General features: G+C 59.8%; 46 protein-coding genes (1 of these 46 running past the window's edge). 23 read left to right on the forward strand and 23 right to left on the reverse strand.

All coding sequences use genetic code 11. The features are described from left to right. Nucleotides 1-77: 77 nt before the first annotated feature. The 5 genes from VF684_RS17505 to VF684_RS17525 all read right to left on the reverse strand — a co-directional run bounded on the left by VF684_RS17505 (nucleotide 78) and on the right by VF684_RS17525 (nucleotide 5,093). Nucleotides 78-857 carry an SDR family oxidoreductase gene (locus tag VF684_RS17505; RefSeq protein ID WP_376898434.1) on the reverse strand — a complete coding sequence of 260 codons (780 nt, stop codon included), beginning with the start codon at nucleotides 855-857 and terminating at the stop codon, nucleotides 78-80. Between the two features lie 52 nt (nucleotides 858-909). Further along, nucleotides 910-1,830 (reverse strand): 3-hydroxyisobutyrate dehydrogenase, encoded by a 921-nt coding sequence (mmsB, locus tag VF684_RS17510; protein ID WP_376898436.1) that lies wholly within the window; start codon nucleotides 1,828-1,830, stop codon nucleotides 910-912. Nucleotides 1,831-1,881: 51 nt separating this feature from the next. Beyond that, nucleotides 1,882-2,994, reverse strand: a complete 1,113-nt coding sequence (locus tag VF684_RS17515; RefSeq protein ID WP_376898438.1) for an enoyl-CoA hydratase/isomerase family protein — start codon at nucleotides 2,992-2,994, stop codon at nucleotides 1,882-1,884. A gap of 18 nt (nucleotides 2,995-3,012) precedes the next feature. Beyond that, nucleotides 3,013-3,795, reverse strand: coding sequence for an enoyl-CoA hydratase (locus VF684_RS17520; protein WP_005351398.1), 783 nt, complete (start codon nucleotides 3,793-3,795; stop codon nucleotides 3,013-3,015). A 140-nt stretch (nucleotides 3,796-3,935) separates the two neighbouring features. Then, complete coding sequence (locus VF684_RS17525) at nucleotides 3,936-5,093, reverse strand: acyl-CoA dehydrogenase family protein (RefSeq protein ID WP_376898441.1); 1,158 nt, start codon at nucleotides 5,091-5,093, stop codon at nucleotides 3,936-3,938. Between the two features lie 305 nt (nucleotides 5,094-5,398). Here VF684_RS17525 and VF684_RS17530 point away from each other — a divergent pair, with 305 nt between their 5' ends. From VF684_RS17530 to VF684_RS17570, 9 genes are all read left to right on the forward strand, one after another. Further along, nucleotides 5,399-6,541 (forward strand): isovaleryl-CoA dehydrogenase, encoded by a 1,143-nt coding sequence (locus tag VF684_RS17530; protein ID WP_376898443.1) that lies wholly within the window; start codon nucleotides 5,399-5,401, stop codon nucleotides 6,539-6,541. Next, entirely contained in the window at nucleotides 6,538-8,139 is a 1,602-nt protein-coding gene (locus VF684_RS17535) for a carboxyl transferase domain-containing protein (RefSeq protein WP_376898444.1), read from the forward strand. The genes VF684_RS17530 and VF684_RS17535 overlap by 4 nt, the downstream gene beginning before the upstream one ends. Nucleotides 8,140-8,150: 11 nt before the next feature. Continuing rightward, nucleotides 8,151-9,005, forward strand: a complete 855-nt coding sequence (locus VF684_RS17540; protein ID WP_376898446.1) for an enoyl-CoA hydratase-related protein — start codon at nucleotides 8,151-8,153, stop codon at nucleotides 9,003-9,005. Continuing rightward, nucleotides 9,002-10,972, forward strand: coding sequence for an acetyl/propionyl/methylcrotonyl-CoA carboxylase subunit alpha (locus tag VF684_RS17545; protein WP_376898448.1), 1,971 nt, complete (start codon nucleotides 9,002-9,004; stop codon nucleotides 10,970-10,972). The genes VF684_RS17540 and VF684_RS17545 overlap by 4 nt, the downstream gene beginning before the upstream one ends. Beyond that, entirely contained in the window at nucleotides 10,969-11,937 is a 969-nt protein-coding gene (locus tag VF684_RS17550; RefSeq protein WP_157160928.1) for a hydroxymethylglutaryl-CoA lyase, read from the forward strand. The genes VF684_RS17545 and VF684_RS17550 overlap by 4 nt, the downstream gene beginning before the upstream one ends. 2 nt (nucleotides 11,938-11,939) lie before the next feature. Continuing rightward, complete coding sequence (locus tag VF684_RS17555; protein WP_047436889.1) at nucleotides 11,940-12,350, forward strand: MerR family transcriptional regulator; 411 nt, start codon at nucleotides 11,940-11,942, stop codon at nucleotides 12,348-12,350. Between the two features lie 36 nt (nucleotides 12,351-12,386). After that, a complete protein-coding gene (locus VF684_RS17560; protein ID WP_139441094.1) occupies nucleotides 12,387-13,148 on the forward strand; it encodes a substrate-binding periplasmic protein in 762 nt (253 codons plus the stop codon). 52 nt (nucleotides 13,149-13,200) lie between these two features. Further along, complete coding sequence (locus VF684_RS17565) at nucleotides 13,201-16,203, forward strand: DUF748 domain-containing protein (protein ID WP_139441093.1); 3,003 nt, start codon at nucleotides 13,201-13,203, stop codon at nucleotides 16,201-16,203. A 224-nt stretch (nucleotides 16,204-16,427) separates the two neighbouring features. Continuing rightward, nucleotides 16,428-17,024: an acetate uptake transporter gene (locus VF684_RS17570; protein WP_005336948.1), complete on the forward strand. Its 597-nt coding sequence runs from the start codon at nucleotides 16,428-16,430 to the stop codon at nucleotides 17,022-17,024. Nucleotides 17,025-17,105: 81 nt separating this feature from the next. On the opposite strand, the gene VF684_RS17575 is transcribed toward VF684_RS17570, so the two are convergent. Together VF684_RS17575 and VF684_RS17580 are read right to left on the reverse strand one after the other, a co-directional pair. Continuing rightward, nucleotides 17,106-17,870 carry a zinc-dependent peptidase gene (locus VF684_RS17575; protein WP_234879883.1) on the reverse strand — a complete coding sequence of 255 codons (765 nt, stop codon included), beginning with the start codon at nucleotides 17,868-17,870 and terminating at the stop codon, nucleotides 17,106-17,108. Between the two features lie 76 nt (nucleotides 17,871-17,946). Beyond that, entirely contained in the window at nucleotides 17,947-18,384 is a 438-nt protein-coding gene (locus VF684_RS17580; protein ID WP_201913239.1) for a GNAT family N-acetyltransferase, read from the reverse strand. Nucleotides 18,385-18,732: 348 nt separating this feature from the next. Between VF684_RS17580 and VF684_RS17585 the strand changes: the two genes are divergently transcribed. Next, the gene (locus VF684_RS17585) at nucleotides 18,733-20,232 is read left to right on the forward strand and encodes an alanine/glycine:cation symporter family protein (RefSeq protein WP_005360093.1); all 1,500 of its coding nucleotides are present in this window, start codon (nucleotides 18,733-18,735) and stop codon (nucleotides 20,230-20,232) included. Nucleotides 20,233-20,302: 70 nt separating this feature from the next. Here the strand turns inward: VF684_RS17585 and VF684_RS17590 are convergent, their stop codons facing one another. Continuing rightward, nucleotides 20,303-21,109, reverse strand: coding sequence for a crotonase/enoyl-CoA hydratase family protein (locus VF684_RS17590; protein ID WP_376898451.1), 807 nt, complete (start codon nucleotides 21,107-21,109; stop codon nucleotides 20,303-20,305). Between the two features lie 168 nt (nucleotides 21,110-21,277). Between VF684_RS17590 and VF684_RS17595 the strand changes: the two genes are divergently transcribed. From VF684_RS17595 to VF684_RS17615, 5 genes are all read left to right on the forward strand, one after another. Next, the gene (locus VF684_RS17595) at nucleotides 21,278-23,065 is read left to right on the forward strand and encodes a putative nucleotidyltransferase substrate binding domain-containing protein (RefSeq protein ID WP_376898453.1); all 1,788 of its coding nucleotides are present in this window, start codon (nucleotides 21,278-21,280) and stop codon (nucleotides 23,063-23,065) included. 2 nt (nucleotides 23,066-23,067) lie between these two features. Then, entirely contained in the window at nucleotides 23,068-23,694 is a 627-nt protein-coding gene (locus tag VF684_RS17600) for a 3'-5' exonuclease (protein ID WP_376898455.1), read from the forward strand. Nucleotides 23,695-23,799: 105 nt separating this feature from the next. Further along, nucleotides 23,800-24,111, forward strand: coding sequence for a DUF485 domain-containing protein (locus tag VF684_RS17605; protein ID WP_005336970.1), 312 nt, complete (start codon nucleotides 23,800-23,802; stop codon nucleotides 24,109-24,111). An 11-nt stretch (nucleotides 24,112-24,122) separates the two neighbouring features. After that, nucleotides 24,123-25,775 carry a cation acetate symporter gene (locus tag VF684_RS17610; protein WP_026035062.1) on the forward strand — a complete coding sequence of 551 codons (1,653 nt, stop codon included), beginning with the start codon at nucleotides 24,123-24,125 and terminating at the stop codon, nucleotides 25,773-25,775. A 167-nt stretch (nucleotides 25,776-25,942) separates the two neighbouring features. After that, nucleotides 25,943-27,535, forward strand: a complete 1,593-nt coding sequence (locus VF684_RS17615) for an ABC-F family ATPase (protein WP_005351341.1) — start codon at nucleotides 25,943-25,945, stop codon at nucleotides 27,533-27,535. A gap of 287 nt (nucleotides 27,536-27,822) precedes the next feature. Here VF684_RS17615 and ppiD read toward each other — a convergent pair whose 3' ends face one another. The 6 genes from ppiD to tig all read right to left on the reverse strand — a co-directional run bounded on the left by ppiD (nucleotide 27,823) and on the right by tig (nucleotide 36,261). Continuing rightward, complete coding sequence (gene ppiD / locus VF684_RS17620; RefSeq protein WP_162516130.1) at nucleotides 27,823-29,736, reverse strand: peptidylprolyl isomerase; 1,914 nt, start codon at nucleotides 29,734-29,736, stop codon at nucleotides 27,823-27,825. A 150-nt stretch (nucleotides 29,737-29,886) separates the two neighbouring features. Continuing rightward, nucleotides 29,887-30,159, reverse strand: coding sequence for a nucleoid-associated protein HU-beta (hupB, locus tag VF684_RS17625; protein ID WP_005315375.1), 273 nt, complete (start codon nucleotides 30,157-30,159; stop codon nucleotides 29,887-29,889). 240 nt (nucleotides 30,160-30,399) lie between these two features. Beyond that, nucleotides 30,400-32,754 (reverse strand): endopeptidase La, encoded by a 2,355-nt coding sequence (gene lon / locus VF684_RS17630; protein ID WP_005336976.1) that lies wholly within the window; start codon nucleotides 32,752-32,754, stop codon nucleotides 30,400-30,402. A 141-nt stretch (nucleotides 32,755-32,895) separates the two neighbouring features. After that, on the reverse strand, nucleotides 32,896-34,170 hold the full coding sequence (gene clpX / locus VF684_RS17635) for an ATP-dependent protease ATP-binding subunit ClpX (protein WP_005336977.1): 1,275 nt from the start codon (nucleotides 34,168-34,170) through the stop codon (nucleotides 32,896-32,898). 70 nt (nucleotides 34,171-34,240) lie between these two features. Next, entirely contained in the window at nucleotides 34,241-34,864 is a 624-nt protein-coding gene (gene clpP, locus VF684_RS17640) for an ATP-dependent Clp endopeptidase proteolytic subunit ClpP (protein ID WP_005336979.1), read from the reverse strand. An 86-nt stretch (nucleotides 34,865-34,950) separates the two neighbouring features. Beyond that, nucleotides 34,951-36,261, reverse strand: a complete 1,311-nt coding sequence (gene tig / locus VF684_RS17645) for a trigger factor (RefSeq protein ID WP_005345092.1) — start codon at nucleotides 36,259-36,261, stop codon at nucleotides 34,951-34,953. A gap of 441 nt (nucleotides 36,262-36,702) precedes the next feature. On the opposite strand from tig, the gene VF684_RS17650 reads away from it, so the two are divergent. Continuing rightward, complete coding sequence (locus VF684_RS17650; RefSeq protein ID WP_005336982.1) at nucleotides 36,703-37,137, forward strand: YccF domain-containing protein; 435 nt, start codon at nucleotides 36,703-36,705, stop codon at nucleotides 37,135-37,137. A gap of 92 nt (nucleotides 37,138-37,229) precedes the next feature. Continuing rightward, a complete protein-coding gene (gene yfbR, locus VF684_RS17655) occupies nucleotides 37,230-37,820 on the forward strand; it encodes a 5'-deoxynucleotidase (protein WP_043825506.1) in 591 nt (196 codons plus the stop codon). 87 nt (nucleotides 37,821-37,907) lie between these two features. On the opposite strand, the gene lolE is transcribed toward yfbR, so the two are convergent. The 3 genes from lolE to VF684_RS17670 all read right to left on the reverse strand — a co-directional run bounded on the left by lolE (nucleotide 37,908) and on the right by VF684_RS17670 (nucleotide 41,171). Continuing rightward, nucleotides 37,908-39,149: a lipoprotein-releasing ABC transporter permease subunit LolE gene (gene lolE / locus VF684_RS17660; RefSeq protein ID WP_005345089.1), complete on the reverse strand. Its 1,242-nt coding sequence runs from the start codon at nucleotides 39,147-39,149 to the stop codon at nucleotides 37,908-37,910. Then, complete coding sequence (gene lolD, locus VF684_RS17665; protein WP_005336988.1) at nucleotides 39,149-39,847, reverse strand: lipoprotein-releasing ABC transporter ATP-binding protein LolD; 699 nt, start codon at nucleotides 39,845-39,847, stop codon at nucleotides 39,149-39,151. The genes lolE and lolD overlap by 1 nt, the downstream gene beginning before the upstream one ends. 88 nt (nucleotides 39,848-39,935) lie before the next feature. Continuing rightward, nucleotides 39,936-41,171 (reverse strand): lipoprotein-releasing ABC transporter permease subunit, encoded by a 1,236-nt coding sequence (locus tag VF684_RS17670; RefSeq protein ID WP_317115139.1) that lies wholly within the window; start codon nucleotides 41,169-41,171, stop codon nucleotides 39,936-39,938. A 76-nt stretch (nucleotides 41,172-41,247) separates the two neighbouring features. Between VF684_RS17670 and VF684_RS17675 the strand changes: the two genes are divergently transcribed. Continuing rightward, nucleotides 41,248-41,823: a hypothetical protein gene (locus VF684_RS17675; protein WP_047436781.1), complete on the forward strand. Its 576-nt coding sequence runs from the start codon at nucleotides 41,248-41,250 to the stop codon at nucleotides 41,821-41,823. A 56-nt stretch (nucleotides 41,824-41,879) separates the two neighbouring features. Further along, complete coding sequence (gene mfd, locus VF684_RS17680; protein WP_376900317.1) at nucleotides 41,880-45,347, forward strand: transcription-repair coupling factor; 3,468 nt, start codon at nucleotides 41,880-41,882, stop codon at nucleotides 45,345-45,347. Nucleotides 45,348-45,593: 246 nt separating this feature from the next. Here mfd and fbp read toward each other — a convergent pair whose 3' ends face one another. Beyond that, nucleotides 45,594-46,628, reverse strand: a complete 1,035-nt coding sequence (fbp, locus tag VF684_RS17685; protein WP_042081164.1) for a class 1 fructose-bisphosphatase — start codon at nucleotides 46,626-46,628, stop codon at nucleotides 45,594-45,596. A gap of 382 nt (nucleotides 46,629-47,010) precedes the next feature. On the opposite strand from fbp, the gene VF684_RS17690 reads away from it, so the two are divergent. Further along, nucleotides 47,011-48,627, forward strand: coding sequence for a peptide ABC transporter substrate-binding protein (locus tag VF684_RS17690; RefSeq protein WP_376898459.1), 1,617 nt, complete (start codon nucleotides 47,011-47,013; stop codon nucleotides 48,625-48,627). Between the two features lie 103 nt (nucleotides 48,628-48,730). Here VF684_RS17690 and VF684_RS17695 read toward each other — a convergent pair whose 3' ends face one another. From VF684_RS17695 to sixA, 3 genes are all read right to left on the reverse strand, one after another. Continuing rightward, nucleotides 48,731-49,648, reverse strand: coding sequence for a DMT family transporter (locus tag VF684_RS17695; protein ID WP_257725779.1), 918 nt, complete (start codon nucleotides 49,646-49,648; stop codon nucleotides 48,731-48,733). A 164-nt stretch (nucleotides 49,649-49,812) separates the two neighbouring features. Next, complete coding sequence (locus VF684_RS17700; RefSeq protein WP_005336998.1) at nucleotides 49,813-50,019, reverse strand: DUF1107 domain-containing protein; 207 nt, start codon at nucleotides 50,017-50,019, stop codon at nucleotides 49,813-49,815. Between the two features lie 133 nt (nucleotides 50,020-50,152). Beyond that, nucleotides 50,153-50,620 (reverse strand): phosphohistidine phosphatase SixA, encoded by a 468-nt coding sequence (gene sixA / locus VF684_RS17705; protein ID WP_005351311.1) that lies wholly within the window; start codon nucleotides 50,618-50,620, stop codon nucleotides 50,153-50,155. A gap of 162 nt (nucleotides 50,621-50,782) precedes the next feature. On the opposite strand from sixA, the gene VF684_RS17710 reads away from it, so the two are divergent. Beyond that, complete coding sequence (locus VF684_RS17710; protein WP_279458714.1) at nucleotides 50,783-53,569, forward strand: insulinase family protein; 2,787 nt, start codon at nucleotides 50,783-50,785, stop codon at nucleotides 53,567-53,569. A 331-nt stretch (nucleotides 53,570-53,900) separates the two neighbouring features. Here VF684_RS17710 and VF684_RS17715 read toward each other — a convergent pair whose 3' ends face one another. Further along, nucleotides 53,901-54,548 (reverse strand): thiopurine S-methyltransferase, encoded by a 648-nt coding sequence (locus VF684_RS17715; protein ID WP_279475428.1) that lies wholly within the window; start codon nucleotides 54,546-54,548, stop codon nucleotides 53,901-53,903. 282 nt (nucleotides 54,549-54,830) lie between these two features. Then, nucleotides 54,831-56,201 carry a leucine-rich repeat-containing protein kinase family protein gene (locus VF684_RS17720; protein ID WP_376898461.1) on the reverse strand — a complete coding sequence of 457 codons (1,371 nt, stop codon included), beginning with the start codon at nucleotides 56,199-56,201 and terminating at the stop codon, nucleotides 54,831-54,833. Nucleotides 56,202-56,521: 320 nt separating this feature from the next. Between VF684_RS17720 and VF684_RS17725 the strand changes: the two genes are divergently transcribed. Beyond that, nucleotides 56,522-57,286 (forward strand): SDR family oxidoreductase, encoded by a 765-nt coding sequence (locus tag VF684_RS17725; RefSeq protein WP_376898463.1) that lies wholly within the window; start codon nucleotides 56,522-56,524, stop codon nucleotides 57,284-57,286. A gap of 51 nt (nucleotides 57,287-57,337) precedes the next feature. Continuing rightward, nucleotides 57,338-57,671, forward strand: the start of a protein-coding gene (locus VF684_RS17730) for a bifunctional transcriptional activator/DNA repair enzyme AdaA (protein ID WP_376898465.1). 494 nt of this gene lie beyond the right edge of the window; only the first 334 of its 828 coding nucleotides appear in the window; the start codon lies at nucleotides 57,338-57,340; its stop codon lies off the right edge, out of view.

The following is a 57,671-nucleotide window of genomic DNA, read 5'->3' on the forward strand; positions in this document are numbered from 1 at the left end:
TTAGCCTTTCAACACGTAATTGGGACAGAGCCATAAAAAAGCCCCGGTGGAAACACCGGGGCCCATTATGTAAATCCCTATAAACGCAAACCGCCATCCAGTTCTATCATCCTTCCCGACAGATAGTCGTTGGCAAAAATAAAGCTCACCGTCTCGGCAAGCTGCTGCGCCTCGCCAAGGGTGCCGACCGGAATGGCCTGCTGCATCCGCGCCATCGCCTCCGGCTTCATCGCCGCCGTCATGTCGGTGGCAAACACCCCGGGGGCAATCCCCATCACCCGAATGCCATGGCGCGCCAGCTCCCGCGCCCAGGTCACCACTAGCGAAGCCACTCCTGCCTTGCTGGCGGCATAGTTGCTCTGGCCGATATTGCCGGCGCGAGCAATGGAGGAGATGTTGATGATAACGCCCCCCTGCCCCCCTTGCGCCATCAGTGCCGCCCCTTCGCGACCGCAGAGGAAGGTACCTGTGAGGTTGACATCAATCACGCTCTGCCACTGGGCCAGCGTCATCTTCTCCACCAGCTCCCCCTCTTTCACCTTGATCAGCATGCCATCGCGCAAAATGCCAGCGCAGTTGATAAGACCGTGCAGCACGCCAAAACGCTCCTTGATGGCAGCAAAAACCGACTCAACCTCGGCTTCGCTCGCCACATTGCAGACAAACAGCTCGCATTGGCTATCTTGATCGCACTGACCATTCTGGCTGTGCACCATGGCAGCGGTCGCCTCCAGATCGGCGCGATTGATGTCGAGCAGCGCCAGCGTCGCCCCCTGTGCGCCCAGGGCCAGCGCAATGGCCCGTCCCAAGCCACGTCCAGCGCCGGTAATAACGATGACCTTACCTTTGATATCCATCAATGCTCCTTGTAGCTGGTCGAGGGGAGATGCCTTGAAGAGAGGTGGCCCGTCAGGCAGGATCCTGTTTATCCAGATAGAGTTCGACGATGCTGGAGAAATCGCGGCTACCCTGCCCCTGAGCGGCATGCAGGTTGAACAGGTTACGCGCGAGCGCCCCCATCGGCACAGCGCTGTGGCCATGCTCGGCCAGCGCCATGGCCAGCCCCAAATCTTTCACCATCAGACGGGTCATAAAGCCCCCCTGATAGTTGCGGGCGGCAGGGACATTCTCCATCACCCCGGGCCAGGGGTTGTAACGCTCCAGACTCCAGTTGTTGCCGGAGCTCTTGCCCATGATGGTGGAGAGCACGGCGGGATCCAGCCCCTCCTTCACCCCGAGGGCCAGCGCCTCGGCAGTGCCCGCCATATGGATCGCAAGCAGCATGTTATTGCACATCTTGGCGATCTGCCCGGCGCCCAGCGTCCCGGCGTGAAACAGGTTCTGCCCCATGCAGGCGAGCAAGGGTTTTGCCGCCTCGAAATCCGCCCCATCGCCGCCAACGATAAAGGTGAGCGTCCCGGCGGCCGCACCGGCGACACCGCCCGATACGGGGGCATCGATAAAGCGCAAACCACGCGCGCGAGCCGCCTCCCCGACCTGACGGGCCGATTCGACATCGATAGTGGAGCAGTCGATCACCAGTGCACCAACCGGCAGGGCCGCCAGCAGATCCTGCCCGCCTCGCTCACCGGCGCTCTCGCCCAGCCAAAGATCGCGCACATGCTCCCCCGCGGGTAGCATGCTGATCACCACCTCGCAGCCGGTCACCGCCTCTCGGGCATCCTCCGCGGCGATACAGCCAGCGGCGATGGCGCGCTCAATGTTTTGGGCAACCAGATCAAACACCTGCACCCTGTGCCCGGCCCTGGCCAGATTGGCCGCCATGGGCCCCCCCATGTTGCCGAGCCCGATAAACCCTATCCTTGTCATCCCGCTTGCTCCTTGCGTTGCTGATGGCGGCGTCCGCCGGTTGCCAAGATGTTATTCCTTGCAGGCCAACGGATTGCGCCCCTGCGGCCAGCGATAGAACTCGTCCAGCCACTCCCCCTCCGATGGCAACTGTTGCCAGCGGGGATCTTTATCCTTGTCGATCAGCAGTGCCCGTACCCCTTCCACAAAATCCCCCTTGAGCACGCAGTTGACCGAGAGGGTCAGCTCCTCGGCAAATACCTCTGCCAGTGAGTTGCGGCGAGCCTGCCAATATTGGCGCCACAAAATGGCACGGCTGATGGGGCTGCCGGTGCGGCAGAGCTGCTGCGCCTGCTGGAGTACCGCCTCCTGTTCATCGAACTGAGCTTCGAACAACCGCGCCAATACCCCTTGCAGCGTGCGTCCCGCCAGCAAGGCATCGATCCTCTGTTGATGGGGCAGCAATACTGGCGCTGGCAACCGGGCCGCCACCTCACCATGCAACCCCGTGAGCAGCAGATCGATCTGCTCACGGGGATCACCACTGCCAGCCCAGTCGAGCACGGCGAGGCGTGACAACAGCGCACTGCGCTCGCTACTGGCGATGGCGTGATCCGCCAGCCCAAGACCGATGGCATCACTCCCGTTGAAGCGGGCGCCAGTCAAACCAAGCCAGAGCCCGAGCCGCCCCGGCATCCGGCTTAAAAACCAGCTCGCCCCCACGTCGGGGTAGAGGCCAATGGTCACCTCCGGCATGGCAAACAGGCTTCTTTCGGTGACAACCCGAAAATCGGCACCGGCAAACAGGCCAATACCGCCCCCCATGCAGATACCGTCCGCCACGCAGATCAGGGGCTTGCGGTAAGAGTGGATGTGGTGGTCGAGCCGATACTCCTGCTCGAAAAAGTCGCGGGCATATTCGAACAGTTCCGATCCGCTTGCCTCCTGCTTGCGGTAATAGAAGGAGCGGATATCGCCACCGGCACAGAACGCCTTCTCACCCGCCCCCTGCAACAGCACACAGACGATGGCGGGATCCTGCTCCCAACAGGTCAGCGTCTGTTGCAGGATCTGGATCATCGGCAGGCTCAATGCGTTGAGAGACGCAGGGCTGTCGAGGGTCAACACCCCGATCTGATGGCCATCTTCGGTGGGATAACAGCTAACCTTGACCGACTCACTCATAAACGGCTCCGTATGGATTTACTTTGTTGGGCCATATTGCCAGCGCGGTAAGCGTTTCTCCAGGAAGGCGGCCACCCCTTCACGCTGGTTGGCATCGCTAAAGAGATCGAGAAACAGCGACCGCTCAAGGGGCAAGGCGGCATCCCGCGGGCCACTGCGGCCCTGATTGATCAGGGTTTTGCAGGCGCGCAGGGCGCTCGGGCTCTGGCGCTCCACCAGATGGGCCATCTGGTGCGCCGCCTCCCATGCCTGACCGGTTTTCACCACCTCCTCCACCAGCCCCATCTCGTAAGCCAGCGAGGCACTCACCTTCTCACCGCAGAGGATCATCCGCTTGGCCCAGCCCGGCCCCACCAGCTCGGTCAGGCGCTGGGTGCCACCGGCACAGGGAAGCAAGCCCACCGAGGCTTCCGGCAGTCCCAGCAACGCCTGTTGCTCGGCGATGCGGATATCACAAGCCAGCGCCACTTCCAGCCCGCCTCCCATGGCATAACCATTGATGGCGGCGATACTGACGCCATGAAAACGGGCCAGCGCCTCGAAGGCCTTGCCAAAGGCCTCGGCTACTTCGCGGGCCAGCTCGACATTCCCCTCGACAAACATATTGAGGTCGGCACCGGCGCAGAAAAATTTGTCGCCCGCACCACGGATCACCAGCGCCACCACATCGGGACGACTGTCGAGCTCCACCATCATCTGCAAAAAGGCCTGCAGGCTGGCGAGGGTCCAGGTGTTGGCAGGGGGATGGTCGAGGGTGATATAGGCCACGTGGCCATGATATTCGAGTCTGATCCTTGTCATAGCATTGTCCTTGTCGATGAAGCTGCCGCCATGATGACAGGCTTGAATGACACCAACCTGTGGCTGGCTCACAAAGCCGAAACCGGCATGGCATGGTGCAAATCGGGTGGCAGGCAACACACCCTTGATGCGACCACCGGTTAGCCCAGCGACAAACCGGGATCGGCCAGCATGCGGCGCGCGATGATGAGTCGCATCACCTCGTTGGTGCCCTCCAGAATGCGGTGTACCCGGGTATCGCGCAGATAGCGCTCGAGCGGATACTCGCGGATATAACCATAGCCGCCAAAGAGTTGCAGAGCCTCATCACAGATTCGATAACCCACATCGGTAGCATAACGTTTGGCCATGGCACACCAGGCACTCTTGTCGGGTGCCCCGCGATCCAGCTTGTCGGCGGCCTGACGTACCAGCAGGCGGGCGGCAGCCAGCTCGGTCGCCATATCGGCCAGGCGAAACTGCACGCTCTGGAATTCGCTGATCGGGTGACCAAATTGCTGGCGCTGCTGCACATAGGCCAGCGCATCGTCCAGCGCCTGCTGGGCGGTGCCCACCGAACAGGTGGCAATATTGATGCGCCCCCCATCGAGGGCCTGCATGGCGAATTTGAACCCTTCCCCCTCCTCACCCAGCCGGTAGCGGGCGGGAATTTGCACTCCGTTGAACGCCACTTCCCGGGTCGGCTGGCTGTTCCAGCCCATCTTCTCTTCGGGCTTGCCATAGACGATGCCCGCGCTATCTGCCGGCACCATAAAGGCAGAGACCCCCTTCGCACCTTCACCACCGGTACGGGCCATCACCACCAGCACGTCAGTGCTGCCCGCTCCCGAGATAAAGACTTTGGTTCCCTCAATAAGATAATTGTCGCCCTCGCGAATGGCTCGGGTCTTGAGCGCCGCCGCATCGGAACCCGCACCCGGCTCTGTGAGGCAATAGGAGCCCAGCAGCTCGCCACTGGCCAGTTTGGGCACCCACTCCTTGGCAACCTCGTTGGGCAGCCAGCTGCCCAGCATCCAGCTCACCATGTTGTGAATGGTCAGATAAGCCGTGGTCGAGGTACAGCCCATGGCGAGGCACTCGAAGATGAGGCTCGCATCGAGACGAGGCAATCCCAATCCGCCAAACTGCTCCGGGGTATAGAGACCACAAAACCCGAGCTCGGCCGCCTGCTTGATGGTCGGGATCGGAAACTCATGCTCCTTGTCCCAGCGCGCGGCATGGGGTTTGAGCGCCTCATCGGCAAAGGCGGCGGCCGCCTCCACATACGCCTGTTGATCATCTGTCAGGGTAAAATCCATCTTGTCGTTCGCTCCCTTGTTGCCCCGCGCTTATTTTCCTGCGTTAGCGCTTTATGACGCGGCCCCCACACGCTGCGTCTGTCGGATCTGCCACTATGGCGCTGTTGTCGTGGTAGCTGATAACGCTCTCACTACCACGGCTTTATCGATACACAACAGATTAACAATTGATTTACGTTTACGCTAACGTAAACTTATGGCAGAAGTGAAGTACAAAATGGACCGACCACTGCCAGCCGTAACGCCGAGTCAGCCGGTCGAGCCAACCTTCCTACCCGACTGTCATATCCGCAAGGAGAGCATGGATGCAGATGGATGAGACCCTGAATGCCCTGACCGAACAGGTTGCGGCTTTCTGCCAGAAAGTGATTGCCCCGCGCGCCAGCGAGATCGATCAGAGCAACACCTTCCCCCGTGATCTCTGGCCCCGGATGGGTGAGCTGGGGCTGCACGGCATCACAGTGGCGGAGGAGTATGACGGGGTGAACCTCGGCTATCTGGCCCACGTGCTGGTGATGGAACAGGTGAGCCGCGCCAGCGCCTCGGTCGGCCTCTCCTACGGCGCCCACTCCAATCTCTGCATCAACCAGATCCACCGCCACGGTACGCCGGAGCAGAAAGCGCGCTACCTGCCCCCGCTGGTGAGCGGCGAGCATGTGGGGGCGCTGGCCATGAGCGAACCGGGCGCCGGTTCAGATGTGGTGAGCATGCGCCTGACCGCGGAGCGCGAAGGGGATCACTTCGTGCTCAACGGCAACAAGATGTGGATCACCAACGGCCCGGATGCCGACACCTTCGTCATCTATGCCAAGACCGATGCCGCTGCCGGTCCCAAAGGGATTTCTGCCTTTATCGTCGAAGCGAACACTCCCGGTTTCTCCACCGCCCAAAAGCTCGACAAGCTGGGGATGCGCGGCTCCAGCACCTGCGAGCTGGTGTTCGACAACTGCCGCGTACCGCAGGAGAACCTGCTGGGCACCCTGCACGGCGGGGTCCGGGTGCTGATGAGCGGGCTTGATTACGAGCGGGTGGTGCTGGCGGCGGGCCCCCTTGGCATCATGCAGGCCTGCATGGACGTGGTGCTGCCCTATGTGCGTGAGCGCAAGCAGTTTGGTCTAGCCATCGGCGAGTTCCAGCTGGTGCAGGGCAAGCTCGCCGACATGTATACCCGCCTCGCCAGCAGCCGGGCACTGGTCTACTCGGTGGCGAGCGCCTGCGATCAGGGTCGCACCAGCCGCAAGGATTGCGCTGCCGCCATCCTGTTTGCCGCCGAAAATGCCACACAGATGGCGCTCGACGCTATCCAGCTGCTCGGCGGCAACGGCTACATCAACGAATACCCTACCGGCCGCCTGCTGCGGGACGCCAAGCTCTACGAGATAGGCGCCGGCACTTCGGAGATCCGCCGCTGGCTCATCGGCCGCGAGCTGATGGGAGAAAATGCATGAGCAGGCTCCACTCCCGTCTCGACACGGCGAGCCCGGAATATGCGGCCAATCGGGCCGCCATGCAGGGGCTGGTCGACGATCTCCACGCCCGCATTGCCGAGATTGCGCAAGGGGGCGGCGCGGCCAACAACGCCCGCCATCAGGCCCGTGGCAAGCTGCTGCCCCTCGAGCGCATCAATCAACTGCTGGACCCGGGCTCCCCGTTTCTCGAGCTCTCGGCACTGGCTGGCTGGCAGGTCTATGACGAGCCGGTGCCCGCCGCCGGCATCATCACCGGCATCGGCCGGGTCTCGGGCAGGCTCTGCATGCTGGTGGTGAACGACGCCACCGTGAAAGGCGGCACCTACTACCCGCTCACGGTGAAAAAGCACCTGCGCGCCCAGGCCATCGCCGAGCGGCTGCGCCTCCCCTGCCTCTATCTGGTGGATTCCGGTGGCGCCTTCTTGCCGATGCAGGACGAGGTGTTCCCCGACCGGGATCACTTTGGCCGCATCTTCTACAACCAGGCCCGCATGTCGGCCCAAAACATCCCTCAACTGGCAGTGGTGATGGGGCTCTGCACCGCCGGGGGCGCCTACGTCCCCGCCATGGCGGACGAGTCGATCATGGTCAAGAGCCAAGCCACCATCTTTCTGGCGGGCCCGCCGCTGGTCAAGGCCGCCACCGGCGAGGAGATCAGCGCAGAAGCCCTGGGCGGCGCCGAGGTGCACTGCGCCCACTCAGGGGTGGCAGATCATATGGCCCGCGACGATGCCCATGCGCTGGCCATTGCCCGCACGCTGGTTACTCATCTGGGTAACGAGCCGGTAGAGACCAGCCCCGGCTACGAGCCCCCCTGTTACCCCATAGAGGAGCTCTACGGTCTGGTGGGCACCAGTCTCAAGCGCCCTTACGATGCGCGGGAACTGATTGCCCGACTGGTGGATGGCTCGGACTTTGACGAATTCAAGGCGCTGTTCGGCACCACGCTGGTGACCGGCTTTGCCCGTATTTGCGGCATGGAAGTGGGGGTCCTCGCCAACAACGGCGTGCTGCACAGCGACAGCGCCCAGAAGGGGGCCCACTTTATCCAGCTCTGTAACCGGCGTGCCATCCCGCTGCTCTTTTTGCAGAACATCACCGGCTTTATGGTGGGGAGCAGCGCAGAAAAGGAGGGGATCGCCAAGCACGGCGCCAAGCTGGTCACTGCAGTGGCCTGCAGCCGGGTGCCCAAGATCACCCTGATCGTCGGTGGCAGCTTTGGTGCTGGCAACTACGGCATGTGTGGCCGCGCCTATGAACCCGATTTTCTCTTTAGCTGGCCCAACAGCCGCATCTCCGTCATGGGGGGCGAGCAGGCGGCCGGGGTGCTGGTGCAGGTGCGTCGCGACAAGCTGACTGCCGAGGGCAAAGATTTGAGCGAGCAGGAGGCGGCCGCCATCCGTGCCCCAGTGATCGAGCAGTATGAGCGGCAGGGTCACCCCTACTACGCCAGCGCTCGCCTCTGGGATGACGGCGTCATCGACCCGGCCCAGAGCCGCACCGTGCTGGCACTGGCGCTCGCCGCCTGTCAGGGTGCCCGCATTGAACCCGAGCAGTACGGCATCTTCCGGATGTAAGGAGCAAACCCATGTCAGATCCACTTACTTCCTCAGCACTTGGCTCTTCAACACAGGGCCTGTTTCGGCTGGAGCGGCACGGCCCGCTGGCCGAGCTGGTGCTGTCGCGCCCGGCCCGCCACAACGCCTTTGATGCCGACCTGATGCTGGGGCTGCTCGACTGTCTCGATGATCTGGCCCATCTTCATGGTCATGATCTCGCCGAACGTCCTCACGCCCTGCTGCTACGTGCCGAGGGCAAACACTTTTGCGCGGGCGCCGATCTCAACTGGATGCGCAATCTGGCCCACGCCGATTTCGAGCACAATCGCGAAGACGCCCGGGTACTGGCGCGGCTGATGCAGACCCTCGACGAGCTCCCCTTCCCCACGGTGGCGCTGGTGCAGGGGGCCGCCTATGGCGGGGCACTGGGCCTCATCTGCGCTTGCGATCTGGTGCTGGCCAGCGATGATGCCCGCTTCTGTCTCTCCGAGGTGAGCCTGGGCTTGGTACCTGCGGTGATCAGCCCTTACGTGGTACGTGCCATGGGAATGCGTCAGGCGCGCCGCTACATGCTCAGTGCCGAGCCGTTCGATGCCATTACCGCCTGTCGGCTCAATGTGGCACACCAACTCTGCAAACCGGATCAACTGCTGGCGGAGGGGCGGGCGCAGGCCCTTCGTCTGTGCCGCAACGGGCCGGAGGCAATGAAAGAGACCAAACGGCTGCTGGCGGCGATAGAAGCCCATCCTTCCCGCCTGCACGAAGAGAAAACCGTCGAGACCATCGCCCGGGTTCGGGTGGGGCTCGAAGCCCAGGAGGGGATGCAAGCCTTCTTCGACAAATGTCCTCCCGCCTGGCGTCCCCGTTTCAAGGATGAGACATGACCCATCACACTCAGATTAAGCGCCTGCTGATCGCCAATCGCGGCGAAATCGCCGTGCGCATCATCAAGACGGCGAAACGCCTCGGCATCCACACCATCGCCCTCTACTCCGATGCCGACGCCCACGCCATGCACACCCGTCTGGCCGATGAGGCCTGGCATTTGGGGCCCGCACCGGCCAGAGAGAGCTATCTCGACACCGGCAAGGTGCTGAAGATTGCCAAAGAGGCGCGCGCCGATGCCATCCATCCCGGTTACGGCTTTCTGTCGGAAAACAGCGATTTTGCCACCGCCTGCGAACAGCGCGGCCTGCGCTTTGTCGGCCCAAGCGGCGCCGCCATTCTCGCCATGGGCGACAAATCGGGCGCCAAGGCGCTGATGCAGGCAGCCGGTGTACCTGTGCTGCCCGGCTATCACGGCACGGATCAGCGGCCGGACTTTTTGCGCAATCAGGCGAGCCAGATTGGCTTCCCGCTGCTTATCAAGGCCGCCAGTGGCGGCGGTGGCAAGGGGATGCGCCGGGTCGATCAGCTGGCCGACTTTGACGAGTCGCTGGCGGCAGTCAAACGGGAAGCCAAGGCCGCCTTTGGCGACGATCTGGTGCTGCTGGAGCGCTATCTGCCCCAGGCTCGCCATGTTGAGGTGCAGGTCTTTGCCGATAGCCTCGGCAACGCCATCTATCTGGGGGACAGGGACTGCTCCTTGCAGCGACGCCATCAGAAGGTGATCGAAGAGGCGCCCGCCCCCGACATCCCTCCGGCTCTGCGCCGCGCCATGGGGGAGGCAGCCGTGGCCGCAGCCAAGGCCATCCACTATCAGGGGGCGGGCACCATCGAGTTTCTGCTCTGCAAGGATGAGTTCTTCTTTATGGAGATGAACACCCGGCTGCAGGTAGAGCATCCGGTCACCGAAGCAGTGACCGGGCAGGATCTGGTGGCTTGGCAACTGGCCGTGGCCGAGGGCAAGCAACTGCCACTCACCCAGGATGAGGTGGTGCTGCGCGGCCATGCGGTGGAGGCGCGCCTCTACGCCGAGGATGTGGCGGCCGGTTTTCTGCCTGCCAGCGGGCCTATCCACTGGCTCCACTGGCCCGTTGGCGTGCGCATCGACACCGGCGTTACCGCTGGCGATGAGGTGAGTCCCTATTACGATCCCATGATCGCCAAGCTGATCGCCCACGGCCAGAGCCGCGCCGAGGCGTTCGCCCAACTGGCCGATGCACTGGCGGCGCTGGATCTCGGCCCGCTGGTGCACAACGGCGCGCTCTTGCTGCGCCTGTGTGAAGAGCCTGACGTCCTGGCCATGCGCCACCATACCCAGTGGCCCATCCCTACCACAGCGCAACCCATTCCTGAACTCGCCTGGCCGCTGGCCACCCTCTGGCTAGCGAGCCGTCCTGCGGGCACCTCCCCCTGGCAGCAAGCCTGCGGATTTCGGCTGGGGCCGGATCGCTGCTGGACAGCGGCGGTACGCATTGGTGATGAGCGCCGGGTATTGACCCTTAACGATCATGGCAGCCAGTTTGAGTGGCAAGGGGAGACTCATTGCTACCAGAGAGGTGATGATCATATCCGGCTGCAGCAGGGTGGCTGCTGGCAACAGATCCCCATTCAGACGGTCGCAGGCTCGGAGGCAGCCTTCATCATGACCCTGGGGGGCCAGCGCATCCCCTTCGCGTCCGATGATCGGCAGCACAGCCACCACCATGAGCAGGCAAACGAGAAGGCGCAGGGCGCCATCGCCCCCATGCACGGCATAGTGGTAGCCGTGCTGATCGAGCAGGGGCAAACAGTCAGCAAGGGGCAACCCCTGCTGGTGCTGGAGGCGATGAAGATGGAACACCAGTTGCGTGCAGAGCGGGACGGGGTCATTGAAGCCCTGCAGTGCAAACAGGGCGAGCAGGTAAGCCAGGGGACCGTGCTGGTGCGCTTTGCCGAAAAGACTGCTTCACAGGAGGAACACCCATGAACCGATCACAGGACGTCCGTGACGACAGGGTCAGTCTGGTGGAGATGGGGCCGCGAGATGGCCTGCAAAATGAAGCTGCGCCCCTCTCCCTGGTACAGCGGCTGGAGCTGATCCAGCGCCTTACCGACAGCGGCCTGCAACGCATCGAGGTGGGTGCCTTTGTCTCTGCCAAAAAAGTGCCGCAGATGGCGGACTCCGCAGCGCTGTTCGAGGCACTGCCGCGCAAGGGCTCAACCCGATACGGTGCCCTGGTGCCCAATCTGCAAGGCTTGCAGGCTGCCATTGCCGCTCACGCCGACGAGATTGGCCTCTTCACCGCCTGCTCCGACGGCTTTACCCGTGCCAATATCGGCATCAGCGTGGAGGAGTCGCTGGTGCGCTTCGCCCCCTTGGTACAGGAGGCGCGCCGACTCGGCATCAAGGTGCGCGGCTACCTCTCCACCGTCATCGCCTGCCCGTTCGATGGCCCGACCCGCCCGAAACGGGTCGCTGCCATGGCCGAGCAACTGCTGGATCTTGGCTGCCACGAAATTTCGCTGGGGGACACCATCGGCGTCGGCACTCCGGGCACCGTGGCGCCCATGCTGGATGCGGTACTGCACGAGATCCCGGCGGGTCGACTCGCGGTCCATTTTCACGACACCTACGGCCAGGGGTTGGCCAACCTGCTACCCGCGCTGGAGCGTGGCATTCGCACCATCGACTGCTCGGTGGCGGGGCTTGGCGGCTGCCCCTATGCGCCGGGCGCCTCCGGCAATGTGGCGTCAGAAGAGGTAGTCTACCTGCTGCACGGCCTTGGCATGACGACCGGGGTGGATCTCGACAAACTGGCGGCCACCGGCCAGTGGGTGAGCGAGCAGCTCGGTCGCCCCAACGGCTCGCGGGTCGGTCAGGCCCTGCACGCCAATGCCGAGCGGCTGCGTGCCCGCCTCTGCCAGCCACACGCCCAGCAACAGGAGTCATGACCATGTCCCGTTCCCTGCCCGGCAAGGAGATCACCTACAGCATTTCGGAGCTGGCCCACGAATTCGATGTCACGCCGCGCACCATCCGCTACTACGAGGATGAGGGGCTGCTCACCCCGCTGCGGGAGGGGCAAACCCGCATCTACAGCCACCGGGACAAGATCCGGCTCAAATTGACCCTGCGCGGCAAACGGCTGGGGTTTAGCCTGGCCGAGATCCGCGAGCTGTTCGATATGTACGACACCGACAAATCGAGCAAAACCCAGCTCCACTCCATGATCCAGCTGATCGATGAAAAGCGCGACGCACTGCGCCAACAACTGGAGGATATCCAGATGGTGATGGCCGAGCTGGAAGCCGCCGAACAGCGCTGTGTTAATTCCCTTAACAGCTTGAAAACTGGCGCAGATTAACCGAATCTGGGAGCAAGCTATTGCCCTGGGGTTCCCATGAGATATTGGTGCTGGTTTTTGCTCTTGTTCAGCCTCTCTGGCTGGAGCCATCCCCTCATCAAGGTTGGTGGATACCCCTATGCCCCCTTTGTGGTCAAACTCCCCGATTCCCGCTATGAAGGACTGACCCTGGAGCTTATCGACCAGCTCAATGCCGTACAGAAAGAGGTGACCTTCGTCTTTGTCCCCACCTCGGCCGCCAACCGTTACAAGGCGCTCGATCTGGGCCGTTTCTCGCTGATGCTGTTTGAAGACACCAAGTGGGGCTGGGACACCGATAAATTCAAGATAACAACCCCCTTCCTCGGTGGTGGCGAGGTCTATGTGGCCCTGAACAAAGCGGGCCGGGATCAGCGCTTTTTCGACGATCCTGCCAGCCATCACCTCATCGGGGTGACCGGCTATCACTACGGCGTCGGCCAGTTCAATGCCGATCCTCTCTACCTGCAGCGCAAGCTCAATATCACCCTGGTCAAAGACAACGTCAGCGCCCTGCAAGCGCTACTCAAAGGGCGCGGCGAGGTAGCCATTCTCAATGTTTCGTACCTTAACCAGTATCTGCTGGCCAATCCCGACACAGCCGACCAGCTGCTGATCTCGCAAAAATGGGATCAACAGTATCAACACCGCGCCATCCTTCACCCTGAGGCCCCCATTACCCCTGCCCAGCTGGAACAATGGCTGGCAGCGCTGCAACAAAAGGGTGAACTGGATCGCCTTTGGACAAAGTACGGCGTACAACAGCACGCAACCCCATGATTACTATCCAGCTTTTCTGTACCATGGCGGGAACCAAATGGGAGTGCACCAAATGAACACCACCGAGCCCGCGTCCCCCAAGCTCCGCTTGCTGCGCTACCTTGCCTACGCTTTCCTGCTGTTTCTTATCCTGGTCACTCTGCTGCTGTGGCAAACCCCCCGTCTGGTCCAGCGCTATCTGCCCGGCTGGCTGGCCGAACACTATGGCCTGCAACTGACGCTGGGGGAGATTGACGTAGGAGTCCGCACCCCATCTCTCACCCTCGGCGCGACCGCCCTGCTCGATGCCAAACAGCAGCCTATCGTCCGTTTTGAGCAGCTCTTTATCACCCCAAACCTGCAAGCCTGCTGGCAGCAGAAAGGGGTCGTGCTTTCCGCCGTCACCCTGACCAAACCCGTGGTGCTGCTGCAACGGCTGACAGACAAAAAAGGGGAGGTTCGACTCAATCTGACCGATGCGCTGGCGACCCTGCTCGCCCCTTCGCCCTCCCCCGAGCCCGAAACAGCCAGCGCCCCGCTGCTGGTCGATATTGCAAGTGTCAATGTCACTGACGGGCATGTGCGCTATCAGGATCAACGCAAGGAGAGCGAACCCGGCTGGTTGCCGCCTCTCAATCTGGAGAAAGTGACCCTCAAGCTCGATAACCTGCGCACCGAGGCAAATCACCCGACCGCCTATCAGCTGAACGCAGCCATCAACGGCAAAAGCAGCCTCGCTGCCCACGGCAAACTCGATGTGATGAGCGGCATGGGCCAGGGCAAAGCGAGCCTCAAACAGGTCGACCTGAAACCCTTCGCCCCGCTCTGGGCACCCTATCTCAAGCTGGATCTGGCCAAGGGCCACGCCAATGCAGAGGTGGAGTACCAGCTTAAAGAGGGCAAGCAAGGAGTGCTGTGGCAATTGTCCAAAGGCAAGCTGACCCTGGACAACTGGCAGCTTAAAAAACACAAGGGCGACGAATTTGCCCGCTTCGGCCAGCTGGCCCTGAGCGATCTGGCTGTCGATGGCCAGAAACAGTCGCTCCAGATCGGCAAGGTCACTCTGCAACAACCCCTGCTCAAGGCCACCCTCAACCCACAGCAGGAGCTGGATCTGGCTGACTTGCTGATTGAACAGGCCCCCGCCAAACCCGCCAAAGGGGCCCACGCCGCAAACGAGGTGGCCAACAATGCGGCGCCCAAGTCGGCACAACAAGCAAAGACAGCCGGTAACGGCAAGAAACATACGCCAGACAAACCCTGGCAGTGGCAGATCAAGCAGATCCTTATCGACAAGGGCGATCTCACTCTCACCGAATCGAGCAGCGGCAAACCGCAGGCACGCCAGCTCTCCGGCCTCAAGCTGGCGCTGGGGCCACTGGGCAGCAAGGGGGAGCAACCTAGCAAACTGACTCTGGCCACCCAGTTCAACCAGAGCAGCCCCCTCGCCTTTGATGGCCAACTGACCCTGACTCCTTTCACCTTAAGCGGCGACATCAACCAGCAGGGGCTACCCCTGACGCTGGCACAGCCCTATCTGGCCGATCTGGTACGCATCAAGGTGCAAAACGGGCTGCTGAGCAGCAAGACCAGACTTGATCTCGCCACCACCGCCCAGGGAGATCTCAGCAAGCTGACCCTGCAGGGGGGGCTCGATGTCAACGGGCTCAAAGTAGTCGATCGGGCAGACAATCAGCGGCTGCTGGAGTTCAACACCCTGGCTCTCACCGGTCTGACGTACGACGGCATCAGCCAGCAGATGCGGATCAAGGACATTGCCCTGAACAAGCCCTTCGCCCGCATCGAGATCAACGAAGATGGCACCACCAACCTGCAACAGCTGCTGTTGCCACAACCGGCGGCAACCAACAGCACTCACGCGACGGCTGGCAGCAAGGCTCCCGATTTTCGTTTCACCATCGACCAGCTGCGCACCGAGCAGGGCAACCTGCGCTTTGCTGACCGCAGTCTGAGTCAGGATTTTGTGGCCGATATCGCCTCGCTGGGCGGCCAGAGTCGCCATATCAGCAATATTCCGGGGCAACGCTCCGATCTCGCCTTCAACGGCAAGGTGGATCGCTATGCGCCAGTGACCATTCGCGGCGGTACCAACCTGCTGGTGGCCAACCCGATCCTCGACATCGCGGTCGCTTTCCACAATCTGGAGCTCACCACCTTCACCCCCTATTCGGGCACCTATGCCGGTTATGCCATTGACAAGGGGCAGCTCTCCATGAAGCTGCATTACAAGCTGGAGGGCAATCGGCTGGAGGGGGATAACGACATCACCATCAAGAAGCTGCAACTGGGCGAGAAGATCAAGAGCGATCAGGCCAAGGATCTGCCGCTGGGGCTGGCCATCGCCCTGCTGAGCGATGCCAACGGGGTGATACAGATGAACCTCAAGGTGAAGGGCGATCTCGATCAACCGGACTTCAGCATCGGCAATATCTTCTGGGATGTGCTGGGCAACACCCTGAGCAAGGCGATCACCTCCCCCTTCTCCCTGCTCGCCTCGCTGGCCGATGGCACCGAAGATCTCGACGAACTTCCCTTCCTGCCGGGGGATCCCGATCTCACCCCCACCCAGCAGGAGAAACTGGTCAAGCTGGCGCAGGCCCTCAAGGATAGACCCAAGCTCAGCATGAACATTCGCGGCAAGGTCAACTTCAACGAGGAGCGCCCCATCCTGCAACGGCAAAAGCTGGAACGGGTACTGGCCAAGCTCACCGGCAATCAGGCGGATCTCGACCTGCTGGAACAGGACCCCGCCCTGCAAGAGGCGCTGGCCCAAGCCTATGAAGAGCGCTTTGGCGAAGATCTGGATGATCTGGCCGATCGCCTCCATCTGGATGAAGAGAGCGCAGCACTGCGGGCCCAGGCGGTGATCCTGCTGCGGGATCAGCAGCTCATCACCGCCAAATCCCTGCGCAATCTCGCCATGCGCCGGGCGCAAAATACCAAGGAGTTTCTGGTCGACAGCCAGGGGATCGCCCCAGAGCGGCTGTTCGTGCTCGACAGCCAGGTCAAAGAAGAAGACAAGGAAGCCAAAGTGATCCTGACACTTGATCAGTAAGGCCGCGGCACTGCGCAAATGCGTAATAAAAATACAACCTCTCAACTATTTTGACACCTTTTGCTCACCAAACAGCCTGTCCTGGTGAGCATTTGGCCTCTGATGCAAATAATCACGTAGTTTTTTTACGATTTATCCCCCTTGCCCCCTTGCGGGCGCGCCACAGCCTGCCTAAAATCGCGCGTCTTTTGTTAACCCCCACCTCTATTTTTGGAGAACGCCACGTGAGCGAAAAATTGGCCAACCCTGCCCCTCTGGGTCTGATGGGTTTCGGTATGACCACCATCCTGCTGAACATTCATAACGCAGGTTTCTTCCCCATCAGCGCCATGATCCTGGCCATGGGCCTGTGCTACGGCGGCATCGCCCAGATCATCGCTGGCATCATGGAGTACAAGCGTGGCAACACCTTCGGTGTGACCGCATTCACCTCCTACGGCCTGTTCTGGCTGAGCCTGGTGTTCCTGCTGATCATGCCAACCATGGGTCTGGCCGAAGCCACTCCGCACGCCTACATGGGTTGGTATCTGCTGATGTGGGGCATGTTCACCCTGTTCATGCTGGTTGGCACCATCAACTACCCGCGCGCCAAGCAGTTCGTGTTCGCCTCCCTGACCGTGCTGTTCTTCCTGCTGGCCGCCCGTGACTTCACCGGCAGCACCCTGATCGGCACCATCGCCGGTTTCGAAGGCATCATCTGTGGCGCCAGCGCCATCTACCTGGCCATGGCCACCGTGATCAACGAGCAGTTCGGCCGCACCGTAATGCCGATCGGCGATCACAAGAAAGCCGCCGCCGTACAGCTGAAAGCCGCTGCCTGATAGGCAAGCCACTCAGATTGTGAGAAAGGCACCCTCGGGTGCCTTTTTACTATCTTGAATAACCGTTTAACAGCTCGGTTATCAGCTAAGTGACCCGGCGCCCGCTTCCCCCGCCAGCAAGCGGGTCGCGGGGAAACGCAGTGCGGGATCCTGGCTAAAGAACTGGCTCAGTTGCCGGTATACCGCCGGATAAACCTGCTGCAGCCGGAGCGGATCGGTAAAGAAACACTCGCAGCTGACGGCAAAAAACTCCGCGGGATGTTCGGCGGCATAGGGATCGATATCGGTCACTTCGTCCCGATCAAGCTGCTGGCACAGCGTATCGAAGGCGCTCTGAAAGGCCTGTTGCCACAGCTGGCTGCTCATCGGCCCCGGCAACGGCGGTGCTCCATCCGCCTCACCGCCCAGCATGTCGAGCTTGTGAGCCAGCTCGTGGATCACCAGATTAAAGCCGTCCCAGTCGCCATCTTGCTGCAGTTCGCTCCAGGCCAGCACCAGCGGCCCTTGCGGCCAGGATTCACCGGCGTTCTCCTCTTCAAACTCGCTCACCAGCCCGAACTCATCCTGCACCTCCTGGCGCCGGGTGACGGGCTCGGGAATAATGATGACTTCGTGAAAGCCGCGATACCAGTCAAGGCCAAGGTGCAAGATGGGCAACGCCGCCTGCAGTGCCAGCACCGCTTGTTGACGGCGGCTGAGCTCGACCCCGATCAGGGTCAGGGTCTTGCGCTTGAGCAGCTGTTGCCCCAAGCCGATAAGCGTCGTCTGCTCGGTGTCGCTGAGCCCTTGCAAGATGGGCACAGCCGCCAGCGCCTGACGCCACAGCGCCAACTCATCCTCACTCATGGGCGTTTGCGGGCGACCACCCAGCCATTTGAACCATCCCAGCACGCCTACTCCTTCTTTTGATGCAAACAACAGGTCACAACAGTTTGACGAACCGTTTCGGCCGCTCCTGATAATCCTGCGCCAGATAGAAACGGTGGGCCGCTTCGCGCTTGAGGCTGCTGGATAGCTCCAGCTGGGCGCAACCTGCGGCCCGCGCCATCGCTTCGGCGCCCTTGAGCAAGGCTGCGCCCACTCCCGCCCCTCTTGCCCCTTCATCGACAACCAGCGCCGAGATCAGGCCCCAAGCTGGTGCAACATGCAGCGGTGCCAGCTTGTGCCACACCAGCACGCCGACCACCTTGTCGCCTAGGGAGGCGAGCAGCACAACGCTCGCGGGATCCGGTGCCAACAGGCGCGCCGTCACGTCAGCGCCTTCGGCAGGATACCCCAATTGGGTGAACAGGTGGGCGATGGCGCTCCCGTCGTCGGCCTCGGGGGGACGGATCGTCAACGTCTCAGGATCATTTTTCATTGTTGGCCTCATGTTTGCTTTCCATTGTGTTACGCCCGTCACATTGTCCGGCGCAGATCAACAAGGAGGATCTCATCTTTACTCATAGAAAACGCTGCCTGCCATTATCCCCCCACCCTTGTCAATTCACAAATTTGCAACAAGGCAACATTTTTCGCTGGGAAGCACCGATACAACTCGATATGTTACAAGCCATGCATGGCGCGTGTTTGCGCTCTGCTTAACCCCTCAACCTCGCGCTCATTTGTTAACTGGATTGTTAACAAACAGGGCCGAAAACAGTGACAGAGAGCGAGGCCAAGATCTCGCCAAGACAGCGCCACAAACACAACAAAGGAGTTGTTGTACATGAATGAAATCGTCAATGCCATCAATGGTGTAATCTGGAGCCCTGCGCTCATTTACCTGTGTCTGGGGGTCGGTCTTTACTTCTCCCTGCGCACCCGTTTTTTGCAACTGCGTCATATCAAAGAGATGGTGCGCCTGATGTTTGATGGCAAGAGCACCGATGCCGGTGTCTCCTCCTTCCAGGCGCTGGCCATGACCCTGGCCGGTCGCGTGGGTACCGGTAACATCGCCGGTGTGGCCACCGCCATCACCTTCGGGGGCCCGGGCGCCCTGTTCTGGATGTGGATGGTTGCCTTCCTCGGCGCCAGCTCTGCTTTCGTGGAGTCCACCCTGGGTCAGGTTTACAAAGAGAAGATCAACGGTGAATACCGCGGCGGCCCGGCCTTCTACATCGAGAAAGGACTTGGCATGAAGTGGTACGCCTGGACCTTCGCCATCGCTACCGTCTTCGCCTGCGGCGTGCTGCTGCCGGGGGTGCAGGCCAACTCCATCGGTTCCAGCCTGCAGACCGCCTTTAATATCGATCCGAACGTCACCGCCGCCGGTCTGGCGCTGCTGCTCGGCTTTATTATCTTCGGTGGCGTCAAGCGTATAGCCAGCTTCGCCAGTACCGTGGTGCCCTTTATGGCGCTGGGCTACATCATCGTGGCTTGCGTCATCATCGCCCTGAATATCGGCCAGCTGCCGGGCGTGATCCTGCTGATCTGGAAGAGCGCCTTCGGTCTGGATGCCGGTTTCGGTGCCATTCTGGGCCTGGCCATCATGTGGGGCGTGAAGCGCGGGGTCTACTCCAACGAAGCGGGTCAGGGTACCGGACCGCACGCCTCCTCTGCTGCGGCAGTGAGTCACCCGGCCAAACAGGGTCTGGTGCAGGCGTTCTCCGTCTATATCGACACCCTGTTCGTCTGCTCCGCCACCGGCTTTATGCTGCTGATCACCGGTCTCTATAACGTACAAGGGCCGGACGGCGCTGCTATCTACACAGGTATTGCCGGTATCGCAGCAGGCCCGGGCTATGTGCAGACCGCCATGGAGAGCATGATGCCGGGCTTTGGCAGCATTTTCGTGGCCATCGCGCTGTTCTTCTTCGCGTTCACCACCATCGTTGCCTACTACTACATCGCCGAGACCAACATCGCCTACATCAACCGCAAGATAAATCGCCCCTGGCTCACCTTCTTGCTGAAGATTGCGCTGATGGCTGCCACTGTCTACGGCACCGTCAAGACTGCAGATCTGGCGTGGGGCATGGGGGATATCGGGGTCGGCCTGATGGCATGGCTCAACATCATCGCCATCCTGCTGCTGCAAAAGACCGCCTTCACCTGTCTGAAGGATTATGAAGCGCAGCAGGCACAAGGGATTGACCCCGTATTCCACCCGGAGAAGCTCGGCATCAAGAACGCCGATTACTGGGTGGGCAAACGCTCCGAAGAGAACCTGGAGCGGGAGAAATCGGGCCATCAGTTCGAGCCGGATCAGGATCGCAAGACCTCCTGAACCAGAACGACATAAGGCATCAATAAAAATGGCAGCCTTGGCTGCCATTTCTTTTTCCTGTCACCTCATCTCAGAGCGGATTGCGGCGCGGCCCGAAGGGCAGCCGCCAGCGAAACAGGCTGTTAAGGGTGGCCCGCCACTGATTGGGTCGCCCCAGGATCTGCTTTTGCAGGCGGGTCTCCTCTTTGAGCATGGCTTCATCGCTGCGGGCCCAGGCCTGGCTGTAGAGCTGCTTGATCCCCGCCAGTGCATCCGGCGACTTGGTGATAAGGGTACGGGCAAACTCCCGCGCCTCCACCAGCGGATCGGCGCAGACCCGGCTCACCATCCCGAGGGATTTCGCCTCGACGGCATCAAGCTCACGCCCGCTCATGGCAAGCTCCATGGCGGTATCCAGCCCCATCAGGTTGCGCATGGTGACGCTGCCGCTCATGTCGGGGATGATCCCCCACTTGATCTCCATCACCGAGAAACGGCAATCGGGGGTGCTGAAGCGAAAATCGGCGCCGAGCGCGATCTGCAAGCCACCGCCAAAACAGACTCCCTGGGTCACCGCAATCACCGGCACCGGCAGCTGGTGCCAGCCATAGGCAACCAGCTGGGCCAGATTGGTCGCCTCGTCCGCTTCGCGCTTGAGAATATCGAGCGCCGCCACCGGCTGTCTCAGCATGGATTTCACATCCAGCCCGGCACAGAAGGCCCGCCCCTCACCATGCAGGATCACCGCCCGCAACCCCTTGTGCCGGGCGAGCTGCGTCAGCGTCTCGTCGATGGCACTGAACATGGCGCGGTCCAGCGCATTGAGTTTATCCCCCCGCGTCAGCATCACTTCGGCAATCCCGTCGTGGATCTCGCACTTGATCCTTGGTTTTTCCATCTCCCTTGTCCTCTCCTTGATCCCTGAAACTGACTCACTGGTCATACCACCACGTTATCAGAGTGTGAACAGGCGGTACAGCTGAGACTAAAGTCGGCTGGTCGCCTCCCCCTCCCTTTGTCACACTGGGAGCTGCATGAGTGCCGCAAGCCAGCAGAGGACGCTGTCATGTCAACCCTGTTCAATTTTGCCAGACCACCGTTCGACCGACTGGATGAGGAGGCGCGCGAACGGCTCTCCCGTCACCTCTCGCTCTGCTATTTTCGGGCCGGGGATCTGCTGCTAAAAGAGGGGGATGAGCCTCCCGGCCTCTATCTCATCATCAAGGGGGCGGTGGAAGAGTCTGCCCCTCACCACCAGTTTGGTGATTACGGGGTCGATGATCTGTTCGATGTGCGCGCCCAGTTTGACGGCCGCTGCCGCCACCGCTTCACCGCGCTGGAAGATAGCCTCTGTCAGCTCATTCCTCGCCACACCTTTCTGTCGCTCTGTGAGCAGGATCCGCAGTTTGCCAGCTACTTCACCGCCAATCTGGCCGAGCGTCAGCGCCAGCAAGAGCAACGCGAACAACTGGGTCAGAAGAATCTGGCGGAATTTATCCTGACCCGCATCGAACCCGGCCACCTGCAGGCACCGCTTATCGTCGACAGCAAGCTGTCACTGCTGGCGGCGACCGAAGCCATGGTGAGCAAGGGAACCGATTGCCTGCTCTACCCGGCCCACGACGGCTCTCTCACGCTGGCAACCCGCAAGACCCTGCTCCACGCCCTGACCCTCAAGGGATTGCCACTGACAGCCCCCCTTTCGGTGCTGACCCCCACGCCCCTGATTGGTCTGCCGCTGGAGAGCTATCTGTTTGATGCCCTGCTGCTGATGACCCGCCATCGCATCAAGCGACTGGTGGTGTGGCGTGGCAACGAGGTGGCGGGGATCCTGCAACTGACTCAGGTGCTGGGGCTCTTCTCGACCCACTCCCACGTGCTGACGTTGCGTATCGCCCGCGCCGACAGCCTGCCCGCGCTGGAGGCGGTGGCCCGCGAGCAGCAGCAATTGACCCGCTCGCTGTTTGCACAGGGGATCCACACCGCCTTTTTGATGAAGCTCATCGCCACCATCAACGAACAACTGATCGCCAAAGCCTTTGCGCTGGTGATCCCCCCCGAGGTGCAGGATAACGTCTGCTTGTTGATGCTGGGTTCGGAGGGGCGCGGCGAGCAGATCCTCAAAACCGATCAGGACAACGCCCTGATCCTGCCAGAAGGGCTGGCATGGCCCACCCAGGCAGCCGATCTGGCCGAATTCAGCGCCCTGCTGGAGCGCCTCGGCTACCCCCTCTGCCCCGGGCAGGTGATGGTGAACAATCCGGCCTGGGTGAAAACAGGCAGCGAGTGGCAAAGCGCCATTGCCTGCGCCTGCACCACGGCAAAAGAGGATGAGCTGCTCTGGCTCGCCACCCTGGCCGATGCTCACCCCATCGCGGGGGATCGCCAACTGCATTTGCCAGTTGCCAGAGCGCTGCGCGAGCAGTTGATGGACAGACGGGATCTGCTGGCGGAGATGGTGCGACCGGCAGTGGCCTTTCACGCGCCGCTCACCCTGTTTGGCCGGCTGGAGCAGCCACCGGAAGGGCTGGATCTGAAGCGGGGCGGCCTGTTCCCGCTGGTGCACGGTATCCGCATGTTGGCCCTTGAGGCAGGCATTCTGGAGACTTCAACCCTGGGGCGTATCGACGCACTGGTGGCCGCCGATCGGCTCAGTGCCGACTATGGCAGCAATCTGGCAGAGGCGTTCCGGCTCTTTATCCGGCTGAGGCTGCGCAGCCAGCTCAAGGGGGGCAATAGTCGGGTGCAGACAAGCGAGCTCAGCCACAGCGAGCGGGATCTGTTGCGTCAGGCGCTGCATCAGGTTAAGAAGTTCCAGCAGTGGCTCACCTTGCACTTTCGTCTGAGACAATAGCCATGTTGAGCCGCGTTCGACGCTACTGGTATGGCCGTGCGTTCCGAACTGGCGAGTTCGCGCAGCTCTTTGCCACCCCACCGGAAGATGAACGGATCGCCCTCGATTTCGAGACCACCAGTCTCGATCCCGAGCAAGCCGAGATCGTCTCCATCGGGGCGGTGCGCATTCAGGGTAACCGGCTGCTGACCGGCGAGGCCCTCGCCATCAAGGTACAGCCACCGGCCAGCCTGACCAGCCACTCTGTGGTGATCCACGGTCTGCGCCATCAGGATCTGCAACAGGGAATGGAGCTGGAAGCCGCGCTGCGCCTGCTGCTCAACTTTATCGGCCCACGCGAACTGGTGGGCTATCACATCGCCTACGACCTGCGCATTCTCAATCTCGCCTGCCAGAAATTGTGGGGATTGACCCTACCACAGCGAGGGATCGAGGTCAGCCAGCTCTATCACGACCACCTCTATCGCCGCTATCCCGATGCGGCCATTGACCTCCACTTGAATGCCATCTGCCGTCACTTGGCCCTCCCCTCCCTGTCCGCCCACGACGCCCTTGCCGATGCCACCACGGCTGCGCTCATCTATCTGCGCCTGACCTGCGGCTCGCCGCTGGCTTATCCCAAAGTCTAATTGTCGACAAATAACATTTAATTCACATTTTGCTTACATGAGCAGATCCCCTGCTCGTCGGGGTTACCCCATCCACCGCTGACACTCATGTCATGGAGAACTGCAATGGAACAGCAAAGCTATCTGAGGATCCAGCAAGATCCCAACTTCCAGGAGCTGGTCGCCAAGCGCCAGCGTTTTGCCTGGGCCCTCTCGGCTCTGATGCTGGGACTCTACCTGGCGTTTATTTTGCTCATCGCCTTTGCCCCCGGTTGGCTCGGCACCCCGCTCAGCGACAGCACCACCGTCACCCGTGGCATTCCGGTCGGGGTGGGACTAATCCTCTCCTCCTTCGTGTTGACCGGCATCTATGTGTTTCGGGCCAACGGCGAGTTTGACGAGCTGAATCAGAAGATCCTCAAGGGAGTGCAGTCATGAGCGCAAAAAGCATGAAAGGCAAGTGGCTGCTGTTGGCCTCACTGGCCTCCTCCCCCCTGCTGGCAGCGGATGCGCTGACCGGCGAAGTACAACGCCAACCCCTCAATGTATCGGCCATCGTGATGTTCGTGGTCTTTGTAGCCGCCACCTTGTTCATCACCTACTGGGCCTCCAAGCGCAACCGCTCGGCTTCCGACTACTATGCGGCCGGTGGCCGTATCACCGGCTTCCAGAACGGTCTGGCAATCGCCGGTGACTATATGTCCGCCGCCTCCTTCCTCGGGATCTCCGCGCTGGTCTACACCTCCGGTTATGACGGCCTCATCTACTCCATCGGCTTTCTGGTGGGCTGGCCCATCATTCTGTTCCTGATCGCCGAGCGGCTGCGCAACCTCGGCAAATACACCTTCGCCGATGTCGCCTCTTATCGTCTCAAGCAGACTGAAGTCCGCACCCTCTCCGCCTGCGGTTCGCTGGTGGTGGTCGCCCTCTACCTGATCGCCCAGATGGTCGGTGCCGGCAAACTGATCGAGCTGCTGTTTGGCCTGCAATACCATGTGGCCGTGGTGCTGGTCGGTATCCTGATGGTGCTCTACGTGCTGTTTGGCGGCATGCTGGCCACTACCTGGGTGCAGATCATCAAGGCAGTGATGCTACTCTCCGGTGCCAGCTTCATGGCCATCATGGTCATGAAATCGGTCAACTTCGATATCGGTGCCCTGTTTAGCGAAGCGGTCAAGGTGCACGAGAAAGGGATCGCCATCATGAGTCCGGGTGGCCTGGTTGCTGACCCCATCTCCGCCATCTCGCTCGGTCTGGCATTGATGTTCGGTACCGCCGGTCTCCCCCATATCCTGATGCGTTTCTTCACCGTGAGTGACGCCAAAGAGGCGCGTAAATCGGTGTTCTACGCCACCGGCTTTATCGGTTACTTCTACATCCTCACCTTCATCATTGGCTTTGGCGCCATCTTGCTGGTCAGCACCAACCCGGCCTTCAAGGACGCCACCGGCGCCCTGCTGGGCGGCACCAACATGGCAGCCGTCCACCTGGCCAATGCGGTTGGTGGCAGCCTGTTCCTCGGCTTCATCTCCGCCGTGGCATTTGCCACCATTCTGGCGGTAGTTGCCGGATTGACCCTGGCGGGAGCCTCTGCGGTCTCCCATGACCTCTATGCCAGCGTGTTGAAGAAGGGCAAGGCTAACGAGACCGATGAACTGCGTGTCTCCAAGATGACGACTCTGGTGCTGGGTGTGGTTGCCATTGGTCTGGGGATCCTGTTCGAGAAGCAAAACATCGCCTTCATGGTCGGTCTGGCCTTCTCCATCGCCGCCAGCTGCAACTTCCCGGTACTGTTCCTCTCCATGTTCTGGTCACGCCTGACCACCCGTGGCGCAGTCTACGGTGGCTGGCTGGGACTGGTGAGCGCCGTAACCCTGATGATCCTGGGCCCAACCGTGTGGGTGAAAGTGCTGGGCCATGCCCAGGCCATCTTCCCCTACGAATACCCTGCCCTCTTCTCCATGGGGTTGGCCTTCGTCGGGATCTGGTTCTTCTCCATCACCGACAGCTCCCAGAACGCCGCCGACGAACATGCCAAGTTCTTGCCGCAGTTCGTTCGCTCCCAAACCGGGCTGGGAGCCTCTGGCGCCACCTCCCACTAACAGATCAAGTTCATCCTTCCAAGCCGGCTTCATGCCGGCTTTTTTTATTGCCCATCAATCGGCTGCACGCCCCGCTTGCCCCGATCAAGATCACACTTCTCGCTAAAACTTTCGGGGGATCTGTGCCATAATGCGTGCCATTTGACAGACCAATCGGGACACATACCTTGTTAAGTAGCAACAACATCACCATGCAGTTCGGCGCCAAGCCGCTGTTTGAGAACATCAACGTCAAGTTTGGCGGCGGCAACCGCTATGGCCTTATCGGCGCCAACGGCTGTGGCAAGTCCACCTTTATGAAGATCCTCGGCGGTGATCTGGAGCCCACTGGCGGTAATGTGAGCCTGGACGTCAACGAGCGCATCGGTAAGCTGCGTCAGGATCAGTTCGCCTACGAAGATATGCGCGTACTGGACGTGGTCATGATGGGTCACACCGAGCTGTGGGCGGCCATCGCCGAGCGCGATGCCATCTACGCCAACCTCGAAGCCACCGACGACGACTACATGAAGGCCGCCGAGCTGGAAGGTCTGGTCGCCGAGTATGACGGCTATACCGCCGAATCTCGCGCAGGCGAACTGCTGCTGGGTGCCGGTATTCCCATCGAGCAGCACAACGGCCCGATGAGCGAAGTGGCCCCTGGCTGGAAACTGCGTGTGCTGCTGGCACAGGCCCTCTTCTCCAACCCTGACATCCTGCTGCTGGACGAACCGACCAACAACCTGGATATCAACACCATTCGCTGGCTGGAGCAGGTGCTCAACGAACGTGAAAGCACCATGATCATCATCTCTCACGACCGTCACTTCCTGAACTCCGTCTGTACCCACATGGCAGATCTGGACTACGGCGAGCTGCGCGTCTACCCGGGCAACTACGATGACTACATGCTGGCCGCCACTCAGGCGCGCGAGCGTCTGCTGGCCGACAACGCCAAGAAGAAGGCCCAGATCGCCGATCTGCAATCCTTCGTCTCCCGTTTCAGTGCCAACGCCTCCAAGTCCAGCCAGGCGACCTCCCGCCTCAAGCAGATCGACAAGATCAAGATTGAGGAAGTGAAGGTCTCCAGCCGTCAGAACCCCTTCATCCGCTTCGAGCAGGAGAAGAAGCTCTACCGCAACATTCTGGAGATCGAAGGCCTGTCCAAAGGTTATGGCGAGGCGCCCCTGTTCAAGGGCCTCAACATGATGCTGGAAGTGGGTGAGAAGGTCGCCATTCTGGGTACCAACGGTATCGGTAAATCGACCCTGATCAAGACGCTGGTCGGGGATCTGGCACCGGATACCGGTACCATCAAGTGGTCCGAAAACGCCCAGATCGGTTACTACGCTCAGGATCACGCCGAAGATTTCGATACCGACCTCAACGTGTTCGACTGGATGGCCCAGTGGAAACAGGAGAACGAAGACGAGCAGGCTGTGCGCTCCGTACTGGGCCGTCTGCTGTTCTCACAGGACGACATCAAGAAGCCGGTCAAGGTGCTCTCCGGTGGTGAACAGGGCCGCATGCTGTTCGGCAAGCTGATGATGCAGCGCCCCAACATCCTGATCATGGATGAGCCGACCAACCACCTTGACATGGAATCTATCGAATCCTTGAACCTGGCACTCGAGATGTACAAGGGCACCCTGATCTTCGTCTCCCACGACCGCGAATTCGTCTCCTCGCTGGCGACCCGCATTCTGGAGCTGAGCGAAGATGGTATCCGCGACTTCGGCGGCACCTACGAGGATTACCTGCGCACCCAGGGCGTGGTATAACCCCACTCCTGCGCATGTGCGCAATGCAAAACCGGCACTCAGGTGCCGGTTTTTTTATATCCCGTATTTAGACGACTGAGATGGCGTATAGCAGTGGTGTGACTACACGCCACAGAGCAGATAGCAGATAGCAGATAGCAGATAGCAGATAGCAGATAGCAGATAGCAGATAGCAGATAGCAGATAGCAGATAGCAGATAGCAGAGCTTGAGTATCCCCCTCTTTTGCCCACAGATAAAAAAACGGCTCCATCAAGGAGCCGTTTTCAATGGCTTGCGCAGTGCCGATTACTCGACGGTCGCTTCCACACTGGTGAAGTACTCGATCTTGGCCGCTTTGCGCAGCTCGTCGATCAGAGACTTGTAATCCACCTGGGCTTTGCCCTGACCCAGCTGAGCTTGCAGCATGGCAGCCATACCAGATGCGGCGGCAGGGACGTTGACCTTGTCCAGCGCAACTACAACGCGGTCACCATTGGTCTCGGCAACCAGAGCCACGCTCGGTTTGCCGTCGATCGGATGGGGCAGCGTGAACGCCTGGGCAATCAGGTTCTGATCCAGCTCGCGATCGAAGCGGGCAACCCCTTTGTGGGTCTCCACTTTCAGACCGAGTGCAGTCAGATCGGCGGTGATACTCTCACCGACTTTCAGCTTGTCCAGCAGGCCCTGGGCCTTGCCACGGGCCACTTCACTGGCCTTGTCATGCTTGATGGCGGCAATCACCTGCTCTTTCACCTCGGCCAGCGGCTTGACCGCTTTGGGCTTGTGACCCGTGATGTGCAGCACCAGCGCCTTGCCATCAGCCAGTTCGATCACGTCGGAGTTGGTGTTGTCATCGCGCAGCTGTTCGGAGAACGCCACGGAGAGCACCTTGGGATCGTTCAGCGGAGCCGGAGCAGTCGCCTGGGTGAAGAAATCGGAAGATTGAACCTTCATCCCCATGGCATCAGCGGTCAGATCCAGCGAGTCCGGGTTTTCGAAGCTGTTGTCAGCCATCTTCTGCTGCTCGGCGAAGAATTTCTCCTTGGCCTTGTCAGCTTGCAGACGAGTGATGGTCTCTTCTTTCACATCGGCAAACGGCTTGGTCTTGGCTGCTTCAACCCCCAGCAGCTTGATGATGTGGAAACCGAACGGACTCTTCACCACGCCGGAGAGATCGCCAGCATTGTTCAGGGCGAACGCGGCTTTCTCGAAGGCCGGATCCATCACCCCTTTCTCGAACCAGTCCAGCTCACCGCCTTTTTTGGCAGAGAAGGTATCAGAAGAGTCAGCCTTGGCCAGCGCAGCGAAATCATCGCCCGCCTTGGCTTTGGCCAAAACGGCTTCTGCTTTCTGCTCGGCAGCTTTCTCATCCTTGCCAAACGGGATCAGAATGTGAGCCACGTGGCGACGCTCGGCACGCTGGAACAGATCCTGGTGCTGATCGTAGTAATCCTGGGCATCCTGCTCGGTGACCTTGATATCCTTGGCGAGGTTGGCGGCGTCCAGCAGCAGATAGTCGACCTTGACCTGCTCGTCGTTCATGAAACGGGCGCCATTGGTCTTGTAGTACTGCTCGAGCTCGTTGTCGGAGACCTGAACGTCAGCCATGTAGTTGGCGGCAGCCAGACGCACCAGACGCAGATCGCGAGTCTGGTTGTAGAGCTTGTCGAGCTGCTCCGCTTCACCCTTGAGGGAGAACTCGGTGCCCAGCAGGGCGCTCATCAACTGTTGACGCACCATGTCCTGACGCAGGGAGTCACGGAACATTTCGGGAGTCATGCCGGCACGACGGATCAGCTGCAGATAGCGGTCATTGTTGAACTTGCCGTTCTCGGCAAACTCCGGCATGGCCACGATGGCTTGCTTGATCTGTTCGTCACTGATACGCAGACCCAGTTCACGGGCCTTGCTGTCCAGCAGCGCCTGATCGATCAGGCGATCCAGTACGCCACGGCGGAACTGTTTCATGTAATCGGGGTTCGCGGCCAGCTGGCTGAATGCCTCTCCCATCTGGGATTCCATGCGGGCGCGCTCGTTACGGTAGGCATTTTCCAGTGCCGCAGCACTGATCTCGGTGCCATTGACGGTGGCGGGGGCGGTACGGGCCGGGCCGTTCAGGTAACTACCTACACCAGCCAAGGCAAAGGAGAGGATGATCAGGCCCAAGATAACCTTGGCTACCTTGCCCTGCGCCCCTTCGCGTAGTTTATCCAACATCATGTTTGTACTTATGCTCCCGAACTCGATGGGCGTAAACAATAAAAAGGCGCACCGATTGCGATGCGCCTTGGTCAATCAGTATGAGAGAAGACTCTCTAACTTGTCTGGTCTGCGACCAAGGACGGTAGCCGACGGATATCAGCGACCGACTTAGTTAACAGCGTCTTTCAGGGCCTTACCGGCTTTGAAGGCAGGAACTTTACCAGCAGCGATTTCGATGGTCGCGCCAGTCTGCGGGTTACGGCCTGAACGGGCAGCACGCTCGCGTACAGCGAAAGTACCGAAACCAACCAGAGCAACCTGGTCACCCTCTTTCAGCGCTTCACCAACAGCATCAATGAAGGCATCCAACGCACGGCCAGCGGCAGCTTTGGAGATATCGGCACCGTCTGCAATCTTGTCAATCAGTTGAGATTTATTCACTCTTATATTCCCCTTTTATCAAACACCGCTGCGGCGCTGATTTCCCTGGCCACAACAAGTGGAGGTTTTATAGCAAGCCTCCTGATCAGTTGCAAGTGACAATCTGGCGCAAACCCGCGCCACACAACGCATTGCGACTCATCACGAGTACCCGATCGGTGGTCAAGGCTACTTCCGTTATCGGGCGCATGCAAGCCTTAACCACCCGCCGAATGCGCCAAATTTGCGGCGCATCAACATTTACACGACAGAAACGCGCTCAAACCCCTGTGGATTGTCCTGCAACGCCAATTCCAGCACCTCGTCAATCCAGCGAACCGGATAAATTTCAAGGTCTTGTTTGACGTTTGCCGGGATCTCCTCAAGGTCACGCTCGTTCTCTTTCGGAATAAGCACTCGCTTGATGCCGCCACGGTGGGCTGCCAGCAACTTCTCCTTGAGACCACCGATGGGCAGCACTTCGCCGCGCAAGGTGATCTCCCCTGTCATCGCCACATCAGCACGAACCGGATTACCGGTCAAGCTGGAGACCAGGGCGGTACACATGGCGATACCGGCGCTCGGACCATCTTTCGGGGTTGCCCCTTCCGGTACGTGCACGTGGATATCGCGCTTCTCGTAGAAGTCAGCGTTGATGCGCAGCTTCTCGGCACGGGCCCGTACGACCGTCATAGCCGCCTGGATGGACTCCTGCATCACGTCACCGAGAGAACCGGTATAAGTGAGCTTGCCCTTGCCCGGCATGTTGGTGGTCTCGATGGTGAGCAGATCGCCCCCCACTTCGGTCCACGCCAGACCACACACCTGACCCACCTGGTTCTGGTCGGTGGCCTTGCCGTAATCGAAACGCTGCACCCCGAGGAACTCCTTGAGGTTCTCCTGATTGACCTGAACGTGCTTGATGCTCTTGTCCAGCAGGATACGCTTGACCGCCTTGCGACAAATCTTGGAGATCTCGCGCTCCAGACTCCGCACCCCCGCCTCGCGGGTGTAGTAGCGGATCACTCCGACCAGAGCAGAATCTTCGATGGTGATCTCGGACTCTTTCAGGCCGTTGCGCTGGATCTGCTTGGCAACCAGATGCTGCTTGGCAATGTTGAGCTTCTCATCTTCGGTGTAACCGGAGAGGCGGATCACTTCCATCCGGTCCAGCAAGGGGCCCGGGATGTTCATGGAGTTGGAGGTAGCCACGAACATCACGTCCGACAGGTCATAGTCCACTTCCAGATAGTGATCGTTGAAGCTGTTGTTCTGTTCCGGATCCAGCACTTCCAGCAAGGCGGATGCGGGATCGCCACGCATGTCCGAGCTCATCTTGTCGATCTCGTCGAGCAGGAACAGCGGGTTCTTCACGCCGACTTTCGCCATCTTCTGGATGAGCTTGCCGGGCATGGAACCAATATAGGTACGGCGGTGACCGCGGATCTCCGCTTCGTCACGCACCCCACCGAGGGCCATCCGCACATATTTGCGGCCGGTCGCCTTGGCGATGGATTGGCCCAGCGAGGTCTTGCCTACACCGGGAGGCCCAACCAGACAGAGGATAGGGCCCTTGAGCTTGTTCACCCGTGCCTGTACCGCCAGATATTCGAGGATGCGATCCTTGACCTTCTCGAGGCCATAGTGATCGGCATCCAGCACCTCTTGCGCCTTGCCAAGGTCTTTCTTGACCTTGGAGCGCGCCTTCCACGGCACCTGTACCATCCAGTCCACATAGCTGCGAACCACGGTAGCCTCGGCGGACATGGGAGACATCATCTTCAGCTTGGCAAGCTCGGCCTGGGCCTTTTCACGGGCATCTTCCGGCATGCCAGCCTCTTCAATCTTGCGATTGAGGGCTTCAAACTCATCCGGGCTATCTTCCAGCTCACCCAGCTCTTTCTGGATGGCCTTCATCTGCTCGTTGAGGTAATACTCGCGCTGGCTCTTTTCCATCTGCTTCTTGACGCGAGTACGGATGCGCTTCTCAACCTGCAGCAGGTCAATTTCCGACTCCATCATCGCCATCAGGAATTCGATGCGCTCGGAGACCGAGACGATCTCCAGCACCTTCTGCTTGTCTTCCAGCTTGAGCGGCATGTGGGCCGCCATGGTGTCAGCCAGACGCGCAGCATCGTCGATCGCCGAGATCGAGGTCAGTACCTCGGGCGGGATCTTCTTGTTGAGCTTGATATAGCCTTCAAACTGGCCGATGGCGGAGCGAACCAGTACTTCCTGATCCTTCTCCTCAATGGCTTGGGAGGGGATGTACTGAGCCTCGCAGACAAAGAAATCTTTGTCGTCGATCATCCGCTCCAGGCGGGCACGCTGGCCCCCCTCTACCAGCACCTTGACGGTGCCGTCCGGCAGTTTGAGCATCTGCAGAATATTGGCCACTGTCCCGACGGTGAAGATCTCCTCCACAGTCGGCTCATCGGTTGACGCATCCTTCTGGGCCACAAGCAGAACTTTCTTGTCCTGCTCCATGGCCGCTTCCAGACAGCGAATGGATTTTTCCCGCCCCACAAAGAGTGGAATGACCATGTGGGGATAAACCACCACGTCACGAAGAGGCAGGACGGGAATCTCGATGCGTTCTGAACGCTCTAGGTTCATATATGTCCTCTCGGCTTGTTATACCGTTGGCAAAGCGCTTGGCTGAGTATATGGGGGCGCAGAGATGAGATTCAATCGCCGAAACCGTAAAAAGCATGAAAGGGGCAAAAAGCCCCTTCCATTTGATTAAAAATCAGACATTTACTCTGATGCAGCAGCCTGGGTTTCGGGATTTTCGTAAATCATCAAGGGCGCGGAGTCCCCTTTGATCACGGTCTCGTCGATCACCACCTTGCTGACCCCTTCCAGAGAAGGCAGGTCATACATGGTATCCAGCAGCACGGCTTCCACGATGGAACGCAGACCACGAGCACCGGTTTTACGCTCCATCGCCTTGCGGGCAATGGCGTTGAGTGCGTCGTCACGGAACTCCAGCTCGACCCCTTCCAGATCGAACAACGCCGCGTACTGTTTGGTCAGCGCGTTTTTCGGCTCTTTCAGGATCTGGATAAGGGCAGACTCGTCCAGTTCGGTCAGGGTCGCCACCACCGGCAGACGGCCGATGAACTCGGGGATGAGACCATACTTGATCAGATCTTCCGGCTCTACCTTGGCGAAGGTCTCGCTCAGGGTGGCCTTGGCATCCTTGGATTTCACCTCGGCGCCAAAACCGATACCGGTTCCCTTCACGGAACGCTGCTCGATCACCTTGTCCAGACCGGCAAAGGCACCGCCACAGATGAAGAGGATCTTGGAGGTATCAACCTGCAAGAACTCCTGCTGCGGATGCTTGCGACCACCTTGCGGCGGCACGGAAGCGATGGTCCCTTCGATCAGCTTGAGCAGTGCCTGCTGTACCCCTTCCCCGGAGACATCGCGGGTGATGGAGGGGTTGTCCGACTTGCGGGAGATCTTGTCGATCTCGTCGATATAGACGATGCCACGCTGGGCCTTCTCTACGTCGTAGTCGCACTTTTGCAGCAGCTTCTGGATGATGTTCTCCACGTCCTCGCCCACATAACCGGCTTCGGTCAGGGTGGTGGCGTCGGCCATGGTGAATGGCACATCCAGCAGACGAGCCAGAGTCTCGGCCAGCAGGGTTTTACCGCTACCGGTCGGGCCAATCAACAGGATGTTGGATTTGCCGAGCTCAACACCACTGTTTTCGCCGCTGTTGCGCAGACGCTTGTAGTGGTTGTAGACGGCAACGGCCAACACCTTCTTGGCGTACTCCTGCCCGATCACATAGTCATCGAGATGAGCGCGGATCTGATGAGGGGTCGGCAGCTCGTTACCATCGCGCTTGGGCGAGATCTCGCGGATCTCTTCGCGGATGATGTCGTTGCACAGCTCTACGCACTCATCACATATGTAGACGGAAGGGCCAGCGATCAGCTTGCGCACTTCATGCTGGCTTTTGCCGCAAAAAGAGCAGTAGAGCAGCTTATCACCCTCACCCTTGCGTTTTTCTGTCATTCAGCAACCTCGTTTTATCAATAGAGGATGGATCGGCCTGTTGAGTTTACAACAGACCGGGACACCCTGCTCAGCTACGCTGGCTCAGGACACCGTCTACCAGACCATAGGCCACGGCCTGCTCGGCGGACATGAAGTTGTCACGATCGGTGTCACGCTCGATGGTAGCCATGTCCTGACCGGTGTGGAACGCCAAGCGCTCGTTCAGGGTATTTTTGATCTTCAGGATCTCCTGGGCGTGGATCTGGATATCAGATGCCTGACCCTGGAAGCCACCCAGCGGCTGGTGGATCATCACGCGGGCGTTAGGCAGGCAAAAACGCTTGCCCTTGGCACCGCCAGCCAGCAGGAAGGCCCCCATGGAGCAGGCCTGCCCCATGCAGACGGTGCTGACATCCGGCTTGATGAACTGCATGGTGTCGTAGATGGACATGCCCGCAGTCACCGAACCACCCGGCGAGTTGATGTAAATATAGATGTCCTTGTCCGGATTCTCGGACTCGAGGAACAGCAGTTGGGCAACCACCAGATTGGCCATGTGATCTTCAACCTGACCAGTCAGGAAGATCACCCGCTCTTTCAGCAGACGGGAGTAAATATCGTAGGAACGTTCACCCTTGGCAGTCTGTTCGACCACGATGGGGACCAGCGCATTGCTGGGAGAATCGGTCATATCGTTATAGTTCTTGTACATAAGGCATTGTCCCTAAAATAAAATGGCCCGAGTGGAGATCACACGAGCCATTATACTTAACAGTCTTGACCTTAAGTCAAATGTTCTTAGGCAGCGGCGCCAGACTTGTTGATCACTTCGTCAAAGGCAACTTCTTTTTCGGTCACTTGCGCTTTGGACAGGATCAGGTCGATGGCTTGATCTTCTACTGCCAGGTTACGAACGCCGTTCAGCATCTGTTCGTTCTTCTGGTAGTACTCGATCACTTCCTTCGGATCTTCGTAGGCAGTCGCCATGGACTCGATGATGCTGTTTACACGGGCATCGTCAGCCTTGATCTCATTGGTGCGGATCACGTCACCCAGCAGCAGGCCTACGCGTACACGACGCTCGGCTTGAGCCTGGAACAGTTCAGCCGGCAGCTCGGGAGCGTTGCCGCCCTGGAAGCCACCGAAGCGCTGCAGAGCCTGCTGACGCAGTGCGTCGATCTCTTGAGCAACCGCAGCTTTCGGCAGGTCGATTTGGTTGGCTTCAACCAGACCGTTCAGAACCTGCTCTTTCACGCTGTTTTTCAGGGCTTGAGCCAGTTCGCGCTCCATGTTCTTGCGCACTTCGGCTTTCAGCTCTTCAACAGAACCGCTTTCGATACCGAAACGCTTCACGAACTCTTCGGTCAGTTCAGGCAGGATCTGCTCTTCAACCTTGATCAGCTTGGAAGCGAACTTGGCCTCTTTGCCTTTCAGGTTTTCAGCGTGGTAATCAGCCGGGAAGGTCACTTCGATGGTGAACTCGTCGCCCGCTTTCTTGCCCAGGATGGCGTCTTCGAAGCCCGGGATCATACGGCCAGCGCCCAGCACCAGGTTGAAGCCTTCAGCTTTGCCGCCGTCGAACTCTTCACCGTCGATGGAACCGACGAAGTCCATGGTCACACGCATGCCATTGGCAGCGGCAACATCGGCATCAGCCCAGGTAGCGTGCTGCTTGCGCAGGGTGTCGATCATGTTGGCCAGATCTTCATCCTTCACAGTCGCAACCGGCTTCTCGACCTTGATGGTCTCAAGACCTGCAACTTCGAACTCCGGATACACTTCGAAAGTGGCGGTGAATTCGAAATCCTGACCTTCTTTGATCTCTTTCGGATCCATGGTCGGGGCACCGGCCGGGCTCAGTTTGTTTTCGATGATGGCTTTGATGAAGTTGCTCTGCATCATTTCATCAGCAACGCGGGCGTGAGCCATGGCGCCGAACATCTTCTTGATGATGGCAACCGGAGCCTTGCCAGGACGGAAACCGTCGATGCGACGAGTTTTGGCCAGGCCATTCAATTCTTTACGCACAGCGGCGTCTACGGTAGCGGCCGGTACAGTGATGGTAAGACGGCGTTCCAGACCCTGGGTTGTCTCTACAGAAACTTGCATTCTTCTACCTCGTTCAACTCAGCACTGTGTGCTGACCCTTTATTGCCCCTGGGCAAAGCCCGGAGTCTTCCTGTTTATAAAGACAACGATATGTCTTTGTGATGAGAAAATATGACGCGGCATTATAGCGGCGCACTTTGGTCGAGTCGAGCTACACATCCCCCACATTGAGCGGCGTGCAAGCACAATTCGTGCAAAACTGCCCTTTATATGGGGAGAGAGGTGCCCGACTTCAACTATCCGATGGCAATAATTTTGCGTTTGCTCACCTTTTTTCATCCGAACGCCGCTTTATTGCCCATCTTTCGCCGAAAAACAGCTCACCGTTGCGGGCGACGACTCAATTTGACCAGCCAAATGGCGATTGGGCCAATCAACCATTGCGTCCCTACCCCTCCCTCGTTATGGTGGCAACCAAATTGATGATCTGGAGTCACTCACATGGCCTTTTTCCGCTTCTTGTTCAATCTGCTCTGGTTTGTACTGGGAGGTGTCTTTATGGGCCTGGCCTGGTGGCTGGCCGGTCTTGTCTGCTTTATCTCGCTGGTCGGCATCCCCTGGGGACGTGCCTGCTTCGTGATCGGCACCTTTACCTTCTTCCCGTTTGGCAAGCAGGCCGTCAATCGCAAGACCATGACTGGCCAGAGCGATATCGGCACCGGCACATTGGGACTGATTGGCAACATCCTCTGGTTCGTGCTGATCGGTGTCTGGCTCGCCATCGGCCACATCGCTTCCGCGCTGGCCTGCTTCGTGACCATTATCGGTATCCCGTTCGGTATCCAGCACCTCAAGCTGGCACTCATCAGTCTGGCGCCTATCGGCCAGATGATTGTGACCAACCAGGAGGCGGAATCGGGCCGCTATATCCGCTAACTGCGGGAAATACGCGGGCAGACGCTGCCCTGCAACGAAAAAAAGGGCAGACTAGGGTCTGCCCTTTTCTATTCTCTTTTGTTGAGGCCATCATGTTACCCAGCCATTTTTTCGCCAATCTCGCCCGCATGAAACTCATCTACCGCTGGCCCCTGATGCGCAACATCCAGCCGGAAAACATCGCCGAGCACAGCCTGCAAGTGGCCATGGTGGCCCATGCCCTCGGCATCATCAAAAATCGACTGTTTGGCGGCAGCGTGAATGCCGACCGCGCCGCGGTGATGGCCCTCTATCACGACAGCAGTGAAGTGCTGACCGGCGATCTGCCTACCCCGGTCAAATACTTCAACCCCGAGATCGCCCGCGAGTACAAGAAGATAGAGCTGGCCGCCGAGCAGCGCCTCCTTGGCATGCTGCCGCCAGAACTGATCGATGACTTTCGCCCCCTGCTCGATTCGGCAGCCCAGGATGACGAGCTGGCCAGACTGGTCAAGGATGCCGACACCCTCTGCGCCTATACCAAGTGTCTGGAGGAGATCAACGCGGGCAACCGGGAGTTCGAACCGGCTCGCAAGCGCCTTGAAGCCATGCTGGCAGCCCGGATGAGCGAGGAGATGCGCTACTTTATCGACACCTTTGTGGCCAGCTTCTCTCTGCCGCTCGATGAGCTTAACGCTCACTAAGCCAGTCCACGCGACCTGAAAACAGAAGGGCCCGCCGGTTTTCACCGACGGGCCCTTCGTTATTTATGGCGCATTAGATGCAGCGCATCAGTGACCCAGCTCGCGGGAGGGTACCAGACCGCTCGCCCGCCAGGCGGGATAGAGGGTCGCCACCAGGCTCATCAGGATGGCGGCGCCCGTCACGATGAGCAGATCCTGCATATGCAACTCGGTCGGCAAGAAGTCGATAAAGTAGATATCCGGATTGAGGAAGCGGTGACCGATGAGCTTTTCGACAACGCTAAGGATCTGGGTCAGCTTGCTCGAAAGCAGCCCGCCCAGCAGGGCGCCAAGCAGCGCACCGGCTACACCGTTGACCATCCCCTGAATGACGAAGGTAAGCCGGATCTGGCCGGGGCTCGCCCCCATGGTCTTGAGGATGGCGATTTCGCTGCGCTTCTCGTTCACCGCCATCACCAGGGTGGAGACGATATTGAAGCAGGCGACGGCCACCACCATCAGCATCACCACATACATGACGGTACGCACCATCTGGATGTCCTGATAGAGGTAGCCCTGGCTGTTCATCCAACTGCGGATATAGACGTGATGAGGGAACTGCTGCGCGGCGGCTACGGTGATGGATTGCGCCTTGAGCACATCGCTCACCCGCAGGCTGAAGCCCTCCACATCGCTTCCCATGCCGGTGATCGCTTGCGCATCGGCCAGATGCATAAAGCCAAGTAGGCCGTCGAGCTGACCGCCAATTTCCAGCAGCCCCACCACGGTCAGGGCTTCGCGCCGAGGATTCTTGATCCCCGCCTGATCGCCCCCTTGCGGCAGCAGCAGGGCGACCGAATCCCCCACCTTGACGCCCAGCTTGTCGGCGATGGTCTTGCCAAGGATCACCCCACGTTCACCCGGTTGCAGCTCACGCAGACCACGGCCCGTCATGTATTTGCCTGCATCCGACAGATTGGCTTCCAGATCGGGCAGCACGGCGCGCAGTTGCACCCCCTTGAGGGCAGAGCCATGTTCCAGCAGGCCATTGAGGCGAATGACCGGCGCTGCCGCCTCAACGCCCGGCTGGGCCAGAAGGTAGTCGCGCAGACGTGGCCAATCCGGCAGCGGCCGCTCGACGGCGTCCAGCTCACCTTGCGGCACGACCGAGAGCACCCGATCTTTAAGCTCCCGCTCGAAACCGTTCATGGCGGAGAGGCCCAGGATCAGCGCCATCACCCCGAGGGCAATACCGATCAGGGAAGAGGCAGAGATAAAGGCGATAAACCCGTTGCGACGGCGGGAGCGGCTGTAACGCAGGCCCAGAAAGAGGGGCAGCGGTTTGAACATCAGGCAACCTCCGCCATCACGCCGCTCACCAGGGTCACCCGGCGATGGAGCTTGGCCGCCAAGCTCAGGTCGTGGGTCACCACCACAAACGCAGTGCCCAGTTCACGGTTCAGTTCACACAGCAATTCGTACACCGCGGTGGCACTGGCGTGATCCAGATTGCCGGTGGGTTCGTCCGCCAGCACCAGACTCGGTTCGTTGACCAGCGCCCGAGCGATCGCCACCCGCTGACGTTCACCGCCGGAGAGCTCGGAGGGGCGGTGGTTCAAGCGATGGGAGAGCCCTACCCGCCCCAGCATCTTGGTTGCCTTTTCGGTGGCAACCGCCACCGACTCACCGGCGATCAGCAGCGGCATGGCCGCATTTTCCAGCGCACTGAACTCGGAGAGCAGGTGGTGGAACTGGTAGACAAAGCCCAGCTCGCGGTTGCGAAAGCGAGCCTGTGTGCGGCTATCCCAATGGTGGATATCCTCCCCCTTGAACAGCACGGCGCCGCTGGAGGGGTTGTCCAGCGCCCCCATCAGATGCAGCAGAGTGGTCTTGCCGGAGCCGGAGCTCCCCACTACCGCCAGCATTTCACCGGGCGCAACGCAGAGATCGATCCCCTTGAGCACCTGAGTCTCCAGCTCCCCCTCTTTATAGACATGATTGAGCGCCTGGCAGCGCAGCAGAGGTTCACGGGATACGGCTTCATTCATAACAGGGGCTCCACTTGCCTCGGTAACAACGCTGGCACCCGCAACTACGGGGGCACCAGTCACAACAGAAGATGCATTATTCACGGCATTACTCATAACGCAGCGCCTCGGCCGGTTTCACCCGCGCAGCGCGGGCCGCCGGATAGAGGGTGGCACTGAAGCTCAGCAGCACGGCGCCCAGCAAGATGGTGATGACCTGAGCCGGTTCGACGATGACCGGCAGGCCACTACCGCCCGCCGCCATATAGAGGTTGAGCCCCACCGCATTGAGCAGGGGGTTGAGACCCAGAGAGAGCGCAAGGCCCGCCAGTCCGCCAAACAGGGCACCAATCACCCCGCTGGAAGCGCCAAGTACCATGAAGATTTTGACGATCCCCGATTCACTCATACCCATGGTGCGCAGGATGGCCACTTCGCCCTCCTTGTCCGTCACCACCATCACCAGCGCGGAGAGGATGTTGAAGGTAGCGACGGCGATGATCAGCACCAGCATCAGCCCCATCATCCGTTTTTCCATGGCGACCGCCTGGAACAGCTCGCCCCGCTCGCGGCGCCAATCCTGCCACAGCAAGCCATCCGGCAGCGGCGTCTTGATCACCTCGTCAGCGGCAAAGGGATCATCGAGCCAGAGGCGAATGCCACCGACGGTTTCTGTCGGCAGACGCAGCAGCCGCTGGGCATCCCCCAGGGCGATCAGCGCAATCTGGTTATCCACATCGGCGCCGACCCCGAAGATACCGGAGACGGTAAAGAGGCGCTGGGCCGGTACCCGGCCAAATGGGGTGAAGCGGGTCCCTTCGGTCAGGATCAAACGAACCTGATCGCCGATGGAGACATTGAGGCGGCGTGCGACCCCCTGCCCCAGCACGATGCGGTAGTGGCCGGCCTGCAGGGTATCGAGTCGCCCCCCCAACATCTGGCTGTGGAGGATGTCATCCTTGGGCCACTGCGCAGGGTCGATCCCCTGCACACTCACCCCGGTCAGCTGGCCGGGGCTTTGCAGCATCCCTTCGCTGTCGAGCATGGGGGCCGAGGCGACCACATGGGGGAGTTTGGCCAGATCCGGCAAGCCTTGCGGGTCTGCATCAATACGGCCAGCCTGGTTGGTCACCACCACATGGGGGATCACCCCGAGGATGCGCCCTTTGAGCTGCCCTTCGAAACCGTTCATCACCGAAATGACCACCATCAGGGCGGCGACCCCGATGGCAATGCCAAAAGTAGAGAACAGGGAGATAAATGAGACGAAGCGATTGCTGCGCTTCGAGCCTGCATAACGCAGGCCGATGGCCAGCGAAAGGGGCTGAAAAAGTCCGGTCTTCAAGGATATGTACGTTGCCAACAAAATAAGATACCGGATAATAAAGGGAAACCGTCCATGACAACAAGGGATAGCCTCCATGCAGGAACAGTTCTTCAGCGTCACTCATGCCACGCCGGTCAATGTGATCCCCATGCCGGCCGACTTCCACCTCCCCTCGCTGGCGGAGCTGGACGCTGAGCTGCCGGAGCCCTTTCGGATCTCTTCGGCCATTACCTCCATCGATCTGGTGACCACCCGCCTGCTGCGCAACCAGAACGAGTCGATGCACGATCTGATCGAGATCGTCAATCAGCAGTCCCGCAAGATCGACATGATCATGGGCTATGTGCTCTCCCTGCAGGACCATCCGGAGCAGCGCTTCCACACTCTGCGCTTCGGGGCTGGCCAGCTCACCTACCTGCACCCCTATCATGATCACGGGGATGCACCGCACCTGCACCAGATCGTCCGCCTCAAGATCTTCCTGCGGGAAGAGGCGGCAGCGATCTACTGCTATGGCCAGGTCAAACAGCTCGACGGCGGTGAACATGGCACCCATGTGCAGCTCGACTATGTGCGGATCCGCGAAGATGACCGCGAACTGCTGGTTCGTGCCAGCCTCCACGTGCAATCGAAGCAGCTCAAGCTGCGCGCCCAAGAACGTCAGCGCTAACCAAAGCGAACGTCAGCGATAGATAACGTCAACGTTAAAAGAATCGAACCATGCCAATGACACTCCCCGCCTTGCCCGCCAAAGCGGGCCAAAAGATCACGCTCGGCCAGCTGGTTGGCAGCAGCCTCTCGCTGATTGCAGCCCGTCTCACCAGTGAAGCCAAGGGGCCGGTACTGCTTATCACCGCCGATACCCCGAGCGCCCTGCGCCTGGAGCAGGAGTTACAGTACTTGCTGACAGACAAGCAGCTAGCCGATCAGTCCGCCCCCGTATTGCTGTTCCCCGATTGGGAGACCCTGCCCTACGACACCTTCTCCCCCCATCAGGACATCATCTCCCAGCGGCTCGAGACTCTCTACAAGCTGCCGCAGATGAGCAAGGGGGTGCTGATTGTCCCCATCTCCACCCTGATGTTGCGCTGCGCTCCCCGGGTCTATCTCGACAAATACAGCCTGATGGTGAAGGCCGGTCAGCGCCTCAATCTGCAACAGCTGCGCGGGCGCCTCGCCGAAGCGGGTTACGTGGCGGTGGATCAGGTGCTGGAACATGGCGAATTTGCCGCCCGCGGCTCCCTGCTCGATCTCTTCCCCATGGGCAGTAGCAGCCCCTATCGCATCGACTTCTTCGACGATGAAGTCGACTCCATCCGCCCATTTGATCCCGAAACCCAGCGCTCCAGCGAACCGGTCAAGACGGTCAGCCTGCTGCCCGCCCGGGAATACCCTACCGACGAGGCGGCCATCGAACTGTTTCGCGGCCAGTTCCGCGAGCAATTCGAGCTGTCGCGGGCCGAGGGTTCCGTCTATCAGGAGGTGAGCAAGGGACGCTGGCCCGCCGGCATCGAGTATTATCTGCCGCTCTTCTTCAACCAGACCGCCAGCCTGTTTGACTACCTGCCGGAAGAGACCCTGCTGCTCACGGTGGGGGACATCTACCCCGCCGCCCAGCGCTTCTGGAACGACATCGGCCAGCGCTATGAAGACAGACGCTGGGACAACACCCGCCCACTACTGCCACCGGCCCAGCTCTATCTGCCGGTGGAGCAGCTCTTTGCCTCTCTGGGCCAATATGGCGCGGTGCGGCTGCAAGAGGCCGCTACTGCGGGCGATGCCGGTCAGCACGATCTACCTATCTCGGCCCTGCCGGATCTGCAACTCGATCACAGCAAGGAGCAACCCCTGCTGGCGCTCAACCAGTTCCTGCAAGGCTTTGCCGGGCGCACCCTGTTTGCGGTGGAATCCGAAGGGCGACGGGAGGTGCTCGGCGATCTGCTGGCGCGTATCTCGCTGCAACCCAAGGAGTTCCCCTCCCTCGACGCCTTTATGGCGAGCCCGGATCGCCACGGCCTGCTGGTTGCACCGCTTGAGCGTAGCTTCCTGTGGCAGGAGACAGGTCAGGATCCACTGGCCCTGATCACCGAAACCGAGTTGCTGGGCGGCAAGGTGCGCAGCAAACGGGCGCGAGAGAAGAGCAAGAACCTGAGCTCCGATGCGGTGATCAGAAACCTGGGCGAGCTGACTCAGGGCCAGCCGGTGGTGCATCTGGATCACGGGGTCGGCCGCTATCTGGGGCTCGAAACCATCGATGCCGGTGGTCTGCCCACCGAGTTTTTGACCCTCGAATATGCCGGCGGCGACAAGCTGTTCGTACCGGTTACCAGTTTGCACCTTATCAGCCGCTACACCGGTTCTGATAACCCGCCCAGCCACAAGCTCGGCGGTGAAGCCTGGAGCAAGGCGCGGCGCAAGGCGGCAGAGAAGGTGCGCGACGTGGCAGCCGAATTGCTGGATGTCTACGCTCATCGCGCCGCTCGCGCCGGTTTTGCCTTCAAGCACGACAAAGAGGCCTATCGCCAGTTTGCCGCCAGCTTTCCGTTCGAGGAGACCGACGATCAGCTCAACGCCATCAATGCGGTGCTGGGGGACATGTGTCAGGCCAAGAGCATGGACAGACTGGTGTGTGGCGATGTGGGTTTCGGCAAGACCGAAGTAGCGATGCGGGCGGCGTTTGTGGCCGTACACGGCGGCAAGCAGGTTGCCGTGCTGGTGCCCACCACCCTGCTCGCCCAGCAGCACTACGACAACTTCCGCGACCGCTTCGCCAACTGGCCGGTGCGGGTCGAGGTGCTGAGCCGCTTCCGCTCCGCTAAAGAGCAGAGCGCTGTGATGAAGGAATTGGCCGAAGGCAAGGTGGATATCATCATCGGCACCCACAAGCTGCTCGGCTCCGAACTCACCTTCAAGGATCTGGGACTGCTCATCGTCGATGAGGAACACAGATTCGGGGTGCGCCAGAAGGAGAAGATCAAGGCGCTGAGGGCCGATGTGGATATCCTCACCCTCACCGCCACCCCCATTCCACGCACCCTCAACATGGCGATGTCCGGCATGCGGGATCTCTCCATCATCGCAACCCCGCCTGCCAAGCGACTCGCCATCAAGACCTTCGTGCGTCAGCACGAACCGGCGGTGGTGCGCGAAGCGGTACTGCGGGAACTCAAGCGTGGCGGTCAGGTCTACTACCTGCACAACGACGTGGAAAGCATCGAGAAGTGCGCCGCCGATCTTGCCGAATTGGTGCCGGAGGCCCGCATCGGCATCGCCCACGGCCAGATGCGCGAACGCGACCTTGAGCGGATCATGTCCGACTTCTACCACCAGCGCTTCAACCTGCTGGTTTGCACCACCATTATCGAGACCGGTATCGACGTACCGAGCGCCAACACCATCATCATGGATCGGGCGGATCACCTGGGTCTGGCCCAGCTGCACCAGCTGCGGGGTCGGGTTGGCCGCTCTCACCATCAGGCCTATGCCTACCTGCTCACCCCCCATCCCAAGCTGATGACCAAGGATGCGGCCAAGCGGCTGGAGGCGATCGCCTCGCTTGAAGATCTCGGCGCCGGTTTTGCGCTGGCGACCCACGATCTGGAGATCCGTGGCGCAGGTGAACTGCTCGGCGACGATCAGAGCGGCCAGATCGAATCGGTCGGCTTCACCCTCTACATGGAGATGCTGGAGCAGGCGGTCGAGGCGCTGAAAAATGGTAAGGAGCCGTCGCTGGAGCAGCTGATGAGCCAGCACACCGAGGTGGAGCTGCGCCTGCCTGCACTGCTGCCGGATGACTATATTCCGGACGTCAACATGCGCCTCTCCATGTACAAGCGGATCGCCAGTGCGGCGGACGAGCAGGAGCTGCGCGAGCTAAAAGTGGAGCTGATCGACCGCTTTGGCCTCTTGCCGGAAGCAACCAAAACCCTGCTGGAGCTGGCCGCCTTCCGCCAGCGTGCAACCGCCCTTGGTATTCGCCGGGTGGAGATGAGCGAGCGCGGCGGCTATCTCGACTTCACGCAAGAGACCAAGGTCAATCCGGCATATCTAGTCAAGCTGCTCTCCGAGCAGCCGCGCATCTACAAGATGGACGGGCCGACCCGACTGCGCTTCCAGGTGCCGACTCAGGACAGAGCAATGCGCCTGAAACTGGTGGATGGTTTGCTGGCTGATCTGGCCAACAACAGCCTGTAAATCTCTGCAACGCTAGCGGCGAGCCAGAGAGATAACGCCAACTAAAACGGGAGCCAAATCGGCTCCCGTTTTGTTTATGTTGGCTGGTGACTAGCGTCTCCCTTCTCCCCTTGTGGGAGAAGGGTCGGGGATGAGGGGACAGTGAAAACTATTCCTCTCACCCAGCCCTATCCCAGGGGGGAGAGGGAGTCGCGCCGGTAAATGTTGGGCTTCGCTGTGCTCAGCACCAACCTACACCTCTGACGATCAGCCCAGGTTGGCTGGATCCTCATGGGCGGAAAATTCCCGCATAAAGGCTTCGGCGCGCTCCACCATCTTGGTCGAGCCAACAAAGTAAGGGGTACGCTGGTGCAGCGCGGTGGGCTGGATATCCATGATGCGGCCAAAGCCGTCGGAGGCCTTGCCACCAGCCTGCTCCACCAGAAACGCCATCGGGTTGCACTCATAGAGCAGACGCAACTTGCCATTCGGCGAGTTGGTGCCGGACGGATAGATGTAGATGCCGCCCTTGAGCAGGTTGCGATGGAAATCGGAAACCAGGGAGCCGATATAGCGGGAGGTGTAGGGTCTGTGGGTCGCTTCGTCGCGCTCCTGGCAATATTTGAGGTACTTCTTCACCCCGTCCGGGAACTTGATGTAGTTACCCTCGTTGATGGAGTAGATCTTGCCCTCTTCCGGAATGCGAATGTTTTCGTGGGAGAGGCAGAAGCAACCGATGGAGGGGTCGTAGGTAAAGCCGTTGACGCCAAACCCTGTGGTGTAGACCAGCATGGTGGAGGAGCCGTAGACCACATAACCGGCGGCGACCTGACGGTTGCCCGGTTGCAGGAAGTCCTCCAGCGTCACCGGCGACCCCTGCGGGCTCAAACGGCGGTAGATGGAGAAGATGGTCCCGACCGAGACGTTGACGTCGATATTGGAGGAGCCATCGAGCGGGTCGATCAGCACCACATACTTGGAGTTTTTGGAGAGCGGCGAGTCAAAGGCGACGAAGTCCTCTTCCTCTTCCGAAGCCATGCCGCACACCTCGCCGCGCGCTTCCAGCGCCGCCTTGAAGCGTTCGTTGGCATAAACATCCAGCTTCTGCTGCACCTCGCCCTGTACGTTTTCAGCGCCCATGGAACCGATGATATCCGCCAGTCCCGCCTTGTTGATCTCCCGGTTCACCACCTTGGCAGCAAGGCGGATCGAGCTGAGCAACGAGGTCAGCTCGCCGGTCGCGGTAGGATAATCCGCCTGCTTTTTGACGATGAACTCACCCATGGTGATCATGTTTCGCATTTTTGTTCCTTTAGATCGCATCCGTTGGCATTGAAAACGTTTGCAGGCGTCAGCAAAAAAAATGCCGATCACCGGCGGCCTTGATTTGTAACCTAATGTAACGTCTGTTTTTTGTTTTTGCAGCGAATTAAGCGGCCTATTAAATAGGCTATCTCGCCTAACGTTATGGTAAAAGACGCGTTTTATTCGGTTTCAATCGATAACTTTCAGCCCCTTAATTCGTGGCAATAACCTGCGACAAGCCATGAGTTGACTGGCCTTGAGCCATTAAAAATGGAGTCTGATGGGCCTGCTCATCCTTCAGCCATTGCCTCTTGAGATCCGATCGCCAATCCAGCACACTGATTTCGCTTTGGAAGCAAATAAAACTCAAGGATTATCAATGAACAAGACTCTCATTGCCGGCATGGTAGCCGGACTGTTTGCCCTTCCCGCCTGGGCTGCCCAGGTGCCTGCCGGTACCAAGCTGCTGCCGGATGCCCAACAAATCTACGTGACCAATATCGGCACCGAGCCCACCACCATCGACCCCCAACTGGTGGAAGAGACCGCTGGTAGTGCCATCGTCAACGATCTGTTTGAAGGGCTCTATGAGCTGGATAGTACCGGCAAGATCAAGCCAGCAGGTGCCGTCAGCTACGACGTCGACAAGACAGGTACCGTCTACACCTTCAAACTGAGGCCCGAGGCCAAGTGGTCAAACGGTGAACCGGTCACCGCCGCCGATTATGTCTACGGCTGGCAACGGGCGGCCGATCCCAAGACTGCCTCCAACTACGCCTGGTTTATCGAGTTGACCGGTGTGATCAATGCAAGCGAGGTGACACAGGGCAAGAAGAGCCCGTCAGAGCTCGGGATCAAGGCGCTCGATGACCACACCCTGCGGGTCACCCTGAAAAATCCGGTTCCCTTCTTCCTGAAGACGCTGGCCCACTACACCACGTTCCCAGCCCCCAAGGCCACCATTGAAAAATTCGGCAAGGATTGGGTCAAACCGGGCAATATCGTCTCCAACGGTGCCTTTGTACTCAAGGAGTGGACCCCCAACGAGCGGCTGAGTGCAGAGCGCAATACCCACTACTGGAACAACCAGCACACCGTCCTGAACAAGGTGATCTATCTGGAGATCGTCTCCGAAACCGCCGCCTACAACCGCTATCGCACCGGTGAACTGCACTACACCACTTATCCGCTGGAGCAGTACAAACAGCTCAAGAGCAAGAGCCCGGAAGAACTGGTCAGCGTCCCCACGCTGGCAAGCTATTACTATGTCTTCAATACCCAGCGCAAACCGTTCGATGACCCGAAAGTACGCAAGGCGCTCTCGCTCGCCATCGACCGGGAGACCATCACCGACAAGATCCTGGGACAGGGACAAATTGCCGCATATAGCTTCACGCCCCCCATTGTGGACGGTTTTGAATTGAAAAAACCGGCCAGCCAGCTGCAGAGCAAAGAGGAGCGGATCAAGCAAGCCAAAGCGCTGTTGGCCGAAGCGGGATATGGCCCGGACAAGCCACTCACAGTGGACATTCTCTACAACACCAACGAGAGCCACAAAAAGATTGCGCTGGCCGTCTCCTCCATGTGGAAACATAACCTGGGGGTCACTGCCACCCTCAACAACATGGAGTGGAAGACCATGGTCTCGGCACTCAACGAGGGGGATTTTGGCGTTAGCCGCTATGGCTGGAACGGGGATTATAACGACGCCTCCACCTTCCTCGATATCATGACCTCCAGCAGCAGTGCCAACAGCGGCAAGTGGTTCAACAAGGAGTACGACGCCCTGCTGGCCAAGGCCCACGACTCGCTGGATCCCGCTGAACGCAATGCCCTGTATCAGCAGGCAGAGGCTCTCATTGATGCGGATGCCCCCATCGCCCCCATCTATTTCTCGGTCAAATCAAGGTTGCTCAAACCTTTCGTGAAAGGCTATCCCCACCTTAACCCGCAGGATGTGGTCTACAGCAAGGAGCTCTATCTGGTTGCCCAGTAACCGGCTCGGCAAGATGTGACATAAAAAAGCGCCTGCATTGCTGCAGGCGCTTTTCATTGGCAGCCAAGCGGGCCATTGGGCCTACTTACACCTTCACGCAAGATTACTCTTCGGGACAGGGTACCAGCACCACCCGGCGGCGCCCCATCACCACCGGACGAACCAGCAGCTGTGCCAGCAAGACACCGAGCAGGGTCAGACCGCCCCCGATCAGGTGATAGCTGGTCAACCGCTCACCCAGCAGGGTGATGGCAAGGCCAGCCGTCATCACCGGCAGCAGGTTCATAAAGATGGCGGTACGGTTGGCACCGAGCAGGGCGATACCCTGCATCCAGAGCCAGGGCGAGAGCGCCGAAGTGGGGATACCGGCATAGAGGATCAGCCACAGGGCCCGGCCATCCGGCCACTGGCCATCCACCAGCAAAAAGAAGGGGGTCAGGATCACCACACTGCAGATCACCTGACCGTAGAGCAACGACCAGTTGTCCAGCCCCAGATCCCACTTCTTGAGCAGCACACTGTAAAGGGCATAAGTACCCGCCGAAATCAGCATATAGACAGAGCCGATATGAATGCCTTGGGTAAACAGCCGGGTCGGATCCCCCTGCCCCAGCAAGATAGACAAGCCAAGGATGGAAAGCAGCGCCCCCAGCACGGCGCCCCAGGTGGGCCGCTCGCGCAGCAGCCAGATGCTGAACAACACGGTCAGCAGCGGCGTCAGTCCCATCATCAACCCCATCTCGGTGGCTCCCAGCGTTTGCGCCGCGTAGTAACCAAAAGTCTGGTTGAGCACCATGCCCAGCGAAGCCAGCATGGCGATCTGCCAAAGGCCAGCGCGCAGACGGGCACGCGCACGCCATACCCGACGGGCCAGAAACGGACTTAATACCAGCGCAGCCACCACCCAGCGCGACCAGGCCAAGGCTGCAGGAGACAAAACGCCAACCGCCAGTTTGCTGACGATGCCATTGCCAGCCCAAATGGCAATGCAGGAGAAGGGAAACAGAAAGGCAAGGGGCATGAGAGGATCCAGACCGAAGAGACAACAGCGGGCCAGTATAGGGGGCGATGGGAGAGAAACAAAGGTGTGGGCCTGAACAGCCACATGGTGAACGCCAGTAGCCAGAAACAAATATGCCCGCAAAAGTGCGGGCATATCAGTGCAGAAACAGGTTCAGAAGCGCATCACGCGGCATCCATGTGCAGTCTGGAGATCAGCTCGTTGACCTCGGTGACTGTCTGGCGATGAGGAATATCCGCCGGATTCGGCATCAGCAACAAACCGGATTGGAAATCAAACCGCCCCCGACCATGGATGTAAATCCGACCTTTAAAGAAGGTTTTGACATGCTTTGCCACCATCAGTGGCAGGTACTTCTTGAACACTCTCATCGTTTGCAACCTCTTGCAGTTGTATCCGTATGACAGCAGCTTCTGCGAATTAATTCCGTAAAATATTTATAAAAATCCGGAAAACTCGCCCATCTCTTCCCAAAAAATTCAATCTATAACTTTTTATTAACTTTTAGCCTATTGTATGCGGCCCTTCGAGCCAGAGCAAGGCTCCTTTGCCATCGTGCCACTCGATACAAGCGATCCCCGAGGTGGCGAACATGGGTGCTCCTGCTGCCGGGCAGAGGCTTTGCACCAGATAACCCACCAGCGGCAGATGGCTGACCATCAGGATCTGGTCATGTTGCTGCGCCAGGGTGGTGAGGTAGCTGGCCACGAAAGCGGGATCACCGTAAGGGGTAATGTCGCCACTCTCTTCAACGGCTGCTGCGTCAGGTAATTCACTGCATATGGCTTGCCAGGTCTGGCGTGCCCGCAGATAGTTGCTGTGGATCACCCGATCCAGCGGGCCAATCAGCTGAGGCGCCAACCAGCGGGCCATCTGGATAGACTCTTCAATACCCTGCTCGGTCAATGGACGCTGTTCATCTGTTTTCGCATTCATGCCAGCCTGGCCATGACGCATGATATAGATCTTCATTACAACCTCGCCCAACGGGCCTGTTTTGATAGCCGGGGGATCTTACCCCGCCACGGGTGTGGAAACAATTGCGCTACCTCTCAGAAAAGGGTTTGCCTGACGGGATAGCGGGGTCGATAATCATGTTTAAATTCAAATAAATCCAACGTGAGTCACACGCCAATGAGCCCATATGCCAGTCCCAATGACCATCGGCAATACCATTTTCTGGAGCTGGCCAACCGGCTCAGGGTCTTGTTGATTTGTGATCCCGACACAGACAAATCTGCCGCCTCGCTGGCGGTCAATACCGGCCATTTTGACGATCCCGCCGACCGGCAGGGAATGGCCCATTTTCTGGAGCACATGCTGTTTCTCGGCACCTGCACCTACCCCAAGCCTGGTGAGTACCAGCAATTTATGAGCCGTCATGGCGGCAGCAACAACGCCTGGACCGGTACCGAGTTCACCAACTTCTTCTTCGAGATCGACAACGGCTTCTTCGAAGCAGGGCTGGATCGCTTCTCCCAGTTCTTTATCTGCCCCACGTTTGATCCGGAGTGGGTGGACAAGGAGCGCAACGCGGTCGACTCCGAGTATCGCCTCAAGCTGCAGGATGACATGCGCCGCAGCTATCAGGTGCATAAAGAGACGATCAACCCGGCGCACCCCTTCTCCAAGTTCTCGGTGGGCAACCTCGATACCCTGGCCGATCTGCCGGGACGGGATCTGCGCTCCGACCTTATCCGTTTTTACGAAAGCCACTACAGCGCGGATCGCATGGCGCTGGTGATGATCTCGCCGGAATCCATCGATACCCAGTTGCAGTGGTGCTGTCGCTACTTTGCTCCCATTTTGAATCGCAATTTGGGAACCCCGACCCTCACCATGCCACTCTACCGGCTCGACGATCTCGGCGTGCGCATCCACATCAACCCGGTCAAGGAGACCCGCAAGCTGTCGCTGAGCTTCCCCTTGCCCAATGTGGACGAGTTTTACGACAAAAAGCCCCTCACCTTCCTGAGCCATCTGATTGGTTATGAGGGGGATGGCAGCCTGCTCTCCCTGCTCAAGGCGAAAGGGTGGGTCAACCAGCTCTCGGCAGGTGGTGGCATCAGCGGCGCCAACTTCAAGGATTTTGGCGTCAACTTCGGCCTCACCCCTTTGGGCCTCGAACATGTGGACGACATCCTCGCCGCCCTGTTTGGCTATCTGAAACTGATTGGCCGCGAAGGGCTGCAGAGCTGGCGCTATGACGAAAAACGGACCGTGCTCGAATCGGCGTTCCGCTTTCAGGAGCGCGGCCGCCCCCTCGATACGGTGTCGGGGTTGGTGCTCAACCTCTTTAGCTACAAACCTGAGGATCTGCTCTACGGCGACTACATGATGCGCGAATATGACGAGGGGCTGATCCGCCGCTTCCTCGCCAAGCTCACCCCGCACAATTTGCGTATCACCATCACTGCGCCGGAAGTGGCGACCGATCGGCTGGCCCGCTGGTATCAGACCCCCTACAGCGTGGCGACCATTACCGAGGCCGAGAAAATTCGCTGGCAGCAGAGCGAGCCGGATCCGGCGCTGGCGCTGCCCAAGCCCAACCCCTTTATCAGCAGTAGGCTCGATCCGCGCACGCCAGAGCTTGCCGCCGACATGCCCGCCTGCCTTATCGATCGCCCCGGTTTTCGCCTATGGCACCTCCATGAGCACCTGTTCAGCGTGCCCAAGGGCAATCTCTATATCTCCATCGACAGCGAACATGCGGTCAAAAATCCGCGCAATATCGCCATGGCGCGCCTCGCCGTGGAGCTGTTGGCCGACCACCTCAACGCCCTCACCTATCCGGCGGAGCTGGCGGGACTGGGTTACCAGATTTATGCCCATCAGGGGGGCTTTACCATCAACCTGAGCGGCTTTGCCGACAAGCAGCCACTCTTGCTCGACATGATCCTCGGCAACCGCACCCTGGGGTATCCGGATCCGGGCCGCTTCGCCGAGATCAAGGAGCAGCTCATTCGCAACTGGGACAACCAGTCCAAGGCGCGCCCCATCTCCCAGCTCTTTAACCAGCTCACCAGTTTGCTACAACCCAACAACCCGCCGTTCGAGCAGTTGCTGCGCCACCTGCGCACCGTCGAGCTGGAGGAGATGCCCGGCTTCGTGGCCCAGCTGTTTGGCGAGGTGCATGTCGAGGCACTGGTGCACGGCGACTGGACTGCCGCCGAAGCGCTGGAGCTGGCCGCCCTGATGGAGCGTCACCTGAGCGATATCAATGGCACCAGCAGCAAGCCGAGCGGCGAGACCCGTCGCCCGCTCATCTCCATTCAAGACAGAGGCACCCTTATTCGCGAGCAGGGTTGTGATCACGAAGACTCGGCACTGCTGGTCTACTACCAGTCCCGTACCACCCGGGCGCGGGATCTCGCCTGCTTCACCCTGGCAAACCACATCATGTCCTCTACTTTCTTCCACGAGCTGCGCACCCGCCAGCAACTGGGGTATGTGGTGGGTGCCGGCAACCTGCCCCTCAATCGCCATCCGGGGCTGATCTTCTATATCCAGTCGCCAGTGGCGGGGCCGCAGATCCTGCTCGATGCGGTGGAGGAGTTTATCGACCTCTTCCCGCTCGCCATGCTCGAATTCACCGAGCAGCAGTGGCAGGAGAGCAAGGCGGGACTGCAAGCCCAGCTGAGCGAACGAGATGCCAATCTGCGCAGTCGCGGCCAGCGGCTGTGGGTCAGCATCGGCAACAAGGATCTGGGGTTCGATCAGCGGGAACGGGTCTGCGATGAGGTGGGCAAATTGAGCCGTGCCGATCTGGTGCGCTTTATCACCCAACTGCGTTCGCGCACCTCCGATCGGCTGATCCTCTGCAGCTATGGTCAGGGGCACGAACATGACGAGCGGATCACCGGCCAGTTTATCGACGATCCACGGGCATTTCGGCTCAATGCCGCCACCTTCGAGGCCTGATCAGGCCTCGACATCCCCCGTTTTTCCTTCCCACCGCAAATCACAGACAATAAAAAGCCGACCCATCTGGGTCGGCTGGAAAAACCATAACAATTGCGACCAAAGCCGCCAAAAGTGAACATGAGCGTGAAAATCAGACACTGAGTTGCTGATCAGCAAGCGGGACAGACCCGATACTCGCTTTGCAATGCCAACAGTGATTGAGAAACAGCCTCATATTAGGCACTCCCCCCGTCAGTCACGTTGATCTACGTCAAAGGAGGTAGCGAAGAGCGCACAGCCCGACGATTTGTCGGCGCAGATCACCCTTTGGCCGCCCGTTAGCTGCCCGTTAGCCACGGCGAACCAGTCGGTAGGCCACCTCATCGAAGTAGGAGAGCTGACCCGACAGCACCCGCGGGTGATCCACCTCGGCGGCGCGCCCCAGCACCTCGATGCGAAAATCACGTTCAAACAGCGCCCGCACCTCCATCTCCCCCACAGAGAAGGGGGGCTGAGTCTGCTGCTCCGGCTGATATTCAAGGGTCACCAGCAGGATCTGACCACCGGTCTCGACCAGCGAACTGATCAGGGCTGCATACTGGCGGCGCATCGCGGTCGGCAGGGCGATCAGCGCCGCGCGGTCATAGACCAGCCGGTAACGGCGACCCAGACTGGGGGCGGCGAAAAAATCCCCCTGGAAAATGCGCAGGCTGTCCACCTGATGGCACTGATAAGGGCCCACTTCGCTCACGGTCGCGGCGAGCTTGTTTTCACTGAAGAACTGGCTGACGGCAAGGCTCGATAACTCGAAACCGTCGACCGGATGGCCCTGAGCACTCAGCCAGAGCATGTCGCGGGACTTGCCGCACAGGGGAACCAGCACCGGCTCGTCCGCTTGCTGGGCTGACCACCAGGATTGCAGCCAGTGGTTGAAGTCCGCCTGATGAAAGCCAATCCGGTTCTCTTCCCAACGCTGATGCCAAAACGCAGCTTCCATCGTTATTACCCTTCTGTACTAAAGATGCCTCAATATCACAACTTAACCGGCACCGCGCAACCCTCTCCCCTCCCCTTTTTGCCGCGCAGTCTCTGCGTGTTATTGGGCGAATGGCGGGACGTCCCCTTGCCCTGTACCTCGCTGTCGCAATCGGCGCTATTGGCTGCGTTTATGACGGACAAGGCATAGCACCCCATGCAAAAACGTCATGGGTGTATGGCGATGAAGGAATAAAAGGAGTGGCGTTGGCAGGCCAAACCGTGCCTGCCAACGCCAGAAAGATCACGACAGTGTGGTGCGAGCGGCCGCCAGCTGACGCTCGATATAAGCAAAATCGGGGCGCTCGGCGGGGAGTTCCGAGAGGCAGGCCGCTTTGAGCTGATGCAATCCATCAAGCGGTGAGCCTTGCGTATCGCAATGGGCCAGCAGCTCCTCCAGCAGGCAACCAAAGGCGCGCACTTCCAACCGCTCAAGGCCCACGGCCCGCTCGCGGTCGCTGCGGTCATATAAGGAAGCTGCGCCAAAATCCCCCAGCAGAGCGCGAGCCGGGGCGTCAGGCCCGCGGGTAAACAGGATATTGTGGCCGTAGAGGTCCCCGTGCATGATGCCCGCGCGGTGCAGATGGCCCGCCACCGAGGCGATGCAGTGGGCCATCGCCAGCGCATCCGGCACACTCAGATGCAGCCCCTCTGGATAGACATCCCGGGTGCAGGAGTCCAGGCTAGGCGGCCCGGCCAGATTGGCAAAGGCCGGGTCGATCAGCTCCATCACCAGCGCCGGAATACCGGAGGGGTGATCCGCCACCTTGCCTATCACCTTGATAAGGTTTGGATGAGTGCCCGCCGCCAGCGACGCCGCCATCTCGCAGCGGGGCAGCCCGTCGCTGGTCACCGCCCCCTTGAACAGCTTGACCGCCACCAGACTGTCATCGCCTCTGTCGCTCGCCTGAGTCACTGCATCAGCAGGATTAGCCACAAGGGTGGCGCGATGGATAACGCCGGATGCTCCCTGCCCCAGCAGCTCGCCCAGCGCCAGCGTCTCCCAGGCAAGAGGCGTGACATGGGCATCATCGATGGCCCGCGCCTCCGCCCCTTCGCTAAAGGGGTTGCCGGAGTAGGCAAGCCATGAAAGGCGCGGCAGCGAGAGCAGCCACTCGGGGAAGCGTTCGATGCGGTTGGCGGCGATACGCAGCAGCTCCAGATTGCGGCAGTTGGCAAGGCTCGTCGGCAGCTCGCGCAGGCGGTTGCCCGCCAGCATCAACTTTTGCAGGGCGTCGCACTGGCCCAGCTCATCAGGCAACTGTTCCACCGCGTTGTCGGTCAGGATCAGCCAGCGCAAACCGGCGGGCAGCGCCTTGGCCGACACAGTGGCAATCCGGTTGGCCTTAAAGCCCACCATGGTGAGCGCCGGGCAGCGCCCCAGCACCTCGGGCAGCTCGGTAAAGCGGTTCTCGGAGCAGAAGATGATGCGCAGTTTGCCAAACCTGGCCAGCTCGTCAGGGAGCGCGCTTAGCTGATTGCCGGTGAGATCCAGCACCTCCAGCGTCTCTTTCAGGCTCAAAATCTCGCTGGGAAACTCCGTCAGATTTTCAGAGAGCTTCAGATGGCGGGCACCGCACAGTTCACCTGCGCGCAGCTGTTCCAGAGTATGCATAACCGTGTCTCAATCCTGATGATCTGCCTGATGGCACAGCGACCATCAACGCGCGCCGAACTCGGGTCCGGCGATTTTAAAGGGGGGCATTATAAAGAATTCGGGGCTCAGTTCGCCCCTTTTGTTGCCGCAAAGGCCTGTATCGACATGTAGCAAAACGAGTTGGAGAGAAAGAGAGCAAGATTCGGGTCGTCCCGGCGAGGAGTGGTTGCCATAGTGGGGGCCAAACCAAAGTCGGTTGGAACCTATTGGGGTTCCAACCCACAGCCAACCCTGTGCCCCACTGATTTGGCGCACAACACACCTGCGAGGGAACTGCCATGTCATTACTGTCTAACAAGGTCGCCATTATCACCGGCGCCAGCTCCGGCATCGGTCGCGCCAGCGCCATCCTGTTTGCCCGCGAAGGGGCCTGCGTCGTCGTCGGCGCCCGCCGCCAGCCCGAGCTGGACCTGCTGGTGGAGGAGATCCGCCATGAGGGGGGCCAGGCGGTGAGTCTGGCGGGAGATGTGAAAAGCGAGAGTTACGCCCGCGACCTTGTTGATCTCGCGCTAACCCGTTTCGGCGGGCTCGATATCGCCTTCAACAACGCAGGTACCACTGGCACGCCGGGCAGCGTAAAGGACCTTGAACTGGCGCAGTGGCAGGAAATTCTGGATACCAACCTCACCAGCGCCTTTGTGGGAGCCAAGTACCAGATCCCCGCCATGCTGGCGCGTGGCGGCGGCTCGCTTATTTTTACCTCTACCTTTGTCGGCCATACCCTGGGGCTGCCCGGCATGGCGGCCTATGCGGCGAGCAAGGCAGGCCTCATTGGCCTGACCCGTGTGCTGGCTGCCGAGTATGGGGCACAAGGGGTGCGGGTCAACGCCCTGCTGCCGGGTGGCACCGACACCCCCATGGGGCGGGCTTTTGCCAATACGCCAGAGAGCCTCGCCTTTGTGCAGAATATGCATGCCCTCAAACGGCTGGCCCAACCGGAGGAGATCGCCCATTCGGCCCTTTATCTCGCATCCGATGCATCCAGCTTTACCACCGGCATTGCCCTGCTGGCCGATGGTGGGGTATCAATTTGTCGCACATGACCTTGTCGCCCCCAACACCCTGCGACCGAAACCTTATCGTGAGAGCGCCTTATGTCTGAATACGCCCGTATCGCCGATGCCATCCGTTTTATCGCAAGTCAGGTGGAGCGCCAGCCCACTCTGGACGAGATAGCGGCGCACGTGCACTTAAGTCCCTTTCACTTCCAGCGGCTGTTCAGCCGCTGGGCCGGAGTGACGCCCAAACGCTATCTGCAGGTGCTGACTCTGGAGCGGGCCAAGGCGCTGCTGCAGGAGTCGCGCCCCCTGCTTGAGGTGGCCGATACCCTGGGCCTTAGCAGCGGCTCGCGACTCTATGATCACTTCGTTCAACTCGAAGCGGTGACGCCGGGCGAGTACAAGCAGCACGGGGCCGGGCTGGTTATCG

Origin of the sequence: Aeromonas sp. Lyrl_2 (assembly GCF_051948815.1) — a bacterium.
Classification (GTDB): Bacteria; Pseudomonadota; Gammaproteobacteria; order Enterobacterales; family Aeromonadaceae; genus Aeromonas; species Aeromonas veronii.

What these genes read in the sequence shown, in the direction of transcription:
- VF684_RS17505 (WP_376898434.1), bottom strand. Translation starts at nt 857, where the DNA reads ATGGATATCAAAGGTAAGGTCATCGTTATTACCGGCGCTGGACGTGGC.
- mmsB (WP_376898436.1), bottom strand. Translation starts at nt 1,830, where the DNA reads ATGACAAGGATAGGGTTTATCGGGCTCGGCAACATGGGGGGGCCCATG.
- VF684_RS17515 (WP_376898438.1), bottom strand. Translation starts at nt 2,994, where the DNA reads ATGAGTGAGTCGGTCAAGGTTAGCTGTTATCCCACCGAAGATGGCCAT.
- VF684_RS17520 (WP_005351398.1), bottom strand. Translation starts at nt 3,795, where the DNA reads ATGACAAGGATCAGACTCGAATATCATGGCCACGTGGCCTATATCACC.
- VF684_RS17525 (WP_376898441.1), bottom strand. Translation starts at nt 5,093, where the DNA reads ATGGATTTTACCCTGACAGATGATCAACAGGCGTATGTGGAGGCGGCC.
- VF684_RS17530 (WP_376898443.1), top strand. Translation starts at nt 5,399, where the DNA reads ATGCAGATGGATGAGACCCTGAATGCCCTGACCGAACAGGTTGCGGCT.
- VF684_RS17535 (WP_376898444.1), top strand. Translation starts at nt 6,538, where the DNA reads ATGAGCAGGCTCCACTCCCGTCTCGACACGGCGAGCCCGGAATATGCG.
- VF684_RS17540 (WP_376898446.1), top strand. Translation starts at nt 8,151, where the DNA reads ATGTCAGATCCACTTACTTCCTCAGCACTTGGCTCTTCAACACAGGGC.
- VF684_RS17545 (WP_376898448.1), top strand. Translation starts at nt 9,002, where the DNA reads ATGACCCATCACACTCAGATTAAGCGCCTGCTGATCGCCAATCGCGGC.
- VF684_RS17550 (WP_157160928.1), top strand. Translation starts at nt 10,969, where the DNA reads ATGAACCGATCACAGGACGTCCGTGACGACAGGGTCAGTCTGGTGGAG.
- VF684_RS17555 (WP_047436889.1), top strand. Translation starts at nt 11,940, where the DNA reads ATGTCCCGTTCCCTGCCCGGCAAGGAGATCACCTACAGCATTTCGGAG.
- VF684_RS17560 (WP_139441094.1), top strand. Translation starts at nt 12,387, where the DNA reads ATGAGATATTGGTGCTGGTTTTTGCTCTTGTTCAGCCTCTCTGGCTGG.
- VF684_RS17565 (WP_139441093.1), top strand. Translation starts at nt 13,201, where the DNA reads ATGAACACCACCGAGCCCGCGTCCCCCAAGCTCCGCTTGCTGCGCTAC.
- VF684_RS17575 (WP_234879883.1), bottom strand. Translation starts at nt 17,870, where the DNA reads ATGAGTGAGGATGAGTTGGCGCTGTGGCGTCAGGCGCTGGCGGCTGTG.
- VF684_RS17580 (WP_201913239.1), bottom strand. Translation starts at nt 18,384, where the DNA reads ATGAAAAATGATCCTGAGACGTTGACGATCCGTCCCCCCGAGGCCGAC.
- VF684_RS17585 (WP_005360093.1), top strand. Translation starts at nt 18,733, where the DNA reads ATGAATGAAATCGTCAATGCCATCAATGGTGTAATCTGGAGCCCTGCG.
- VF684_RS17590 (WP_376898451.1), bottom strand. Translation starts at nt 21,109, where the DNA reads ATGGAAAAACCAAGGATCAAGTGCGAGATCCACGACGGGATTGCCGAA.
- VF684_RS17595 (WP_376898453.1), top strand. Translation starts at nt 21,278, where the DNA reads ATGTCAACCCTGTTCAATTTTGCCAGACCACCGTTCGACCGACTGGAT.
- VF684_RS17600 (WP_376898455.1), top strand. Translation starts at nt 23,068, where the DNA reads ATGTTGAGCCGCGTTCGACGCTACTGGTATGGCCGTGCGTTCCGAACT.
- VF684_RS17605 (WP_005336970.1), top strand. Translation starts at nt 23,800, where the DNA reads ATGGAACAGCAAAGCTATCTGAGGATCCAGCAAGATCCCAACTTCCAG.
- VF684_RS17610 (WP_026035062.1), top strand. Translation starts at nt 24,123, where the DNA reads ATGAAAGGCAAGTGGCTGCTGTTGGCCTCACTGGCCTCCTCCCCCCTG.
- ppiD (WP_162516130.1), bottom strand. Translation starts at nt 29,736, where the DNA reads ATGATGTTGGATAAACTACGCGAAGGGGCGCAGGGCAAGGTAGCCAAG.
- lon (WP_005336976.1), bottom strand. Translation starts at nt 32,754, where the DNA reads ATGAACCTAGAGCGTTCAGAACGCATCGAGATTCCCGTCCTGCCTCTT.
- clpX (WP_005336977.1), bottom strand. Translation starts at nt 34,170, where the DNA reads ATGACAGAAAAACGCAAGGGTGAGGGTGATAAGCTGCTCTACTGCTCT.
- clpP (WP_005336979.1), bottom strand. Translation starts at nt 34,864, where the DNA reads ATGTACAAGAACTATAACGATATGACCGATTCTCCCAGCAATGCGCTG.
- tig (WP_005345092.1), bottom strand. Translation starts at nt 36,261, where the DNA reads ATGCAAGTTTCTGTAGAGACAACCCAGGGTCTGGAACGCCGTCTTACC.
- VF684_RS17650 (WP_005336982.1), top strand. Translation starts at nt 36,703, where the DNA reads ATGGCCTTTTTCCGCTTCTTGTTCAATCTGCTCTGGTTTGTACTGGGA.
- yfbR (WP_043825506.1), top strand. Translation starts at nt 37,230, where the DNA reads ATGTTACCCAGCCATTTTTTCGCCAATCTCGCCCGCATGAAACTCATC.
- lolE (WP_005345089.1), bottom strand. Translation starts at nt 39,149, where the DNA reads ATGTTCAAACCGCTGCCCCTCTTTCTGGGCCTGCGTTACAGCCGCTCC.
- lolD (WP_005336988.1), bottom strand. Translation starts at nt 39,847, where the DNA reads ATGAATGAAGCCGTATCCCGTGAACCTCTGCTGCGCTGCCAGGCGCTC.
- VF684_RS17675 (WP_047436781.1), top strand. Translation starts at nt 41,248, where the DNA reads ATGCAGGAACAGTTCTTCAGCGTCACTCATGCCACGCCGGTCAATGTG.
- mfd (WP_376900317.1), top strand. Translation starts at nt 41,880, where the DNA reads ATGACACTCCCCGCCTTGCCCGCCAAAGCGGGCCAAAAGATCACGCTC.
- fbp (WP_042081164.1), bottom strand. Translation starts at nt 46,628, where the DNA reads ATGCGAAACATGATCACCATGGGTGAGTTCATCGTCAAAAAGCAGGCG.
- VF684_RS17690 (WP_376898459.1), top strand. Translation starts at nt 47,011, where the DNA reads ATGAACAAGACTCTCATTGCCGGCATGGTAGCCGGACTGTTTGCCCTT.
- VF684_RS17695 (WP_257725779.1), bottom strand. Translation starts at nt 49,648, where the DNA reads ATGCCCCTTGCCTTTCTGTTTCCCTTCTCCTGCATTGCCATTTGGGCT.
- VF684_RS17700 (WP_005336998.1), bottom strand. Translation starts at nt 50,019, where the DNA reads ATGAGAGTGTTCAAGAAGTACCTGCCACTGATGGTGGCAAAGCATGTC.
- sixA (WP_005351311.1), bottom strand. Translation starts at nt 50,620, where the DNA reads ATGAAGATCTATATCATGCGTCATGGCCAGGCTGGCATGAATGCGAAA.
- VF684_RS17710 (WP_279458714.1), top strand. Translation starts at nt 50,783, where the DNA reads ATGAGCCCATATGCCAGTCCCAATGACCATCGGCAATACCATTTTCTG.
- VF684_RS17715 (WP_279475428.1), bottom strand. Translation starts at nt 54,548, where the DNA reads ATGGAAGCTGCGTTTTGGCATCAGCGTTGGGAAGAGAACCGGATTGGC.
- VF684_RS17720 (WP_376898461.1), bottom strand. Translation starts at nt 56,201, where the DNA reads ATGCATACTCTGGAACAGCTGCGCGCAGGTGAACTGTGCGGTGCCCGC.
- VF684_RS17725 (WP_376898463.1), top strand. Translation starts at nt 56,522, where the DNA reads ATGTCATTACTGTCTAACAAGGTCGCCATTATCACCGGCGCCAGCTCC.